Origin of the sequence: Thermoanaerobacter kivui, from assembly GCF_000763575.1 — a bacterium.
Lineage (GTDB): Bacteria > Bacillota > Thermoanaerobacteria > Thermoanaerobacterales > Thermoanaerobacteraceae > Thermoanaerobacter > Thermoanaerobacter kivui.
Map to the genome: position 1 here is coordinate 1,367,501 of NZ_CP009170.1, position 57,671 is coordinate 1,425,171.

The window sequence follows — 57,671 nt, forward strand, 5'->3', positions numbered from 1 at the left end:
GCCCTACACTATGGAGCAAAAAGAGTCGAGACAGTCGACATCTCTGAGGAAGCCATTGAAATGGCCAAAAAGAATGTAGAACTCAATGGTTATCAAGAAAGATGTAATTTCGTATGTGACAATGCCTTTGATTTGCTGAGGAAATACGACAAAGAAAATAGAAAATTTGACACTGTAATATTAGACCCTCCTGCCTTTACAAAAAGCAAAGAAACTGTAAAAGACGCTTTGAGAGGATATAAAGAAATAAATTTAAGAGCATTAAAAATTTTAAAAAGTGGAGGTTTCCTCATCACCTGTTCTTGTTCACAGCACATAAAACCTGATATGTTTTTAAATATAATTAAAGAAGCAGCCAATGATGCCAAAAAAACAGTAAGATTTGTAGAACAACGTACTCAATCAAAAGACCATCCAATATTATTAGCCTCTGAAGAAACTCAATACTTAAAGTGCCTAATTCTACAAGTCTTATAAAAAAGAACACTTTCCCTATTTTTATCATATTGTGTAATAGTGAAAGTGTATAAATGAGGTGAAAAAATGGAGAGGCAACAATTAGGCTCCAGGCTTCTATACGAGGGTACCGTCGGATACGATGTCCTTCAGCTTCAGATGATTCTTCAAAGTTTAGGCTATGACCCTGGTCCAATAGAGGGCATTTTTGGGCCAAGAACCAAAAACGCCGTCATGAGATTTCAAAGAGACAATGGTCTTAAAGTGGATGGAATTGTAGGACCTGAAACAATGAGAGTTATAAATATGCTTATACCTTAAAATTTCCTGCTTCCCGGCTTTACAAGAGGAATGCCTTCTTTGCAAAGAGGACATTCCTCTTTTTCAAATGCTTCAACATACAAGCTTACCACAGACTTAAAAAGAACTTCAAAATTTACCTTTCCGTCGCTTCTATCAACTATACTTCCAACTCCTACTACATTACCTTTTAAGGAATTGACTAACTTTATAACTTCTTTTACGGAGCCCCCTGTTGTCACTACATCTTCTACTACAAGCACATTTTCTCCTTCTTTGATCTCAAACCCTCTTCTTAGCTTCATCACTCCTTCTTCTCTTTCTGCAAAAAGAGCTTTTGCTCCAACCTGACGAGCAACTTCATAGGCCAATATAATTCCTCCAATTGCAGGTCCTATTACAACATCTATTTTGTAATCCTTAAATTTTAGCGCCAATTCGTTACTAAAAATTTCGCTGTATTTAGGATATTGAAATATTTTCGCACACTGCAAATAGGTGTCGCTGTGTTTTCCTGATGTCAATAAAAAATGTCCTTTGTTAATTACTCCTAACTTGCTAAAAATCTCTAAGACTTCTTCTCTTTCCATTTTCTCATCCCCTTTAATCAACCTTTAAAGAACCTATAATATCATTTATGTCTTCTATATTGTTTAAAACCATATATTGTTTTATGCCCTCAATAACCTCAATTGTGCAATTGGGATTTACAAAATTACAAGTGCCAATTGCCACTGCCTTCGCCCCCGCAATCATAAATTCTAATGCATCTTTAAATGAACTTATACCGCCCATACCTATAACAGGAATTTTCACGGCTCTCGCTGCCTCATACACCATCCTAAGGGCAATAGGCTTTATAGCAGGTCCAGACAAACCCGCAATCACGTTCTTAAAAACAGGGGTTCTTGTATCAATATTTATAGCCATTCCTGCAATTGTATTAATTAAAGATACAGCATCTGCTCCTCCATCTTCTGCTGCTTTAGCACAAACCCCAATATCCGTCACATTTGGTGTTAATTTTACAATAACAGTTTTTTGTGTAACTTTTTTTACTTCTTTTGTTATATTAAATATATCATCAGGATTTATTCCAAAAGCCATACCACCTTTTTTCACATTTGGACAAGAGACATTTATTTCAATTCCATCAACACCATCTATATCAAGCTTCTTTGCCATGTAAGCAAATTCCTCAATGGTTTCTCCTGCAATATTTACTATTACAGCAACATCATAATCTCTTAAAAAGGGCAGCTCTTTCTCAATGAAAGCATCTACACCCGGATTTTGAAGCCCTACACTGTTTAGCATTCCACAAGGAGTTTCATAAACTCGTGGAGGTGGATTACCTTCTTTAGGTTTTACTGTAAGTCCTTTTACAACTATTGCCCCTAATTGATTTAAATCAATATATTCTCCGTACTCTCTTCCAAACCCAAAAGTACCTGAAGCTGTCATCACCGGATTTTTTAACTTAAGTCCTCCAACTTCAACTTGTAAATTCAAAACTCCACCTCCTCTGCCCAAAAGACGGGACCATCTTTGCACACTCTTTTGTACTCAAAACCACCATCTTTTTTCACTTTGCAAGCGCATACAAGACAAGCTCCTATGCCACAAGCCATCCTTTCTTCTACAGATATTTGACAAGGAATGTTATTTTTAAGAGAAATATCTTGTAATATCTTTAGCATAGGTTTTGGTCCACAGCCATATATTATGTCAATCTTATCAATTATATCCTCAATTACTTGTGTCACCATTCCTTTTTTCCCAAAACTTCCGTCCTCTGTCGTGACAATAACTTCTCCTAAATTTTTAAACTCCTCCACAAGAAAAATTTCACTTTTAAATCCCAACGCAATATACGAATTTTTTGCTTTGATTTTTTTAACAAGGTATAGAAGGGGAGGAATGCCTATTCCCCCTCCTACTATTAACACATTTTTGTCCTCATATAGTTCAAAACCATGTCCGTGAGGACCTGTTACTTCAATTGTGTCTCCTTTTTTCATTTCGGATAAATTTTTAGTACCTTCCCCTTTAACCTGATATACAATTGTCATTGATTTGTCATCAGCAGAGCATACGCTTATAGGCCTTTTTAGAAAAGTCTTGTCTTTGCAGTCTACCATTACAAATTGGCCTGGAGAGGGTATTCCCCCTTTCCACTCAAATACCAATTTATAAATGCCACTGGCTATCTTTTCATTAGACAATATCCTGCTCTTCATCTTTCACCTCAACAAGCAATGTATTTTCTTTTAACAAGCCCATTGTTAATCATGCCTGTCATAAGAATTACCTCTGCTCTCGCCGCTTGTGCATACTCATATTCAGAATATACATCTTTCCAGTAAGGACTTTGATATGCATAGATAACGCTCCGGGAAGAATTTATTATCGCGCCAAGTCCATTCTCATCAAAACAATCCATTATACCTTCAACAGTCCCCCCTTGTGCCCCATAGCCTGGCACTAGAAAGAAACAATTTGGCATTTCCTTTCTTAGCACTTTTGCCTCCTCTGGATAAGTTGCACCTACTACTGCACCTATAGAACTATAGCCATATTTCCCAACTGCTGACTTTGAAATTTTATTTATTATTTTAGCAACTCGTTGATAGACGTATTCTCCTGTTGCAGTTTTTATATCCTGTATATCTTTAGAACCTTTATTTGAAGTTTTGACAAGTGCAAATATACCCTTATTGTATTTGATCGCATCTTCTACGTAAGGGATTATAGTATCTTCACCCATGTAAGGATTTACAGTAATCGCATCAAACAACTGGTTTTGCAAATAAGCTTTTGAATACATTTTTGCAACCTCTTGTATATCTCCTCTTTTAACATCCGCTATTACCATAAGCCCTAAATTTTTAGCGTATTCAGCAGTTTTGAAGAAAGCTTTAAATCCTTCTATCCCATAAGCTTCATAAAAAGCAACTTGGATTTTGACCGCAGGCACAACATCGTAGACTGCATCTATTATACCTTTGTTAAAAAGGTATAAAGCTTCAGATATGCCTTCAATATTTTCTCCTTTTCTCTTAAAAGCAACGTCTTTTATAAATTGTGGAGTTTTTTCAATTCTGGGGTCAAGCCCCACTACAACAGGGCTTTTCTTAGCTTTTATACTCTCAATTAATTTATCAATAAACATCTACACCATCCTCTTATTGAAAATTTATTCATTTTACCGCATAAATATTCCTTTATTAATTATACCTCAATTTTTTCAATTTTTCTATCCCTTGCATATTTTATTTGACCTTCAACTATTGTGTATTCCACAACTCCTTTTAGCCTCATACCATGGAAAGGTGTGTTTTTCCCTTTTGATTTAAATTTATCTTTGTCAACTACATACTCTTCATAAGGGTCTACAATTACAATATCCGCTATCGCCCCTACCTTTATCCCACTGGATATACCTAATATTTTCGCAGGATTTATACTCATGTAATTGACTAACTCTTTTATGGTTATTTTACCTGTCTGTACAAGGAAAGTATTTATCACAGAGAAGGCTGTCTCTAAGCCCGATATTCCAAAAGCAGCCATGTCGTAAGGTACTTTTTTGTCATCCTTAGTGTGAGGGGCATGGTCTGTCGCGATTGCATCTATTGTGCCATCTTTCAATCCTTCTATAAGGGCTTCTATGTCTTCCCTTGTTCTCAAAGGAGGATATGCCTTTGTGTTTGTATCATAGTTGTAAACTGCCTCATCTGTCAATGTGAGATTGTGAGGAGTAACCTCCGCAGTTATTTTTACTCCCCTTTCTTTCGCTTCTCTTATAAGTTCGACACTTCCCTTTGTTGAGATATGCGCGATGTGAATCCTTACACCAGTTGACTTTGCAAGTATAATATTTCTTGCAAGCATGACTTCTTCTGCTTCTCTTGGTATGCCTTTTAATCCTATCATTGTGGAAATTACTCCGCTATTCATTACACCTTCGCCACTCAATGTTCTGTCTTCACAGTGAGTTATCATGAGTAAGTCATACATTTTTCCATATGTCATTATCCTCTTCATAAGCCCTGCACTCATTATTGGAAAACCGTCATCAGATAAGGCAACAGCCCCTGCTTTTTTAAGTTTTGCCATCTCGGTTATCTCTTCACCTTTCATTCCCTTTGTCATAGCTCCTATAGGTAGTACTTTTACAACTCCTTCTCTTTGCGCAATGCTTTTTACATATTCTACTACTATTTCATTGTCTATAGTAGGATTTGTATTTGGCATGCAGGCAACAGTAGTGTAACCTCCTGCTGCTGCAGCTTCTGTTCCTGTTTTAATAGTCTCTTTCTCTTCAAATCCCGGCTGCCTTAAATGGGTGTGCATATCCACAAAACCTGGGAGTACATATTTGCCTGTCGCATCAATCACTATCCCGTCTGAGGCTTGTATATTTTTGTCAATCGCTTTTATGATACCATAGTCTATCAATATATCCGCTTTAACTTCACTCCCAAACCCGTCTATTACAGTACCATTTTTTATAATCATCTTCATTTTAATTTCTCCTTTCACAAAGTATTTTTAAAAGTGCCATCCTGACAGCGACACCATTCGTTACCTGTTCTTCTATGGCAGAATACTCAGCATTTGCTGCTTCTGAAGTAACTTCAATATTTCTGTTTATAGGTCCTGGATGCATCAATATCGCATCGGCTTTTGCAAGTTTCATTCTCTCTTTATTTATCCCAAAATATTCTCTGTATTCGTCAATTGATGGGAATAGTCCACTTTTTTGCCTTTCCAATTGAATTCTTAGTCCCATCACTACATCCGCATCCTTTATAGCTTCTTCTACATTGTAGTAAGTTTTAACTCCCATCTTTTCTATTTGGGGTGGCATCAAGGTGGAAGGGCCTGCAACTCTCACTTCCGCCCCCATCTTTTTAAGTCCCCATATATTTGACCGTGCAACTCTGCTGTGCATAATGTCTCCTATTATCGCCACTTTTAATCCTTCAAAGCTTTCTTTCTTTTCTCTGATTGTCATCATGTCCAACAAGGCTTGGGTGGGATGTTCATTTATACCATCTCCTGCGTTTATGATAGAGGCATCTGTGTATTTTGCCATAAGATGCGGCGCTCCACTCATGTTGTGCCTTGGTATTATCACATCCGCCTTCATCATCTCAACAGTCCTTATGGTGTCTATTAAAGACTCCCCTTTAGCAACACTGCTGGTTGCCACTTCTATATTGCCGTAATGAGCGCCTAAATACTTTGCTGCCATCTCAAAAGATAGTCTTGTCCTCGTGCTAGGTTCGAAAAAAATCGTCACAACTGTCTTTCCCTTTAGTATCTGTGAATATTTTTCTCCATTTAGAATTTTTTTCATCTCCTTTGCAGTGTCTAAAACTTCCAGTATTTCTTCTTTCGATAAATCCTTAATGCCTAATAGGTCTTTTCTATCCACATTACCTTCCTCCTTTTAAAAAAAAGAGTAGTCACCACATCACAATAATGTGAAATGGTACTACTCTTTTTGTATAAAATATTCTTTTCTGTTAAAATTAGGGTTTCAAATTTTGGCATAAAAAATCCTCCCTTTTTAGAGTTTAATACTCCGGGAGAATATCTATCATTCTCCCTTTTTAGCCTCGCTGGGCTAAATTAAAGGTGCTACTTTTCAGTTATTACCACTCTGTTGACTTTGTCTACTTCCTCCAACATCACATTTACTATTTCATTTTTTGATGTTGGAACATTTTTACCTACATAATCTGGCTTTATCGGCAATTCCCTGTGCCCTCTGTCTATTAATTCTGCCAGCTGTATTGCCTTAGGCCTCCCTAAATCGATAATTGCATCCATAGCAGCCCTTATAGTCCTTCCTGTGTATATCACGTCGTCCACTAACACCACTATTTTACCTACCACATCCACACCTATATCTTTTTTCTTGACTACAGGCTGTTCAAGGTCTGTGGTAAGGTCATCACGGTATAGGGTGATATCCAATGACCCTACTGGAGGCTTTTTTCCTTCAATTCGCGATATATACCTTGCTATTCTTTCTGCTAAAGGCACTCCTCTTGTCTTAATGCCTACCAAAACCACATCTTCAATGCCTTTATTCCTTTCCACAATCTCATGGGCTATTCTTATCAAGGCTCTGTCTATAGCTTTTTCATCCATTATCTCTGCTTTTATCTTCAACTTTCTAACCTCCACAAAAAAGCTTCTTGCACTGGCAAGAAGCTTTTTATGCTACATATAATTATGCCAACCTTGCCAGCCTCACAGGACTGCTTAAAGGACCTCGTCTTTTATAATATTATCACATTCTTTTCAACTTGTCTATAGGAATGTTTAAAAAAAATAAAAATTGTGCTAAGATGATAGTATTGACACCAATATTTAAAAGAAGGATGTGACAAAATGGAAGTAGGAAAAGTACCTGTAGAAATACTAAAAAGAAGTGTTTTCCCTTATCTTGGCGTTAAAAGAAAAGAAGTTTTAGTCCACTCCCAATTAGGAGAAGACAGTAGCATAATCGATTTCGGCGAATACGTGGCAGTCCTTTCAACAGACCCCATAACAGCATCAGAGAAATTAAGCGGCTTTTTATCTGTCATAATATCCTGTAATGATTTAGCTTCTTGTGGCGCAAAGCCAATTGGAATATTATCAACTATACTGCTTCCTGAAGGTACTGAAGAATCTACTTTACATGGCATCATGAAAGAAATAGATAGAGCAGCAAAAAAATTAAGCATTGAAGTTTTAGGAGGCCACACAGAAATAACCACTACAGTAAACAAGCCTATTATAAGCACAACAGCAATTGGTATGGCTAAAAAAGGTGAGTACATAACCACAAAAGGCGCAAAAATAGACGATGATGTCATAGTTACAAAAGCTTTAGGCCTTGAAGGCACAGCAATTTTAGCAACTGACTATAAAGATTTGCTGCTAAAGGGCTACGATAAAGATTTTATCTTAAAAGCACAAAGTTTTATAAACGAAATAAGTGTCATAGAAGAAGGACTTACTGCAGCACAAAATGGTGCAAATGCAATGCACGATATAACAGAAGGAGGAATATTAGGAGCAGCCTATGAAATCGCAGAAGCATCAGGCCTTGGCATTGAAATATATGAGGAAAAATTGCCAGTACGCCCTGAAACAAAAGAAATTTGCCGTTTTTTTGGCATAAACCCTTTAAAGCTCATATCCAGCGGTTCAATGATAATTACTGCCAGTGATGGAGATAAAATAGTCAAATCTCTATCTGAAAAAGGAATACAAGCTACAATAATAGGTAAAATTATAAAAGAAGGGAAATATTTAATAACATCAAAAGGAAAAGAAGAAATAACTCCACCAGAGCGAGATGAGATATATTTAGTAAATAGAGAGAGGATAAAAGTTTAATTCTTGCCTGAAGTTGTTGACAAAATATTTATAAAAAGTCCAGCTTTTATGCTAGAGGGCAGCCTCACGTTTTGAGTCGTGTCTAATGCTCGTTTTGGACAGCCTTTCAAAATGTCACCCTGAGGCGTAGCCGAAGGGTCTCAGACCTTAAAGCTTAGCTTATTGCATGTCTTTTTTGTCTGAGATCCTTCGCCAGACCCTTCGTTTCACTCAAGGCTCCGCTACGCTCCGGCTCAGGATGACATGTAAAAATGTTCTTGATGACATAAAAAATTAAACATAACATGCAAATATACAATTTCAATAGCTTCGCAATATACCCATAAACATAAAATCTAAACTTTTTAATAAGTGGAACGTCTTAAAATTTCAATCAACCTTACAAAATACTCAGGAAGAGGAGCTTCAAACTCCATGTAAACTCCTTTCGTAGGATGAACAAATCCTAAAATACTTGAATGTAATGCCTGCCCCTCCAATTTAAACTTTTGCTTTTTAAAACCATATACTGGGTCCCCTACAACAGGATGACCAATATAAGCCATATGCACTCTTATCTGATGAGTCCTACCTGTCTTTATAACCGCCTCTATCAACGTATTTTCTTTAAAACGCTCCAAAACTTTGTACAATGTAAGAGCATATCTTCCATCCTCTATTACAGCCATCTTTTTTCTGTCAACAGGGTGCCTTCCTATAGGTGCTTCAATCTTCCCCTCTTCATCTTTTATAACTCCCTCTACAATAGCAACATATTTTTTAAAAACACTTCTCTCTTTTATTTGATTAGAAAGGCTTATATGAGCCTTATCATTTTTAGCAACAACCATCACACCAGAGGTATCCTTATCAAGCCTGTGAACTATACCCGGCCTTAAAATGCCGTTAATTCCCGATAAATTTTTGCAGTGGTAAAGAAGTGCATTTACAAGTGTACCACTGTAATTTCCCGGTGCCGGATGCACTACCATTCCCTGCGGCTTATTTATCACAATTATATCATCGTCTTCATAAAGAATATCCAAAGGTATATTTTCTGGCAGTACATCAATTTTCTCTGCCTCTGGGATATTTACAACAACCTCATCATTCTCTTTTACCTTATAACTGGGCTTTACCGTTTTACCATTTACAAAAACAAGCTCATCCACAATCAATTTTTTAATATAAGACCTTGTGTAATCTAACTCTGCCGCAAGAAAAACGTCTATTCTCTTTCCCTCATCCTCTTTTTCTCCTTGCAAAACTATCTTATCTACTACGTTCATCCCATCACGCCTTCTCCCTAAAAATCATAAGATATCCTAATATAATAGCTCCTATAACTATAAAAGAATCTGCAACATTAAAAACCGCAGGGAAAAATTTAAAATCAATAAAGTCTACAACATATCCGAGTCTAACTCTGTCTATAAGGTTTCCAATAGCGCCCCCCAGGATCATAGCAAGTGTATAATTATACACACTATTCCCTGGCAGTTTAATCATAGAATAAATTAGCACAGCCCCTACAATTACTGTTATAACTATAAAAAAAAGAGTCTTATTCTGAAGCATACCAAATGCCGCACCTTTATTCTCCACATAAGTAAGATGAAAAAAATTCTTTATAACCGGATAACTTCCTATAAGCATAAGGTACTTCACTGCAAGATACTTCGTCAATTGGTCAAGAAAAACCACAAAAGCTACAATAACTATCGCCAATGCCAATTCCTCCTATGTATTCATTTGTTTTTCTAACCATATTGCTGTACGAATATATTATACAGAAAAATTACAAATTAAACTATAGCTTAATTTATAATTAAACTTTCTGCAAAATATTAATCTATGTCTGTAATGAATAATTAAAATTAAATATTTCCTTTAGACACAAAGAATATTCTAAATTTTATGCAAAACAAGCCATCCAATATAAGGCGCTTATTGCCTTAGATGGCTAAAAAAACTGATTAATTTTCTAGTCTATAATCTAATTATTTAATTCATACTCTCTTTTCAAAATAGAATACATCTTCATATCCCAAAATCTCCCTTTTATAAAAACTGTTTCTCTCAATATCCCTTCAAACTTCATACCAACTTTTTGCATTACTCTCTCAGAAGGTATATTTTCCACCTTGCACCTTGCCTGTATTCTATTAAGATTCAACTTTTTAAAGCCAAACTCTATTACTTTTTTAACTGCCTCTGTCATAAGTCCTTTATTCCAGTATTTTTTGCCAAGCACATACCCTATTTCTCCTGTCATATTCTTTTCATCAATAAATACATATCCACATGTTCCAATTAATTTGCCATTTTCTTTTAAATATAATCCCCAGTCTGAAGGCTCACTATTTGCATATTTTGACAACAAAAGATTAATAAACTTTACAGAATCCTCAATACTTTTATGATATTCCCATGATACATATTTTGTAACTTCTGGATCCCTTGCGTATTCAAACATGTCTTCCGCATCTTCTAAACTTATTTTCTTTAATATAAGCCTTGGAGTCTCAAGAACAGGTTGATAAAACTTTTCCATATTTTTTACTTCCTTCCTTAAAAATATATACAATTAATTTTCACTTACAAATTCAGCAAATAACCATTTTTCTTGAGCCAGTCTTCCTGCTTTTTATAATCTGGCATTAACATCTTTACTTTTATCCAGAAATTCTTTCCATGATTTCTTTCTTCCAAGTGTGCAAGCTCATGCACAACAACATAGTCTATTACAGAAATAGGAGCCATTATAAGTCTCCATGAAAAGTTTAAGTTTCCATTTGAAGAACAAGAACCCCACCTTTTTTGTGCAGACGTAATATTTATCTTATTGTATTTTAAATTACTCTTTTGTGCATACCACTTGACTCTTTCAGATATCTTCTTAAAAGCTTCTTTTTTATACCAATCAATAAAAACCTCTTTTGCTTTATTTAAAAAATCCCTTGAAAGATAAAAACCATCTTCAAGCTTAAGAGGAACCTCCTGATTATCTACTATATACAGCTTATAATACTTACCAAGATATAAAAACCCTTCCCCATTCACAAATTCCTTTTTTAAAGCTTTAGGACCCCTTGCCTCTATCTCCTTCTTTTTCTCCTCAATCCACCTTGAATGCTTTTGTATCACATCAAAAATCGTCTTTTCATCTATACCAAAAGGTGCTTTCACTATAAGAGTAGCATTATCTGTAATCTGCAATGCTATTGTCTTTCTTTTTGAACGTATTATTTTCTCAATCTTTATGTCTACCATAATATCACTTCCTATAATGGTGATAAGATACTTAATTCTTTTTTAAATATACTACATCTTATTTCTTATCCTCTTTATAATTGCATTAGGTCTTTTTGAAAATTCTTCTATAGGTATTTTGTCTCGTAAAATATCATCTTTATAGATATTATAATAACCCTCATTTATAAATATCGTTAAATTCCCTATTTTAAAGCCTGTTATTTTTGTATTTTCGTCAATCACTTTACTATTAATATTGACTTTTAAAAATTCTTCTTGATGCTCATACAACCTCTTAAGTTCCAAATAAAGTCTATAGTCTTCTTTTGTTTTTATACAAAGTTCTGATACGTTTTTTGCATTCTTAAGAAGAAACAAATTAGTATATATACGATTTGTAACTCCAAAAGGACCACAAGTAATAGGTCTTTCAAGCTTTTTCCATTCTTCTATTTCAAATTTCACATATAACTCATCAGAATCCTTTGGTATTTCTTTTATATCTTTCCTTTTTACTATTTCAAAACCTTTTATCCTCCCATAATAGTGTATCCCAGCTTCTTTATCAAATTTTTTGATTGACTGGTATATCGCAACATATTTAAACTTCATACCGCTAGACTTAATATTTTTATAAGGTATATGATAAAAATTATATTTGAGATTTATATCAAGCTGCTCTTTACTTGACAACGGAGCAACAAGTACTTCTTTATCATCAAACTTTACTTGATCAATGTATTCATATGTACCACCTTGAAAAACTGAATCTTCAAAAGCTGACTCAAAAGAATTATTTATAAGGTCATCTATGAATTTCTCAACAAGCTTAGTAGAACCAGGTAAAAATGGCAGTCCTCCCACATTAACTTTTTCAATACTTTTATAAAAATGATGTTCTTTATATTTTTCTTCGTCAGAATATGGAAACAATACAAAAGCCCCAAAAACCATTCTCTCAAAATTTTTATTATTTTTATTTTCATACACAATGGCATCACGGTATCTATGCATAGTGTTTATATCCTCTTCTTCCGGACCTGGAGAACGATATTTATTATAATAATCTGTATCAACAACTGCAGGATTTATTTTGTATTTTGCATCAAGTACATATTTAAATATAGTGTTTGATCCAACTTTACTCAACGATAATATACTATCAGGCATTTGAGGTGTAGTTGGGATATTATCATATTTAAATTTCTTATTGTACACTAGGGAATATATCTCCCCATTTTTTGGATTTTGATATTCAACACGAGTCTCCTCGCCTTTTGTCAAAGTAACAGTAAGTCCTCGATTATTAAATTTAATAATACCTTGCTTTACAAGATTATATTTTTCTCTCAATATTGAATTAAGTTTGATAAAACACCAATATTCATATAATATAGCCAAATCTTTCATAGATATTTTAAAAATGTATTCCCTTATCATAAGTCCCTTTAAAAGCATAATATAATATTTATAAACATCCTTGTATCCTGGTGCCATATTAAGCACAAGGGAAAGTGAATTCATAGTATATATATCTCCAACATCTTTCAAAAAACTGTAATTTAAATGCCTTCCAAGCTTATATATCATCGCTTCAATGCTTTTTTTAATATTTTCATCAACAATACTTGATTCTTTTTCATAATTTTTCTTAACTAAATTAAGCTTTTTTATTATAGATTTTATAATGTATTTTACCAATCTGTTTTCATATGTATCATAGGTAATAGAACTCTTTACAGAGCAAACTTTGTCAACTATTATTTCCCCATTAATGTTCTTCACATATTGAGGATGCTTGTTAATCCATTTTATTCCCTCTCTGTCAACCCTTTTTGCAGTATAATATTTGAGTATTTCCCTATCTTTTTTTAATACATGATGGGGCATATTTAGCACAATCATGATCGATTTATTTAACTTATCAAACACTTGATTTATAATCGCAAAAAATTCAGTGAGGCTGTTTCCTACCTTGTTTTTAGTCATGCTATAAAAGTATGTCCTTTTATAAAAATCAAATATAAGATTGTATAATTCATTGTTAATATCTTGTAAAAGAGCATAATAATCCTTTTGATAGTCAATTTTAGAAGGAAAAACCTCAATAGTTACCTTTAGATATTCTCGATTATTCACTAGCATAATAAGCTCTGAATATCCAATATCATTTTTAAAGTTAATAATACCTGATAATACTCTTTTGGAAGCACCTACAAAACGTACTTTGTTCCTAATATTTATATTCTCATGCCAAAATGACACCTCATCATCAGTTTTTTTCTCAATCACAATTTCATAATTTTGCTGTTCATAAAAAAGAGGATAACTATCCCCCGCATATGACACCAACTTATCCTCTATTGGCGAATAAATTTTAGCAGTATATTCTGTACACGAGATATATATTTTTGCCCTTACGTTTTCATTGATATTTAGAGCTCCAACATTAGGATGATAAGGATTGCCTTTTATTGAAAAATCAAATTTCGGAGTAGATATATAAATAAGGTCAACATCAGAGCCAGTATGACGTAAATCCATCTTCTTCATATCTCCTTACCATATAAATAATTTTTTCTGCTGACCTTGGATATACACAATTATCCATATCTTTAAGCATCTTATCACTAACATCCATATCCTCATATTCATACTTGCTTTCATAATTGCCAGAACATATTTTAAATAATTCGACAAGTATTTTCTTTATACTGATACTGCTTCCGTGTATCCTGGGCAAAATCTTTTGCAATATTTCTAAATCCATCGCTTCATCAAAATTCATTAAACCATTTAACTCATTGTGTATCATATAAAAACTTATTTCATCTCTTACCCTATAACCAAAATGCAAATTTCCTTCTCTTAGAACATCATTAATTTTTTTTAAAACCAAAATCACATCATCAATAATTTCCCTATAATCAAGACAATCATTTAATGTTAGAAATTCACTCTTTAAAAAACTATTGTTTAATACTTTTTCAGTAATTTCTTCTGTATCTCCAAAAAAATAATCGAGGTTTACATCAGAAAACTCAATAACATTTGCTCTATCAAGCACTTTTTTGCTAAAGGGAAACGTAGTCTCATCCATATTAACAGTGCCAATGAAATATAAATTTTCAGGTATGTACAAATTGCCATATTCATGGAAAGAATCTTCATCTAACAGTTCTTTATTCAAAAGGGGATCTGTAACAATTCTATCGCCATCCTTTTTTCGTGACTCTATAATTGAAAGAATATCGCTGAAATAATACTCTACCCGTGCAAGGTTCATTTCATCCAATACAAAAAAGTAAGGTCTATTTATATCGTTTATAGCCCTTTTTATAAAATTTGTTAAAACTCCAGGATGAAATTTATTATGCATATCTTTGTAACCTAATAATTCCGTAGAATCTGACCAGTCGGGTCTTACAGGTACCAACATAAATCGTCCATTCTTGGTATTGCAACCTATAGCCTCCGCAAAAAGTCTTGCAAGTTTGCTTTTCCCTGTACCTGAAATACCTGCAAGAATTAAAAATGGCTTTGACTTCAAAGATAAATAAAAATTTTCTATTAACTTATCATTGTAGCTAAACCCCTGATTTTTTATGTAACTTTTTATGTAATCAAGTTCATCTTTGACGTTATAACTAGTATCGTTGTCAGGTATATAATCTTCCTTATTTTCATATATTTGATCATTATCTTCACCGCTTAAAACAAAAACGGTTTTTTTATAAATATTTATCAAATCATGAAGGTCTTTTTTTAATGTTTCATCATCTGCTAAATCATCATTCTCATATTTTTTATAAAATATTGTCCCTTTTTCATAAAATTCATTGCCAATTGATAAATTATTATCTGTATTCCATCCCTTTGCCTCTATTTTATTCCTTATTTTTGAAGCAAGAGATAACATTTTTTCATTGGCCCCAAATTTGCCATATTTATCTTTTAACTTAGTATAGCCTTGATTCAAAGTTAAATATAGCCTTTTCATATCAGAAGAAAATAGATAAACAATATATACCCCTTCCATTGTAGTTTGTGTAATATTTTTGTCCATAATAGCAACCCAAGGAATTTCTGCCCAGTTACCTTGACCATTAGAGCCTTTAATAAAATATTCATCACCTATAAAATCAAATTTTTGTATCTCCTGAGGTATTTCTTTTCGTAATATATCTCCTATTCTATTCCCTTTAAATGGCTGTGAGGTTCTTACTTTTATATAATTATCCATAACCTCTTTAAAAAGAGTCTTTAGTGACATTTTTATCTTACCTTTCTCAAAAATATAAATTTCTCTAGTTATTACTCAAAATATCCCATTTTTATTTAATTAAACACTTTATATATTTCGACATGTATTTTAAAAATTCCTTCTTAAGCCTTTTTTAACTTCATTTCACTACATTATTTTTTTGAATACTTCTATTTACAATATCTTTAAATCTTTCATAGCTATTGACCCAATCAAAAACTACATCACTGGATACGGTGGCAAAATGTTTACGGGCACATTCAATTTTGGCTTTTTCCACATCGGTTAAATTAATTCTTTCTTTATCAAATTTTGACTCTACAATAAAATACAACTTTGCCTTATGATCATCAACTTTATGAATTATTGCCCAGTCAGGAGTATAATTTCCATAAGGGGTTTCAATGACAAGCCCTCCCTTTTTCAATTTGGTAAAGAGAAGAACATCAGGATCTTCATCAAGGCTTCTTGCAAATTCATACTCCCCATAGCTATCTACCCGGATATATTTCTGGAGAGCTTTTTGGTATTCTTCTTTTGTTTTATATGCTTTTTTAGCACTTTCATTTAGCATCCATTGTTCAATTTCATCCACAGCAAAAATATTCTTCTCTTCAAACACAACCCCTTCTAAAACCTCATATTCTATATTCTTAGCTTGGAATTCATTCAATTTATTCTGAAGAATCTTAATTACTTCATCTAAAATCTCCTGTTTCTGCAATAAAATTTTATTTTCTAAAGCTGAATAAATTCTGATTAAAGCTTTCCTTGGTAAGAAAGTTTGATGCATGAGATAATTTATTATTTCAAAATCACTCTTATTCTTTTCTATTCCTTCTTTTCCAAGATTAATTGTAAATTTAGCAGGATCATGTATTTGCAACTCATTAGATTTTTTGAAATCTATACCTCCTGTTGCTACTTCATATTGACGATAAATAGATTTATAAGTAAGATGTTTATTAATTTCTTCTATACTTTGCTTAATAAACTCCTCTTTATCAATGTTTACATGGTAAATTGTTCTTTTGTTTATTCGTTCACGTAATTCTGCTAAAAGCTTTTGAAATTCTTTTTCCGTTACAAAACTGTGGTATCCATTTTCTACAGGTTCTTCATCACCATTTTTAATCTCAATTCGTTTACTACCTTTTGCTTTCATATTTTCTATAAATTTCTCTTTAATAGCTTCCTGATACGGTTGTAAAATTGCATTTGTAAACTCATGATATATTATCTCTGCTGCATCTTTCGTTAGTTGGTTAGTTTTAGCATTAATAATTCCAGCATTAATAAGTTCAGTCCTAAAAGCTTCTACGGTATCTGCTACAAGAAATTCCTCTGGCATCCCTGCATCTGCCAATGTTTGGTAAATAACTTCAAAAGTAACTTCTTCCTGATCTAATCCTTCCTCCAATCTAAAATCTTTTTGCAAGGCTTCAGCGAAGTGATCGTAATAGTCATTGGCAATTACAGTCAAAACATTTATTTCACTGTCAAAACATCGGTTTCCATAAATATCCACTGGCAGTCGCAAGCCTCGTCCTATTTCTTGTTTTTTAGCGATTTCCGAACTTCCTTTTTTTAATGTACACAGTTGAAAAACATTAGGGTTATCCCAGCCTTCTCTTAAAGCTGAATGGGAAAAAATAAATGCCAATGGTTCATCAAAAGAAATTAGTTCATCCTTTTTCTCTAAAATAAGTTGTATTCCACGTTCAATATCTTCCTGAGATTTAGCTTTTACCTCCAGTTCATCTTTCCCCCAGTCCCAATCTTCTATTTCAGTTTCATTATTTTTCTTATCCCGTGCAAAATAACCTTCTCTTACCTTTTGCACATTTTTGTATTCAGGAAATAAATCAGGATATTTTTTAAAAAGTTCATTATATCTTGGATCTTTAATTACTTTCTCATATTCCTCATCAAAAATGCGGGCATAAATTCCTCGACCGTCAGGTGCTTCACTATCTCTAAAATTTTTAACCCGATCTATAAAGAAAAGTGATAAAACTTTGATTTTATAGCCTTTTTCTAAAATTTTTAGTTGCTTTGTTAAATGCGTTTGTATAGTTAAACGGATTAATATTCTGATTAAGTCCAGTTCATCTAAGTTATAATTATTTTCTCCTTCTTTTAATATTAAGATACCTTCCTTATAACCAATTTTCAATCCGTTAATTTTGTGCGGGTCTTCCAATACAATCATATCTTTATATTGGGATAATTCTCCGGATAATTCATAAAGGCTTACCCCTTTTTGCACATTGAAGGTACGTAATTTAACTTGCCCGCCCGGTTCACGATAGAAAATTTCAATTTTTGCTTTTAAGTCCCGGGTAAATTCTATATAACGAACATAAGGGTAGTCTTTACTGATATTGCCATAAACAGTTTTAACCTCAATTTTCTTTACTAAATCCTGTTTATAAGCCTGGTACGAATCAAGTTTATATACTTGATGGTAAAGCTTTTTATGAGTTGCTGAATACCTTAAAATGAATAGCGGATCCAATTCTTCAATAGCCTTTAAAGAAGCACTTTTCTTTTTCCCATTTCCTTCAAGTCGCTGTGGTTCATCTATAATGACAATTGGTTTAGTATATTTTATTAGGTCCCACAAAACTCGCCCTCTTTCATCTTCTCTGCGAATTTTATTGCTGTCTTTATTAAATGCCTGTATATTCATAATTACAATGCGTAAATCCCTAGCTTCCACAAAGTCCATTAACTTATTTAAGTTATTTGAATCATAAACGAAAGCATAATTTGAAATGTCAAGGTCATAAAGGGTTTTTAAATGTTCTTTCAAAATTTCAATATTTTTTTCTACTCCTTTACGAATGGCCACTGTAGGCACTACAATTATAAACTTTAAAAAATTATAATTTTTATAGAGCTCCAAAATAGTCCGCAAATATACGTAAGTTTTGCCAGTACCTGTTTCCATCTCTACAGAAAAATTATATATAGGCTGTAAATCAGTAGAGGGAAAGAGCATGTTCTGAGTTTGTATTTCTCGTAAATTTTCTAGAATAACATTTCTTCCTATGTCCAATCTATTCCTTATAATTTCCTCAGATATACGTCCTATATGTCGGGTTTTCCCACGATAAATTACATCCCCCAGCTCCCGATCTTGTCCTCTAAAGAGGGCTACAACTGAGTTGATAGCTTTCTTTTGGTATTCTAAATTATCATCAAAGTTAAATATAACTTTCCTTGTCATTTAGCCCACTCCTTAAATAAACTCTACTCTGTAAGTCTGGTCTTTTCCCTGGTTAAAAAGCTTTATTTGTGTATCAAGTCTGTGCAAAATATTTAACTTCAAAGAAATATCATCATCAAAAGCACTATCTCTAAAAATAATTTTTATCGGTTTTGGTTCTAAAGAAGCTATTTTATCCACAATATCACTGGTAATCGTTTCTTCAAGACATACTACTACACTATCGGCAAACATATATGTTCGATTCCCTATATTGGTAAGTTTTTCAATTTTAGATGTAAGTGGGAAATCTCTGTGACGTAGCATAATCTCATAAACTACATCAATATCAGTAAAGCCAGGATTAAAGTCTAAAGCATCCTTAACAGAAAGAGCGCTTTCGCTTAAAGTAATCTGCTCACCGTCAAAAACCTCATCATTCCATCGAATATTTGTTTCAGCTACCTTAAAAACTTTAAAACCAATATCAAGGTCATCAATCCACTCCTTATCTTTAAATTCTTCTTTAATCTTTTCTCCAGCCCTACGAATCCTTTCTTTACCAATATCGGCAATAGTTTTAAAGCCGGCTTTATAAGCTTCTGATTCTTCATCTACCTTTTCAGGAAGTTGCACCATTATAAATTTTCGTTTACCACCATCTTCTGCATTAAGCTGCATAACTGCATGAGCTGTGGTAGCTGAGCCAGAGAAAAAGTCTAAAATTATAGAGTCATAGTCAAATGCGGTTGCTATTTTGATTAAGTATTTTATTAAACTGGATGGTTTTGGAAAGTTAAATAATTTAACCCCAAATAATTCTTTAATTTCCTTTGTTCCATCTTCTGTTAACCCTACTCCATCAGGCAAAAGTGTACTTACTGCCTTGTAACCAAATTTTTCTCCTGCTTTTTCTTCATCTTCGTCTTTAAAATATCTTAAAACCGGTTTTGATATTCTTAGAAAATCATAATCGCCAGGGAATACTATTTTGTTTTCTTTATAATATTTTTTGAAAGTATCCTTTGTTACCCTCCAAACATTATTTGGATCAGCAGGATATTCTTCACCTGTTTTGGGATTTATTATAGTAAAATAGCTATTTGGCCGTTCACTTGCACTTTTTTGTTGAGTTAAGTCGTGAATTCTCCACGGTCTGCCATTAAAGTCAGGCGTTTCATAGTATTTTCTTTTTCTTTCAATACCCGCAACAAACAATTCACTTTTTGCATAACATAATATCCACTCATAGTCTTGCGATATTCCAAAAGGTACATCCGATTTTGCTGTTCTTTTTCTCCATGGAAAACAAGCAATAAAATTTTTTTCCCCAAATATTTCGTTCGCCAACAACTTAAGATTATCCACTTCATTATCATCAATACTAATAAAAATGACTCCATCATCGGAAAGCAAATCCTTAGCTACTTTTAAGCGTGGATACATCATATTCAACCAGTTGGAATGGAAGCGTGCAGAACTTCTCTGGTTTTTAATTAATCGTTCACCGTTTTCATCCAGTTCTCCTTCTTCCTTATCACTTTCTTCTTTTAATTTTTTGAAATCATCTTTATAAATAAAATCATTGCCAGTATTATAAGGTGGATCTATGTAAATCATCTTTATTTTGCCATAATACGAATTTCTGAGAAGTTTTAAAACTTCCAAGTTATCTCCTTCTATATAAAGATTTTCTGTAGTGTCCGGATTTTTGCTCTCTTCAGGTACATACTTTAAGGTTTTTCCAACTACATCGGTTAAGGCAAGCTGTTTAGCTAATGTCTTCCCTGGCCAGGTAAGCTCATATTTTTCCTTTCCTACCTCTTCAACTTGGCCAAGTTCCTGTTTTAGTGCTTCAAAATCTACCTGGCCATCTTTTACAACAGTAGGAAATAATTCAGCAAGCTTTTTGATATTATCTTGGACTGGATTAAATATTTCCTTTGACACTTTATTTTCCATTTTATTGCCCCTCCTAAATAGCAATTATTTCATTTAACCTTAAAAAACTACTTTTTATTTTTGAATTAAGGCTTGCTTTTTCTGCTAATGTGATCGACTTGCTCAGATGATTTTGAAGATTTATGATTTTCTTTAAAAGAGTCCTTATTTTATTCATTTTTTCGATATCATAGAAGATATTGGTATCTAATGCCCTTAAAGCTCCGGTCCACAAATGTTTATAGGTAATAAGATAAGCTTTAGTTATAATTTCTGTGTAAAATGTGAGCTTGTTAGCAGTGTTTAATATTTTAGTAAAAGCTAAATATCGATCAAGTAATGTTGCATTTTCATCTGGGAAAAATAAAGAACTTCTCTGAGTAAAAATTATATCATCTATGACAATTTCCTGCGAATCAATTTTACTTAATCTTTTTAAAGCAAAACAGTACAGGTAATTGCCTTTATTATCAATAAACCGTAACACCGCAGGAGGTTTAACTGTTTTTTGTAAAATTCCGCCAATAAAATTAGAATACTTTAAGTCATTAGCTTTTATATCAAAATAAAGAATAGCTTGATAGTTATAATCATTGTTTATTAATGACGGTATTTCTTCTCCAATTATTTGGTGAGTTAAAGTTATTCCTTTAACATCTTCTTTAAATTTTTGTTTCTCTTGTTTTGTTAGTTCCCCGGTTAAAAAGGTTTTTATATCGAAATTTTTATCAATCTTATATCTCTCAGGTACTCCAAGCATTTACATCACCACAAGAAAGGATACTAACTCAAAATCATCAGCACTTGTATGGGCAAATTCATTTTCGTAGCCACCAAAGTCAAAAATACTTGTTTCAGCTTTTCTTTCTTCCTCACCTTTAATACTATCAATTGCCTTATTCAAAAGATTTGAATAAAAGCTCATATCAGTTGCATTTTTAGTTTGCTGATTAAACAAATCAATTAGTTCGGTATTTGGTTTATTTTTCCCATAAGAAAGCTTTCTAAATTGCATTAAAGTCTCTCGTGAACTACCGCTTCCAAAATATATTTCACCGTCATGGGTAACATAAATTAAGTAATAGGGGTAAAGAGAACTATTACTTTCAGGCTTAGTATTATCTTCAAGATGCCTAAAGCAAAAGATACAACCTGGTTTTTCCCCTTTAACCACAGAATAAATTCCTCTCGGTACTCTTTTTATTTCAGGATGACTACGCACATACATGGACAACTCATATAGGTAATCGTTCATATTTAGGTCTGTTATAGAAATATTATCTGATAATTCATCAATATCAACTATTTCATTTTGCAATCGTTCCAATTGCTTTTTACGAAAGTCGAAGTCATTTAAATCTGGATTTAATATATCATCTTCTCCGGTTGCAGTCAAATTTACCGCCAGCATTTTTTGTTTGACACGGTATTCTAATTGAAGATATTCATTTAGTTCTAAATTCGGGAAAAAATTTATCATAGCTATTCGTTCATTTTTGCTTCCAATCCTATCAATACGACCAAAGCGTTGAATTAAAATAACTGGATTCCATTGAATATCATAATTTACCACGCAATCAGCATCTTGAAGGTTTTGTCCTTCGGAAATACAATCAGTAGCAATAAGAATATCTATTTGTTCATTTTCGGGTAATTTTCTCCCTAATTTAGAATTGGGAGAGAAATAAGATAGTATAGTATTAAATTCTTTAGAAATATTTAGCGTTGTTTTAGGTTCGCCTGTCCCAGTTACAAGCGCGGTATGAATTCCATGTTTTTTCATTTCTTGTGCAATAGTATCATAAAGATAATATGCGGTATCAGCAAAAGCAGTAAAAATTAATACTTTTTTATTGCCTGGATTATAAGGTATCTTAGTTATTTTTTCTTCTAAAAAGTTTAATAAAGTTTTTAATTTTTCATCTCTCTGTTCTTGCAGAACAATATCAACACTTTTCAATAATTCTTCTATTTTCCCTTTATCGTGATATAAGTCAGCCAAATATATTCCTTTCATTAAATGATTAACATTTATTTCATACTTATAATCCAATAATAATTCTTCATCGTCATCTGATTCTTCAAATTCTACTTCTAAATCTTCACTACTTTTTTCAAGCAATTCTATATATCTATCAATTCTCTGAAGAAGACGTTGTAAAGTCTCCCTAAAAGCATAAACAGAGCTTTCTAATCTTTTAAATAAATTGAATCGGTGTAGTACGGAAACAAAATATTCTCTTTCTTCATGATTAAATAGCACTCTATCACCACGAACTGTTTGGAATTTTTCTACATAATATTGCTTGTATTCAGGTTTAATGTATTTCATAGGTTGATAAACTGCAAGTGTTAACATATCAAGCTTTTCATCTGTATCATAAAATTTTAGTAATTCTCCTTTGCTATCAATTTCTGGTTTATAAGTTTTTGGTAGAAGTTTTTCAGGAAAACTACCTATTTCATCATTGCCATAATACATAGTGATATGCTTACGACTTCTCGAAATTGTAACCATTTCAAGAAGTTTAAAAAATTCTGATGGAAGATTATCCAATAAATCCTTTTTATTTCTATTCGGCTCTTTAATCCAATCATTTATTACTTTTTGCGCTTTTTTTAATACCCCTTCAATGCTTGAAATACCATCTTCCTTAAAAGCTTCGTCATTATCTATAGTAATTGTGCTCAACTGATTTTTTAAGTCATTTAGAGAATTGTTTACAGGTGTAGCTGTCAGCATTAAAACTTTTGTTCTAACCCCTTTTTTAATAATTTCATTTATCAATCTTCCATAACGTGAAAGTCTTTCTGGATTATTATTGCGATTTCTAAAGTTATGGGACTCATCGATAACAAGCAAATCATAATTTCCCCAATTTATTCTGGATAAATCAAGGCCGCTACGGGATCTCCCAAAACGACGACTTAAATCACTATGACAAAGAATATCAAATGCAAACCGATCTCTGGCAAAACGGTTATCTATGTAAGAATTTCTGAATGAATCCCAGTTATCATACAACTTCGCCGGTGTTAAAACTAAAACTCTATGTTGTCGTAACTCATAATATTTTATTATAGCTAATGCTTCAAAAGTTTTTCCAAGCCCTACGCTATCAGCAATAATGCAGCCATTATATTTTTCAATTTTGCGTATAGCAGAAACCACTGCATCTTTTTGAAATCGAAAAAGACTTTTCCAAATCTCAGTATCTTTAAAACCAATATGATCGCTTTCAAATCGCTCTATATCGGAATCTAATTGGTCTCCAAAAAGTTCATAAAGGGTAAAAAAATAAAGAAATTCCGGATCGTATTCTTTATAAATGAAATTAAGATTTTCCAAAAGTTGTTCCTTAAAATCTTCTGTATACCCCTTATTATTCCAAATAAATTCAAACCTTCTTTTAAGCTCTTTGACCTGTATCGAATCAGTAATTTCTATATTAAAATTCATTGGAACTATACCATTTTTCCTGGTTTTGCGGATAATTTCCAAAGAAGAATCCCCAAAAACTCCATAGTTTTCATCTATTAATATGAAATTGCTTTTTAAAAGCTCTTTCTTTTTTATCCTTTTTACATTCACGTGTTTTTCAATAAAATTATACATACTACGAGCTTTGCTTAGATGCCCCAATTTATTTTTTTCAACTATTTCATAGGAGTTAAAAAATATATTATCAGCAATTCTACCAATTTCAAATTCCCGAGAAATTTCTTTGCCAGTAGGAATATAAGTAGAATCTCTCAAAACAAGATTTATTTCTTTGACTTTTTCCATGTCGAATTGCAATTCACTAAAAACAGAAAGTGTTAATTTATCATTAACAATGTTTATTGTACTATTCTTTTTATTTTTAAGTATAGTTTTTATCCGTTGTATTAAAACATCATTGGAATTTATTACTTCAGCCATTCTCCTATCCCTCACCTTTTAGTAACCTATCATATATAATAACATACTGCATAATAATATTACATAAACCTCTATAAATCAAAAAATGTATTTTAGCGCGCCTTTCTACTTCTTTTAGTTTTTGTAGCAATTCGTCTATTAGAGAACCTTTTATCTCATCATAATCGTTACTAATTCTTTCAAATGGGGTCATATTGTCATTTTTTTAAATATGTAGCCGCCCATCCAATTCTATTATAAAAAATTTTAACACCACTTTCACGTCTTGAATTTACTTCTTCTTCTGTCAAGTTAAATACATTTTTAAGTTTTTCTTCTAACTCTTTATATTTGTGTATTTCACCATCAAAAAGAATTTTAAGTAAGGGTAACATAATCTCTTCATATGTAGGTATAGCCATTTTATCAACTCCCATGCAAAGCATCTTTATATATATTCAACAAAACTTTGCAAAATCCTTTAAAACTATATATGAAAATAAAAACAGGCAATATGCATTAATGGATGCCTGTTTTTATAGTATATAATTTTATAGTTAATCTATCTTTGTAAATTTGCCCTTAATAAACCGATATTTACCCAAATCAATTCCATTAAAGTTTAAAATTTTACTTCCTACATTTATAAAATAGGCTGCTTCTTGAACTCTTGGTATATTCTGTGTAAAATCAAATTCTGAAAGAAGTTTGAGTTCCCCCTTCAAATTTTATTTCATTAGAAAATTTGAAAAATTGTCTTAATGGAAAATTAGGTTTTATACTTGCTGTACCATTTCCAGTAATGTTCCATTCACTAAGTTTTTCTTCACTCATTTTTCAATTTTTGTGAATTCTAATTCACCAAAGCCATATTTTGTATCTCCAGCAATATAAACTTCAGAAAAAACATTTAATAAAAAATCATTATAATCTTTGTACCAAGTATTTAACCGTTGGTTTGAAAAAATAACAAATGCGAGTGTTTCCCTACACTAATTCTGTAACAGAAGGTTATAACAATAAAATTAAAGTACTAAGAAAGCTTGCATATGGCTACAAAATTTTTTATCGATTCAGGAAAAGGATACTATATTGCAATGCTTGATGCAATGCTATTTTTAGAGATTATGTGATAAGATTTATAGGTGGGCATTCAGAAAAAACACCCACCCCAACTATTTACAAAAAGCCAAATTTTAACTTTATGACTTTTTTAACTTTAGGAGTTTAGTCACTTCCTCATCTCTACCTAAAAAGTAATTTTCAATTACATTCCATCTTTCTTTATCAGATAAATCGCTACTCATAAATCCTATCAGCATTTTTATAAAATATAATAAAAGCAAGCAAAAACATTTTTTAGCATTCTTTAATTAAGTCTATTAATAATTTTTTAATATCTTCTAATACGTCACTGCGGACTTTGCCTATATACGCCTTAATTCGCCGAACATCCATTGCTCTGACTTGGTCAATTAATGCTATTGAATCTTGCGGAAGGCCTCCTTCTCCGGCAGGAATTTTTCTATATAATTTTGTATTGTGAGCCCACTCTCCACTTTGCGTTGTCAAAGGAATTACAATAGTAACAGGATATCGTGAATTTTCTTTTGGTGGCACTATAACAATAGCAGGCCTTATTCCCTCTTGCTCATGACCTTTGGGATTGTTCTTGGGGAAGACAAACAATAGTATATCTCCTGGTTGAATATGATTTGTCATTATTATTTGCCTCCCTCAACAATTAAGCCGATACCCGGAATATACTTAACTGGTTTCCCTTTCGGTAAACCATTAGTGCCCCAATCGTAGTCAGGTAGGTCAGCAAGGTCTGCATCTAACCAATCTCTATCTTCTTCATACATTTTTTCTTTTTCTTCCTTTAATTTAAGATATTCGATAAAATCAATAACTTCAGCAATTTTATCTTCCGGAAGCTTTTCAATAGCATCTATCACTTTCTTTTTTAATGTGTTATCCATACCTAACACCACCATTTTTTATTCTTCTTTTTATTATACAATTTTTTCTCTAAACTATAAATATCAAATCTCATCTAACCCCTATAAAATCTTGCTTTTTTATTTGTTTGGCTTGTGTTACCATTATTTAACCTGATTTTTGTTTTGAGCGGAGCGAAAATGAAAAATCTGTACCGAATTTACATATTCAAAATTTTAACATACTTTTCTATTTTTTAAAATATCCCTTTTTGTAGAAATTTCCTTAAATATACCCTGATCTTTTCATCATCCCAATTGGTTGTTTCTTTTAATCCTTTCTCAATAACTTTTAGATATTTTTCTGATGGACTTTGTATTTCATTGGTCCAACGTCCAGTTATTGTTTTGATTTTAACTCCATCTTTTTCACCAAGTTCCAAAATATGGTCATACCAGCTTTCGCCTTCTTGTTCCTGAATATCATAAAATTGCTCTACAGTTATTTTCCATAATCTAATAACAGAATAAAATTCGGGGTTTTTCTCTTTCTCACAAGATAAGAAGGCTACCCCTTTATTTTCCCATCTTGAAGAACTTTTTGCAAAATACAGCCGGTAAGGAACATACATCCATCCCATATCTACCGGTTCTGTTTTGTCCCTGCATCCTTCATACTTTTTGCCTTCATATACTCCGCCTTTTATATAGACTAGAAATCTTTCTCTAAGTAAATTTGAACCATATGCACCATAATAAATAACTTCGCTCATTTTGCTTTTTACCTCCCTACCTCCAAAGATTGTATATTTATATTTTCACTAATCCAAAAATTCCATTTGCAAAAGAAGTTTAGTCAATGATAAAAAACATCCAGTTAACTAGCTTCATATTGTTTTTCATCTATTTTTTATTAATTTTCCCTTAAAAAGTTGATGATTTTTTAATATATTTTTATCATCTATAATTATTTGACTACCTATATTCACAAAATAACCTGCATTTTCGACTTTGGGATTATTTTGGGTAAAATCAAATTCTGCAAGTAACTTAACCTCTCCTTCAAATCTCACTTCATGTGAAAACTCAAAAAAGTGCTTTAAAATTAAACTATTATCATTGTCATCTAAAAACAAATGACCATCCTCATCTAAATCCCATTTTTTAACTTCTTCAGGTGTGTTTCCTCCCTCGCTTTTTAGTTCATCAAGGGAAAATAATTCTAATTCACCAAAACCATATTTAGAATCTCCACCAATATATATCTTAAGAGAAATTTTTAAAAAGTCTTTAGCTTTTTCAATTACATCATCCTCGAACCCAATTAATCCTATCCAATAAAGTTGTTTCGAACTGCTTATATCCTGTTTTGATTTTGGCAGTATAAACTCAAATTCATGTAAGCTTTCATCTTTTGTACTTCTTAATAGTGGTTCTATAGCTGTTGATACAATAGTATCAACAAATTCAAATTTAAATTTTTCCTCAGGATAATCTCCAAGGTAAAAATCGCCTTTTTCATATTTAGGAAATAAAGGGTCAGTATTTGAACATCTAACTTTTTCACACTCTACAGCAGGATAAAAGTTTGTAATATGTTCAAATAATTTTTTAGCTCTTTCAATTTCACTAAACCCAATTGTCCTTAAAAATTGATTAGTTAAAGCGCCCCACATTGTCCAGCCAGGAATAAAAATTTCAGTTTCATTAATTACTCCCCACTTAACAGAGCCTATATGTATTGGCTGGTTTTGCTTAAAAATTAGTTTATACCATTTCATTTTTTTATTCCCCCATAGCCTTTGCATGGTATCGGGCATAGATTAGAGCTTTTTCTAATGATTCTTTGAAAAATAACAATTCGTAAATATCTTTAGACAATTCCTGAAAAAACTCTTCAGCTTTATCACTATATTCAGATTGGAAAAAAGGTTTTAAAGTTTTTATTGGCTTATTAATAAATATGTTGCTGTATTTCCCATCATTTTTGCTTAAACAAAAAACATAATAAGCATACACACCGTCATTAGATAAAACTCCTAACGCTTTATCTATGAACCTTAAAATTTCTTTATCCTTTTGAGAACTGTTTGCTATATCGAAACCCAATTTATTTAATGTATACTCAAGATTATTTTCATTCATTTTTGTCCACCCCCATTAGGGTTATTATTGCTTTCTTCTGATTTACCTTGAGTATCTTTATCACAATTATTTGTATTTTTATCATTAATCTCTAATACAATTCTCCCAAACCCTCTTGTCGTCATACCGCCAATACCTAATGTTTCAAAGAAGTGTTTGGAATCACATAAAGCATTTTTTAGCATGCTATAATTAGGCAGATCCCCGACTTTGTCCGATAACCCATCAAAAACTGATCTATCAAAGATTCTTAAATCTCCATAAAATATTGTCCCTCTTGGTATTGCCTCAGAAGTAAAAAGCGCACCTTCTTTTGCAGCTCCCGTTATTGGATCTATTGAAACAGATGTTCTCACTTCGAGATTAGAGTTAACAATTTGAGAGAATAAGCTTTCAGGGACAATAACAATTTTATCTTCAGTAAGCTCAAAATTACCAATCTTTATTTCTTTTAGGTTGATTGAAAGATTTCCTACTTTATAAGGTAAATAAATCCATCCAAGATTTATATGCCCATCTACTTTTCCATCCTCTATTTTTTCTAAAATTATACAAACCAAATCTTTGTTCTCATCTTGCTCATTTTCTGGCTCTTCACCGTATAAATTTGCATTTTTTAACATCTCTTTTGTTGTTATCCACTTGGTACCAAAGCGTGTAAAAACAGGGAAAAACAAAATATTTAAATCACTAAAAAAAATCATACCTTGCCAGCTTAAATCTTTCTTTGAAAATCCAAATCCTTTACAAACAATACAATGTCCGCAGTGTCCAGTCTTACCTTCTTTATTAGTTGCATCCGGTGAATTCGATAGTTCTTCTTGCGGAGTATTATCCTGTCCTGCACAGGTAATTTTCGCTACAACATTGCCATTAAAATATTCCCACCTATTATTGGGCCAATTACTGGAATTTTGTTTAATCCACTCTTTTATTTTATCATTTAAAGTATTCCCATTAAGATTTTTGATATCACTAAATTTAGGCTGTTTATCCTTTATCTTAGATAAAAGTTCCAACGTCGCATAATACCTCCAAGTCCCTGCCAAACTTGAACCGGGAATTTTAGGAAGTTTTGTTATTGGGTCTCTTACAATGGTATTGTCAACCCTTCCTGTAGTGTATCCGCCTGTCCCAATATAAATTGGATCTGTTGCCATTCCATAAATTTTAAATTCCTTAACAAAATCATTACTTTTATCCATTTTTTATACCTCCTTTAAAGCTGTATGCCAAAATTCAAACATATCCAAGAAAAGCTGTACATTATCTAAGGTCATCTTTTCTTTTAGTACCGCATGGAGCTTATCATTTTCTTTAGATTTATCTATGTCAAATAGATCTTTTATTCCATCTGCAAGCCCTATATCTTTTTTTAGGTCAAGAATATTTATAAAGCTTGAAGCAAGAAAAGCTTTTACCCCTTCAACATCACTATTTATTTTTGATTCAGCACTGGCTATGGCTTCCCAATTATCATAGATTACAGAGATTAATTTTTGAAGTTTTGTACTCCTCGCAACTCTATTTTTATTTTCTTTGCCAAACAGATCTTTAAATTTTTTAAATTTTCCCCAATTATCTAAGTCATAAGGTCGTGAGCTTTTAATTTTTATTTTTCTTTTCCATTTATTATCTCCGTCATAATAAATATCATTTCTTCTTGTATTTGTATCTAAAAACTCAAAATCAAAAGTATTTGGTATTATATTGATTTTTTCATCTTCACCAATTTCGTCAATGTTTAATATCCAGTGTATACTTCCATCTTCGGGCTTAATATAAAATTTATATCCCTTGGAATGATTACCCCAATATAAAGAATAGTATTTATGAGTATTATTTAGCGATTCCTCAATCTTTTGGCATTTTAATATCTCTCTGACTTTAGATGGTTTTTCTTCTATTGATAGTTTTTCTATTCCCTCAACATCCCTCCTAATTTTTCTTAAAGCTTTTATGCCTATATATAACGGCTTTTTATAATCCTGCACCACTACTCCTATATGAAGTGGCAGTTTTCCATAAACAAATTTAAAACTTTCATTATATTTTTTCATAACATTATCAATCAAATTTGGCACATACTCAGCAGGTATAATAAACTGCCAACTAATTGGTGTGGGATCAATGATAGAGATGTATGGAGTATAGTATTCAAAATCAGTATTATCTTTATACTTAACAGATGCTATTACATTTCCATTGCCTGTAGATTCTTTGAGATTAAATTCCTTACCTGCTTTTAAATCTTTTATATAAGATATTAAATAAACTTTACCCTTATCAGCCCAAAAGAGAACATCTCCATCCTGATATTCTCCATCCGGTATATTTTCATTTGAGTTTTTAACTTTAATATTTTCCCAATAAAATCTTTTTCTTCTATTCTCAGGAATACCTGCATAAGCACATATATTTTCCTTTATATCTTCAAAAAACTCTTGAGTACTCTCCCATATTCTTCTCAGCCGCGCCGGAGAAGGATTTTTTCTAAGAAGAAATTGAAGGATAAGAGTAGATAAAAATTCTATATCATCCTTATTTAATTGAGACCAATTTATTTTTCTCCCATCAAAGTCTATCTTTGAATTCAAACTACTCTTTTTTATCCATTCTTCCCAATGCGTACCCATTATTGAACCGAAAAATATCTGTTTTATGAAATCGTCAAAAGATTCATTATTTATTTTACAACCTATATAAGCTTCTGCAGCCAAATATTTTGGGAAAAAAGAAAAATTTTCTAGTAATGCTACCTTAAATTCACTTTTAATTTTCTGATACTCATTTTTTATCATATCAGCAAGTTCCTCAATCGTATTTTGGTAATCTAAAGTGTCTTTGTTTAAAGGTTTGTTTAAAGGTTCTTCACACCACTTGCTCTTACGTAAGTTTTCTATTAATTTTTTAATTTTTTCTATATTTCTTTTTAATGTTTCGAAAGTCCTTTTTTTCTTACCCAATTTACTTTTTTCTCCGGGAGGCGTCAAAGGACTTTTCAACAATACATTTAATTCTGCAATATTCCTTTCAATCTCTTTTACATCAAAATACTCACTTACATCCAAATTAGACAACAATAATAAAATAAAATTTTTTACCCATAAAATGCTCCTTTTAAAAGTTTCATTTCTAACTATCAAACTATTTAACATATCGCCATTTAACCAATCGTGAAGCTCAAATTTCATTGTTATAAGTGCAACTTTATCATTCTTGTCTTTCAATTCATCCATCCAGATAGTTTCATCGTTTCGATTGCTCAGCCATTTATCAATTCTACCTTTTGTTTTCTTTTCATAACAAATATTGCATATATTTTTGTCTTCATCTCTTCTATCTGATTTGAAGACCAATCTTTGACCACAAACCTGACATATACCAATTGCTCTTTCACTTTCTGATTTTTCTATGTATATATCAGTTTCTTTCTTACTCCAGTCTGCTTTTAAGAAATTTTCTCTTGCTTTTTCAAGAAGATAACTTAAATTCATCAGACCTCTTGAAGCTTTAGTAAGAAAGATTGCAGGATAGAATTCTTCTAAAGATTTTTCTTTAAAAATTTCCAATATTTTATTTTTTATTTCACCTAAATCCTTATGTAATTCAGCAAGAATGTTACCTTGTAAATCTACTCCTAAATCCTCACCAACTAAAAAATATATTCCTGTTTCATCACGATATACTTCATTTCCAATGGGATACTCATATTCCAAAAGCTTTTTTATTTCCTCATCTATTTTCCTTGCAGTTTCCCTATACCATTGAATCTGGGCAGGTTTATAACCTTTTTCTGCAAGCCCAAGTTTATCGTACTGTATACCAAGAATACGCCATCTGATGTTATTAGGATTATTTTTATAATCATTCAGCTTTTTATCGCTGTCTTTAAGAATAGTTAATTCAGCCAATACTGCTTTAAACATTGTAGCAGTCATATAGGCTTGATCCCAGAGAGTAACATCATTTACTGGAAAACGTGAGTCACTTAAAAGCCTTGAATACCAATTTTTAATCTCAGTGAAGATAAATTCTCTTATTTTTTGCCAGTCAGGATTTGTGTAATAATTGTCACGAGATAAGAAGTTGTTAAGCTTATTGTAAAAGCAAATCCTTTGATCATCGAAATCATGCAATTCTACTTTTTTCTTAAAAGAACCAAAAGCATTAGAAAGCCATAACTTACTTTTTATTTGCTCTTTAGGAGAACCTTTATCTATACCAGAATTTATATTTTCGCAACCCCGAATGAAAACTTTTTTTACAACTTCTAAAGAACTTTCTTTACCCTGCATTATTTCTTTCAGTTTTAAAGATTCAAAACTTAACTTCACTTGTACACCATTTATAAAATCTTTAAGTTGTTTATTAACTCCTTCAAGTTCGGGATCCAGATATTTATCAACATATTCTTTGTAACTTGCCCATTTATAGTCCGAATTTGGAAAATATGGACTCCAAAATGAAAATCCAACATGTGTTTTACCTAAATTAAACAATAATGCCCCTATCTCAGCCTTTAAAATCTCATCCTTATATTCCTTTAAATTTTCTAAATTCAACTCTCCCATTTTAACCACCCTTTTTCTTTCAGCCCATCATTTATATTTAAATTTTTGTTGGTATAATAATACTTATCTTCACATAATTCAAATGTTCCCCAGCCAAGCTTCGTTTTTGCTCCTATTCCATTCTGTGATACTTTTTCAATTGCCGATAAAAGATTTTCTAAATCTTTTTCTGCTTCCTTTTTTAATTCTTTATTTTCTTTTAATATCCCATCAAAAGGAATATATATAATCTGCAAAATCCCTTCTGTACCCTCTGGAACCACTTCATAATAAATTGGCTGAGTCCCTGCTCTTTTTCTTCTGTCATGGGGATTTATTACTTCTAAAGAAAGTCTGTCAAAATATGTAGGATAAAATATGGCTCTTCCTTTATGTGTTTGAAATTCTATTGGTAGGTTTTTATTATCTTTTTGAAGTTTCTCAGAAATTTTCTCCTGAAGAATACCTTGAAGTTTCTCGTATGAATTTGTGTCTTTAATTTCACCTATAAAATTTTTGTCAACTTTCAACCCAAGTTCAAACAATATAAATTCTAAAAGCTTTTCTTTAAATTTTACTAAATCTTTACTATTTTCCTTCAGATAATCCTCTACCACTTTTATACTTTCTGAGCCTGCACCAAATATTCGTAAGTAACTATCAACAATTTTTCCCCTTTTTTTAAGGTTAGCCTCTTCATTTATTAAATCTTTAAAGGCAGCAGCTAAAGAACCTTTCCAACTACTTCCCCGTATCATAGGCACTTTAAAGACTTTTTCCTTTAATACTGGATTTGAAATTATATAAAATTCGTCATCATCCTTTGAGAAGTATGGCTGTTTTAGTTTGAAACTTACCTGAATTATAAATGAGTACGGCGGAAGTTTTTTTACATAATCATTAGCTATATTCTGAGCTAAAATCCCTGATATAGAATTTACATCTTCCAATTGCTGGTCCTCTTTAAAAACAAAATCTTTATTTTCTTTCATGATTTCATCTTTTAACCAAGTTAACGGAAAATCCTTAGTTGTTTGATTGGAACGATTTCTTTTTAAATATTTAAACAACTTCCCATTTAAATTATTGTTTTTAAGTTCAGATTTATAATCTTCATTGGATAAAATAAATGGAAAGTCCTTTTTTAAACTTTCTACTTTATCTCTATTAATGCTTGTCGGGTTGTTGTCTCGCATTAAATAATCTTCTATTTTTTCTTCACTTTTTGGTTTAAAATAAAGCTTGCAGTATGATATATACTGACTCAAGTTTTTCACTTCACCAATATTTACTTCTATTAAAGCGTCATACTTTGGCATTTTGTTCATCTCCTTCATATAGTTCTAATAAATCAGCAATAGATAAAAATCCGCCACAGTAATTATCACCTTCTTTTATTATGTATGGTAAAATTTTAGACCCCTGAGGTAAATCTTCGCCTTTGATATTACCTGTTTTCCCAAATTTAAAATGTCTTTCTTTTTTATCGTTTACAGTACTTCTTTTTTGTGCTTTTTGTTTTATTAATTCTTTAATAACTTTTCTTAAAGCTTCATCTGAATTTTGATTATTAGAATTTTGATTGACTGGAATCTTATTTAAAATTTTTATTTTTTTATTATTCTTTTGAACATGAATTAAATCATCAAAATTACTAACTGATATCAAATATTTCTCTGAGTCAAATTTTTCACCATTCTTATTCTTAAATAAACTAAAATCAAACCACTTTCTGTCATTATTATTTTGCTCTTCTGTTATAACCCTCAACCTGCCATAACCAATATTCCATTTACCACCCCAGTAACCGTACTTATCCATGAAATTTAAAAGTGGATAAAATATACTGTTTAATATTTCTTCCTCAGCTAAAAATTTGACTTTTAACTTCCCATAGAAATATGGTTGTGATAAGTAAAAAACAGACCAATCTTGATTGCTACTTCTTGGACAGTTATTATTCTCTTTAATTTCTCCATTTTGCTTAGAAATACAAATCCTTTCTGGTAAATTTAATTTGTTTCCAAAACAATAATCGTCCAACGTTTCTATCTCTTTTATCTCAATTAATCCTTTCCATCCAGTTGTACCAAATATAATAGAAGGTATTGGAATTTTCATTTCTTTTAAAGTCTCAATTTGCGATTTAATATCTGTACCTTTTCCCATAAGCTTCGCTTTAAACTCTTTTTCTTCTACTTCTTTTTCAAATCGTCCTTTCCCCATGTCAAAATCATTTTTTGGAACAATTCCACTAAAATAACAAATCACTTCAAACCAAAACCTTAAACTCCCCATTAAAGAAGAAGGTCTACTTTTTGTGTTTTTCTGCCATGCATCACTGGTCCAGAGTGGAGTTATCGTCTCTAAATGAACAGTAACTTCCTTCTTGCTCATATCAAAAACTCCTTTACATGCTTTTTAATAATATAATTTAAAAACAATAATGTAAAAAAATATTGTAGCATAAACATGCTAACCAATATTTTCTCATATATCAATATTCTACATAACTTTTCAAAATCCTTCTAAAAAACTGTATTTTTTATAGAAAAATGTCGTCGAATGCCATAATAAAATAAGGAAAAATTCAACGCTAGTATAATTTTTTAAAATATTGATTATATATAATTTCCTAAAACAAAAAACAGATGGGCAATAACATTAGTAGCCCAATCTGTTTTAAACAAATTTAAATGATTATGGTATTAAAGTTAAAATTAGATATTTTAAGGAATGTATTGATAATGTATCGTGCCATTATTATCAATTGTATAAGGCATATTTGCTTTCTTAAGTATCTCTACAATATTATTTTTTTCGCGGTTTTTTCATTAAATTGATTTATTAACTCATTTATTCTTTGTGCATTTGCATTATTCCTATTTTCTTTAAAAGCAATATAAGCATCAACTCTTCACCAGCCGCTATACTAATTATACATCAAAAATGGTATTTTCATCCTCTGATGGTGCCGTAGTTACGGCATAGAGGTCTATAAGGAATTGAAACATCGCACCGGCCTTGTGCTTATCACAATATCTGGATTTTTTGGATGTGGCTGAAATTTTCAATGATATGGAATTATTATGGAATACATATGCATAAGGTCGTTCTTACCTTGGTGCTTTGAGCCCGACTCATAGACAGACTCCAACGACCAGGTGCACCACAGATTGTTGCTCCCTTTACACGGGAAGCACGCAGGATAGAATAACCCCTTATGGTTGTTGCACCAGCTATTCAATTTTACAGTCGCTATCGTTCAAATTTTAAAAAAGGAGTTGGCTCTTTCATGGATTTAGTTTACTCTCACGTTTGCGGATTAGATGTCCATAAAAAGAGCGTCGTAGCTTGTATAATAACACCGGAAGGTAAAGAAATCCGAACTTTTTCAACCATGACCGATGACCTTATTGCATTAAAAGAATTTATTAAAAGCAAAGGTTGCTCTGTTGTTGCTATGGAAAGTACCGGTTCTTATTGGAAACCTATTTACAATCTACTTGAGCTTGAGAGCATTAAAATCCTACTCGTCAATGCTAAGCATATTAAAAATGTCCCTGGTAGAAAAACCGATGTAAAAGATGCTGAGTGGATAAGCAAGTCTCTTACAACATGGCCTTTTGCAAGGCAGCTTTGTGCCAGATCGTGAACAAAGAGAACTTCGCGAGCATGTCCGCTATAGAAAAAGCCTCATTGAAGAAAAATCAAGAGAACTTAATCGCATACAAAAGGTTTTAGAAGGAGCTAATATCAAACTGTCTTCGGTAGTCTCTGATATCAACGGGGCATCCAGTCGTTCTATACTTGAGGCTATTATAAATGGTGAAGAAAATCCCGAAACCCTGGCTGAGCTTTCTCAAGGCAAGCTAAAAAATAAAATGGATGAACTAAAACGCGCTTTAAAAGGCTTGATCAATCATCACCAAAGGATGCTTCTGGAAATACAGCTTAGACATATTGATTACCTTGATGAAGAAATAGCAAAATTAGACGAAGAAATTAAAAATCGAATGCTCCCTTTTGAAAAAGACCTGGCACTGCTGGATACAATCCCTGGAGTCGGAAGAAGAACTGCAGAACAAATAATAGCCGAAATCGGCACGAATATGGAACAGTTCCCCTCTGCTGCCCATTTGTGTTCTTGGGCAGGGTTGTGTCCAGGTCATAATGAAAGTGCTGGTAAACAAAAGTCTGCAAGAACTCGAAAAGGTAACCAAAAATTGCGAAGCTCTCTTATTGAAGCTGCCAGAGCTGCCTCAAGGGCAAAAGATACTTATCTTTCAAGTCAGTACCACCGCATCGCTGCTCGAAGAGGAGCAAACCGTGCAGCAGTTGCAGTGGCACATAGCATTTTAATTATAGTTTATCATATTCTCAAGCAAAAGCAACCATATATTGAATTAGGTCCTACTTATTATGAAGAGAAAAAACGTAATATGATTATTCGTCAATCTTTAAAAAAGCTAGAGTCTTTAGGTCTTAAGGTCACGGTCGAATCTGCAGCGTCTTAACTTTTAATTTAACTTTATTAACCATTCATTTATCCCATATTTTTACATCGGTATGGGTTTAGTTTTTTGTTGCCTTTTTGAGAGACACTATTTTCAGGATAGGTAGGCTAAAAACGACGAAGACATTGTGAAAATATGGAGTTTATTTGCGTTTCAATCCCTCTTAGGTAGGCTAAAAACTATTCTGCTTCCTTTTTTAACATGCCTATTATTGAGGTGTAAGAAGGATTGACTTCTATTACTTCTATCCCTTCCTTTTTTGCTAAAATTTTTATCTTTTTTAAAAGGGATTTGTAGCTAAAGTTATGTCTTATTCTCCTTGACTTTTTGCCTGAAAAGTCTCCTTTTTCTCCTTTGTTTTTTATGTCTAATTTTTCAATTACTATTGCTTTTCTTTTTTCTTTTGCTATCTTTACTATCTCATGAGCATACTGCCATCTGAAATACTCTCTTTTATCTGAATTGCCGCTTGCAAGTTCCGGCATTGGTATACTGCCATAGCTTATTAGATTTCCTTTTTCATCTACCTCTGCCCATGATATGTTGTCCGGATATGCATTTATGTCTATTCCTATGACTCCTTTTTCTTTTGTTATTTTTATTTCTGGATATTGTTCTTCAATGGCAATGTAGGCGTATATGCTGCCATTTTTGAGTTTTAATTCTACAGAGTATGGTATGTTTGATTGGGCGATTTCCTGCAGGAGTTCTTTTCTTTTTTTATTCTTTTTATAGCCTGCTTCTATTCTGGCGTATACATATTTTCTTTCCCCTACATTTATCCTTAAGAAAGTGCCATTTTCTTTTATTTCTATTCTTGTGTTGAGATTTCCTTTTTTGCTTTTATCCCCTCTTGAATAGAGATTTCCTTTTCTTTTCTCCTGCCACCTAATTTTTTATTTTTCATATGCTTTACCATTTAAATGATGTTTTTGAAGTTTTCTAAACAGTTTTTTCCCGCCAAAAATGACTTTTCTTGGACTTTTACCTAGTTCTTTCGCAGATTCCAGTGTACTCCTTGCTTTCATTATTGCATCATCTACATATCTTGAGTTTAAATTGAATACCTGGGGTAACTTTCTTTTTAAATCTGCTCTTTTTTCTCCTTCTAAAAGTCTGTTATATGCAAATCTCATGCAGGATGACCATCTTCTCATTAAGTCTAATACTATTTGTTTGGCTTGTTGATTTAGAAAAATAAGTTTAGCCTGTATCACTATCATGTTTTTTGCCCCTTTGCCCGTAAATTCTTGCTGCGAAAGATGTTACTATTGCTATTAAGTCTTCTGCTAGCTCTTTATTTGTATCTTCTTCGTTTTCTTTCCCGTTTAAAACTATAAGTTCCACTCCAAAGCTTTCCATGAAAAATTTGAGATATTCAAAGCCAAATCTCGCTAGTCTATCAGGATATTCTATTACAACTTTTTCAACTTCCCCTCTTTTGATTTTGTTTAGAAGCTTTAATAAACCTCTCCTGTTTTCATTTACCCCACTTGCTATTTCGAATATAACTTCATACTGCCAACCCTGAGAATTAGCATACTCTTCAAGCCTTCTAATCTGATTTTTGAGATATTCTTCTTGCTTTTTTGTGGATACTCTTGCATATAAAACTACTTTAGGTTTCGGTTTTTCTCCCAGCATACCTAATAACTTCTCTATGTCTTCTTTTTTGTATCTTCTTCTCCCTTTTGGTGTCCTAACTGGAGTTATTAATCCTTCCTTTTCCCAGTTTATTAAAGTAATTCTGCTTATATCATATAGCTCTTTAACCTTTTTTATAGTTAACAACATTCATTATCACCAAATTAGAATTATATCATTTTTTACTATTAATTTCAACTGTTTTAACCTCCCAATGAAAGATATGCTTTTTTTATTACCAATCTTCGCTTATATAAATTATCGCACCTACTTTACAGCTTTTCTGGCAATCTCTGCATCCATAAATACAATTTTGAGGATTTTCAACCACAGGTTTCCCTGATGTTTGCTTAAACACCCCACGGTTGCAAATATTTTTGCATGCTCCACAGCTTGTACATTTGCTGTAATCAATGATCGGATACCAAACTTTTTCCATTGTCATACCCTAATCAGCTTTCGTAATGTCCTTTATGTTCATGTTTTTCACAGACACTGCCCGTGGAAATAAGAGTCCCTTCAATGTACCTTTTTACAAGATTTTTAATAAAACCTGATGCACCGGTTATTACGTTTATACCATTCTGATTGAAAAGTCCTACGGCACTCGCACCCATACCTCCTGCAATTACACATTCTGCACCTTGTTCTTTTAAGAATCCGGGCAGAAAACCAAGTCTGTGCCCTGGATTTGGTATAAACAATTCATTTTTAATTTCTCCGTTTTCTATATCAAATAAAGCAAATCTCTCACAATGTCCAAAATGCATAGATACATTTTTACTCTCTGCAGCTACTACTATCCTCATTTTTTCTTACTCCTTTCTTTCAAATAATTTTCTATTTTGTTCTCTACGCTTCACATCTTCTTTATCCTTGCATTTCATTATATTACTGTTTTGTTAATTAGGTAGGCTAAAAACCTAAATGTTGCAAAAGACGCATACCACTGTGTAAGATGGTTTCAATTCCTTACAGGTAGGCTAAAAACAACCTCCTCTATTTCAATTTCTAACCTCGGAATATTGTTTCAATTCCTTATAGGTAGGCTAAAAACTAATGAATTTAAAGCTAAGCCATCTCAGTTTTTTTGGTTTCAATTCCTTATAGGTAGGCTAAAAACTATAGACGTGCTTTTAGCAAGGTCAGGTGTTAAAAGGTTTCAATTCCTTATAGGTAGGCTAAAAACCAATTTGGCAGAAAAGGAGGATACAGATGGACATGAGGTTTCAATTCCTTATAGGTAGGCTAAAAACCCTGCTGCGATTTTAGCAGCAATAGACATTCTTTGTTGTTTCAATTCCTTATAGGTAGGCTAAAAACTCTTGACACTCCAGAACCAGTGCCTGCAGGAGTGTAGTTTCAATTCCTTATAGGTAGGCTAAAAACCCTGCTTTGACGGTATGTAAACGGCAATCCTCCTGGTGTTTCAATTCCTTATAGGTAGGCTAAAAACATGCTCCCGACTTCAGCCATTGCCTTCACCATCCCAAGTTTCAATTCCTTATAGGTAGGCTAAAAACTCTGCAGAGCTAATCATCAGCCCAGAGCCGTTGTGCGGTTTCAATTCCTTATAGGTAGGCTAAAAACCTTTATCTTTCAAAAGCAGTGCATCGTTCAAATTGTGTTTCAATTCCTTATAGGTAGGCTAAAAACGGTTTAACACCGCTGTTTAAAGTCAACAAAAGCGATAGTTTCAATTCCTTATAGGTAGGCTAAAAACAACCAGAGCCAACCAGTTTACGGCTTGTATCTACCGGTTTCAATTCCTTATAGGTAGGCTAAAAACTGCTTTCATTTCATGTGTTGCACCTATGATGGCATAGTTTCAATTCCTTATAGGTAGGCTAAAAACGCACATGTGGGGCGCGTAAGAAATACCCCACCCGGCAGTTTCAATTCCTTATAGGTAGGCTAAAAACTTCTGCATATCCGCCCCATTCTAAATAGCTGCCACTACGTTTCAATTCCTTATAGGTAGGCTAAAAACCACTTCAAACGACAAGTCACGCATTTTCATCACCCGTTTCAATTCCTTATAGGTAGGCTAAAAACCCCGTCCAGGAGGGAGTTTATTACATCGTCTCCCTCCGTTTCAATTCCTTATAGGTAGGCTAAAAACCTGTATATGACTTCCATGTATGCCCTTTGGGTAGTAGTTTCAATTCCTTATAGGTAGGCTAAAAACCACAATGATTAAAGAACCACTCTGATGGGCGCCCTGGTTTCAATTCCTTATAGGTAGGCTAAAAACACCAAGAAGCGCGCAGGCGCTTCTTGGTAGATTTCCGTTTCAATTCCTTATAGGTAGGCTAAAAACGGTGCTTCGTTTGTCAAGGGACACCTTTCCGGTAGCGTTTCAATTCCTTATAGGTAGGCTAAAAACAGTCCTCCCACTCCGGAGGAACATCCGGAGGTAGGCGTTTCAATTCCTTATAGGTAGGCTAAAAACTAGCAGGTCCGCCAGTATGGGGAAAATTGTCAAAGTCGTTTCAATTCCTTATAGGTAGGCTAAAAACTCGCTTTTTCAGCCTTTCTTAATGCTATGTCGCTAGTTTCAATTCCTTATAGGTAGGCTAAAAACTTTTTCTTGCAATGCGTTGCACAAGCTGTCATGACAGTTTCAATTCCTTATAGGTAGGCTAAAAACAAGGAGGTAGAGCAGTCATGAAGTACCGCGTTTTTAGTTTCAATTCCTTATAGGTAGGCTAAAAACGGATAAAACCGCAGGACCTTTTTGCCGTGCTGCAGAGGTTTCAATTCCTTATAGGTAGGCTAAAAACAAGCGTGGTGCGGGGTGCCCGGAGGGTGCGAACGTGGGTTTCAATTCCTTATAGGTAGGCTAAAAACAATTTCAAGGTTATATAAGTCAAACAGATTATTTGGTTTCAATTCCTTATAGGTAGGCTAAAAACCCTTCATGGCGCAGGATAGCAAAATGCATTCTCAGAAAGTTTCAATTCCTTATAGGTAGGCTAAAAACTTGTTTTGCTCCTGAGATTTTCGCTCCATCGTTCTTGTTTCAATTCCTTATAGGTAGGCTAAAAACGAAGCTAAGCTGGGAAACATCGGCTGGGGCATTGCTGGTTTCAATTCCTTATAGGTAGGCTAAAAACACACCGCACGTGGGAGCCCGGCACTGGGTACAGGGGTTGTTTCAATTCCTTATAGGTAGGCTAAAAACCAACGTAATCGCTGTGGTAGGTGAGGCGGCTTGGATGGCGTTTCAATTCCTTATAGGTAGGCTAAAAACTTCCTTTACTCAGCTTTTACTTTATCTCTTCCCATTGTTTCAATTCCTTATAGGTAGGCTAAAAACAGAAAGCCCGCCAAGCTTTGTTGAAAATTCTTGTACGTTTCAATTCCTTATAGGTAGGCTAAAAACGAGGAAGAGGAAGCAGAAGCGGAAGTATTTGCAGACGTTTCAATTCCTTATAGGTAGGCTAAAAACTCGTATGCTCTGCTCATAAAAGGATTAGCCCGCATTTGTTTCAATTCCTTATAGGTAGGCTAAAAACTGACCATGCTAAGGGTACGGTGACGGTAAAGATGGAGTTTCAATTCCTTATAGGTAGGCTAAAAACTACATGGTGCTACAGGAAGAAAACGGAGACTGGGTGCGTTTCAATTCCTTATAGGTAGGCTAAAAACTCTATCGCCGCGTTACGCAGAGTTTCTTCCGTTACAGTTTCAATTCCTTATAGGTAGGCTAAAAACTATGGCTGCTTAGCTCCTATAAGGTTACATTTATAAAAAGTTTCAATTCCTTATAGGTAGGCTAAAAACCCAAGGACATTTGGAATATGCAGGGAATATTCTTCAGTTTCAATTCCTTATAGGTAGGCTAAAAACTTGTTATTAAGTTTATAGGCGTTAAAGGAATTCCACGTTTCAATTCCTTATAGGTAGGCTAAAAACTGGGGCGACTTGAATACCCTTGGGCTAACCTGGGAAGTTTCAATTCCTTATAGGTAGGCTAAAAACGGTTGGCAAGACCCGTAAAGCGTTTTGCCAAAGAATGGGTTTCAATTCCTTATAGGTAGGCTAAAAACAGGCTTACAGAAGCAGGAAGAGGCATCTTGTTTCTGGAGTTTCAATTCCTTATAGGTAGGCTAAAAACCGTCCTGTATCCAGAAAGGAGGACGAGCCAGATACGTTTCAATTCCTTATAGGTAGGCTAAAAACGAGCTTTTGCATCAAGAACAATAATAGGTTCATCATTGTTTCAATTCCTTATAGGTAGGCTAAAAACCAGTATCCATCGCTATCCTTATTTTCACTTCTTCCCCAGTTTCAATTCCTTATAGGTAGGCTAAAAACTTGGTTCGCTACCTGTTCTAAAGAAAACGTACAAAGGTTTCAATTCCTTATAGGTAGGCTAAAAACTGGTTATGGAACAGTTACTAAGGGTATAGCAGATATATGTTTCAATTCCTTATAGGTAGGCTAAAAACTAGCCCGGATAACAAAGCCCTCTGCTCCTAATTCCTGTTTCAATTCCTTATAGGTAGGCTAAAAACAGCCGTCGGCCATAATTTCTTTTGCCTCTTCTACAGGTTTCAATTCCTTATAGGTAGGCTAAAAACTTATTTAAGTTCTCCTTCTATTTCTGAGTCTCTTTCGTTTCAATTCCTTATAGGTAGGCTAAAAACCAGGCTTATTAAGTGAAAGATGAAACATAATATCATGTTTCAATTCCTTATAGGTAGGCTAAAAACATTTCTGCGCCTGTCTATGCACCTGACTTGCCTGGGTTTCAATTCCTTATAGGTAGGCTAAAAACTATAATGTAAAATAGGAAAATATAAAATCTCCTCCCGTTTCAATTCCTTATAGGTAGGCTAAAAACGTAGATAAGTTGCCACAGATTCACTTTGGCGCTGTGGGTTTCAATTCCTTATAGGTAGGCTAAAAACTTGATAGAAGCAGCGGTTTTTGAGATGAATATTGTATTGTTTCAATTCCTTATAGGTAGGCTAAAAACTTCTTTTATTCATGGGAGGTTCATTCTTCTATGAAAGGTTTCAATTCCTTATAGGTAGGCTAAAAACACGTTTCTAAAGCTAGGAATACTAGGATCAGAATAGGTTTCAATTCCTTATAGGTAGGCTAAAAACGGTGGAAGGAGTACAGTAATCCTAACCGTTCTATTCGTTTCAATTCCTTATAGGTAGGCTAAAAACGCCCTGATTTGCCTATCCAGCATTCTATCATATTGTGGTTTCAATTCCTTATAGGTAGGCTAAAAACGCAGTTAGGTGCTACCACTGCTTTTTCGGCCTCTCAGGGTTTCAATTCCTTATAGGTAGGCTAAAAACCTGATATCCTGCGAAAGTAGCAGGTCTACCTGCTTGGTTTCAATTCCTTATAGGTAGGCTAAAAACTAAAGGTTCAGTTTTTATAAAACAGGCGAAAAATTAGTTTCAATTCCTTATAGGTAGGCTAAAAACGTAAGACAAATTGCCATGGCTGTTGCTGGTATATCAGTTTCAATTCCTTATAGGTAGGCTAAAAACCCATTATAATCAAATATAATAAAGAACAAATTTTTCTTTTTTCATCTTATCTGTCAAGTATTTTAACTTTATTATACCATATTGTTTGACAAAATCAACTATTTTATAAAATTGAAAAAATAATTTGTCGTCGATCCTCAACATTTTTTGCATTATCTTAGGTCGACGACAAATTTATATTAATCAATATTCTTACCTTACTTTTCCTTTAATACCTCTAATATTTCTCTTAAAAGTTTTACTTCCTCTGATGGTTCAGGTGGTGTTTGTTCTTTTTCTTTTGCTTTTCGCAGTCTAATAGCATTCATAGGAGCTACTATGAAAAAATATATGGCTGCAGATACGATAATAAAGTTAACAACAGCATTAAGGAAATTACCTATGGCTATTGGTCCTAATTTAAGGGCAGAAAAATCAGGAGCTCCAAATATTGCTCCAATCAGTGGAGTTAAAACATCCACAACTAATGAATTTACTACTTTGTTAAAAGCTGCACCTATTATTACAGCTACTGCTAAATCCAAAACATTTCCACGCAATAATGAATTCTTTAAACCGATAACCCTCACAAACACACTTAGCTACCCGTTCAACATTTCCACGCATAATGAATTCTTTAAACCCTTTTAACACATTTTTCTCCTTTCAACAAGTGATTGATTGTCCACACTTTATATTTTATCACTAAAATGTTAGTTGTTAAGTCAAAAAATTGGCAAAATAATACACTACAAAGTTATCTCCCTTCAGTTCAATAACTATCTACTTTCCTACACTCCTCTAACCCAAAACGCTATTGCCAATGCAATTCCCCATAAAACTACAAAATTCTTTACTTTCTTATTGTCAAACCTTTGTGATACTTTTGCTCCCCAATATCCTCCTAAAGCAAATCCTATCATCAGAATAAAAGCAAAAGGCCATACTACTTTTCCACTAAAGAGTAAAATTAAACCGGAAGTGACATTTATAAAAAGTGAAAGAAGGTTTTTTATACCATTTGCTGTGTGTATATCAGTAATACCTGCTATGCCTAAAGTGGCAAGCATTAAAATGCCAATTCCTGCTGCAAAATATCCACCATAAAGAGAAGTAAGAAATTGAAGTATAAAAACTATTACTAAAGAGCTTTTTATTTCACCTCTATCTCCATTTAAATTAAATTTATGTATTCTGTCATTTAATGCTAAAACCATAGTAGCGAACAAAACTAAAAAAGGCACAATAAAATCAAAGACTTTGTGAGGAGTTATCATAAGAAGATAAGCTCCTAAGATACCCCCCAAGTAAAGAAGGCAATGTCAGAAACCTTAAAAGCTCTTTCGTCTGATACAGTCTTTCTTTAAATGCCCATGCACCTGTGACATAACCAGTCCAAAGAGCAACAGTATTTGTTATATTGGCAGATAGAGGATTTATTCCAACCCATACAAGAGCAGGAAAGGTTATTAAAGTACCCCCTCCTGCTATTGCATTAGTAGCTCCTGCTAAAATAGAAGCCACTAAAATTATTACGTAATTACTCATTAGATTATCTCTCCAAATTCATCAAATTTAAATCTATAAGCCCTTGGAAGAAGCTCTTTTTCAGGGTCTTTGTATCCAATTGCTATTATCATAGGTACATACATATCCTCATCAATATTTAAAAATTCTTTTAGTTTTTCCTCATCAAAGCCGTCCATCGGATGAGTTTCAAGACCATACACTTTTGCAGCAATCATTATGTTCATCGCAAAAAGAGCTGAGTCTCTTATGGCCTTTCTTTTAGCCTGTTCTTCATCCTGCCAAACTGATAAAATTCTTTTTTTTGATGCCTCTTTTCTCTCTTTCTTCATGTATCCAAGTTCACTAGAGCTGTCTAAAACTCTGTCTATATTTTCTAATGCCGCCTTAGGATTTGCTATTATTACAATTACAGCAGAGGCATCTTCTACTTTTTGCTGATTAAAAGCTATTTCTTTGAGAACTTTTTTCTTTTCTTTGCTTTTTACTACAATCACTTTCCAAGGCTGAAGGTTATAAGCTGAAGGAGCAGTAGATGAAATCTCAAGAACTTCTTTTATAATGTCATCGGATATTTCTTTTGTGGAATCAAAAAGGTGATAGCTCTTCTTTCTGTTATAAGTTTTTTACACTCTTTCATATTTGTTCATCTCCTTAAAACGAATTTAAATTTTTAATAAAATATTTATCAAATGATAATTACTTTCTAATGTTTATATTCTTCAAAAATTATAAAATTCCTTCTAAAAACAAAAAATAATCCCTCAAAAAGGGAAGAAACTTTTTTGATGATTTTATGAAATTGTGTTAGCTCTTTTTTCTTGAAAATTTTCTATTATATAATGACTTTTGCCATATTTTTTACATTCCATTTTTACCTTAGAAACAAGCCCTGTAATCTCATCAATATCCGAAAATTTCTTGTTAGAATTATTTACAACAGCAATAGATATTCCCATAATAGGAAAGTCATCTTCATTCCCTAATCTATCAGTTGCATGTATGTATCCCCTCTTTACATCTAATTCATTATAAAACCTTACAATATTATAATCAAACTCTTCTATTATATTTTTACAAAGTTTCTCTACATCATAACTTTTTACAATAGCAACAAAATCGTCTCCACCTATGTGCCCTAAAAAGCTATCTTTATAAAAATATAAGTGCCTTTCTAAAATGTTCGCCACATATTTTAAAACCTTATCTCCCTTTTCAAATCCATACACATCATTATAAGCTTTAAAATTGTTTAAATCCAAATATAACAGTGAAAAAGGCTCATTTTTTGATATGACTTCTCTTATCTTTTCTTCAATCACAAAATTACCTGGAAGTCCTGTTAAAGGATTTGAATATTTAGCGATGTTTAATTCTAGTTGCATAGACTTTTCAAGAAGAGTAATTACAGGAACAATTCCATAATAAACTCCATCTTTTTCAATAATTATATAATCATATAATTTCTCTTCTTCTCTTGTTGTAACAGCTTTAACAACTTCACTTATGGGGACATCATAATCGAATATAAGGGGATTTGGGTCCATCAATTTATAAATAGGTCTTTTCATATAAACAGCCCATCCATACTGAGTGCCAATATGAGAAAAAAACTCTTTTCTCATCACAAGCCCCACTGCCTTTTTATCATTAACTACAGTTATACCTTGAATATTTGGATTATCAGCAAAAATCTTCTCTACTTCAGACCCTAATACAAAAGGAGAAATGGATTGGTCCATCCTTGCTATTTCCCCAATTTTAATCGTATATACTGATGCAAATTTTAACCTTTCAACATATAAATTCCTGTCAACTATCAATTTTTTAATTTCTTCATCTGGATAAGCAAGAGTTTTACAAGGTTTAGCCAGTAAAAAACCTTGACCTAAGGGAACTCCAATTTCAATTACTGTATATAATTCGTCAATTGTTTCAATGCCTTCAGCTATTAGTTTTATATTAGTATTATTAGCAAATTCTATCAAAGCTTTTACTATAGCCTTCTTAAAATTATCTTTATCAAAGACATATCAATTTTTACATAATAGGGCTTTATTTGAGCAATTGCAGAAAGCCCAGAATATCCTGCTCCAACATCATCTATAGCTATTTTATAACCTTGACTTTTGTAGTGGTCTATGACATTTTTAAAAGCCTTATAATCTTCAATTGCAGTCTTTTCTGTAATTTCAAAAATCAAGTTAGAAGGGTTTATCCCATAAAATTGCAATACTTCTTTTGTTGTGCCTCTTATAAAATGCTCATCTTTTATTATCTCTGGATCTACGTTTAAAAATAAAAGTCTGTCACTTTTAAAGCTATTAAAAGTTTCAATAGCTTTAATCCTTGTAACCATTTCTAAATCCCATAAAAGATTAGCTTTTTTTGCCTCTTCAAATAGAACTTCGGGATTATAGAAATAACTTCCTTCAGGACCTCTTGTTAAAGCCTCATACCCAATCACTTTTCCGTCTGATAGAGAAATTATTGGTTGGAAAAATATATTAAATTTTTTCTCACTAACTATCTTCTTTAGTTCTTCTTCCAATTTTACCACCTCTTGATATAATTATACATAAACAATGTTAAAATCTTGTTAATTTTATGTAAAATTTCGATAATAATTTAAAAGGGAACTTTTTATCAATTTTCCCGACTTATATAGTAGAGGTGGCTCCGAAAGAAGAGGTGACAACACATTGGATATAACAGATGTTATTAAAAAAGTACAAAAATTAGATAGACCGTTTGTATATGCAATTATTGACAATAAGACAAATTTACCTATTTTCATTGGCACAGTGATGAGTATAAAAAATTGAAATAATTAATATTAATAAGGGTTTAAGCAATCGCTTAACCCCTCTCATTTATAATCAAAATATTTTTCCAAAAATTTTTCTTTATCCCAGCTATGGTCTTTTGCTAACTGCTCCTCTGTTACATTGAAATAATCATATCTTACATTATCCCCTTGATCTGGAACAGGATCATCCCATGTAACATCTACGTAACTGATTTTGCCGTCAATTCTTATCATATTCCAAGCATGGGGCATAGACCCACTATAATTAAAACCTGTACCAGCTACTCCAAGGCTATCAATCCTAGCTAGTTGAGCAAGTAAATTAAAAGCAGCAGTATATCCTTGGCACACCCCTACTCCTTTTATCAAAACTCCATAAGCAGTATAAGATTCTGGTGGTATAGTGTTATTTATCAAATTTTCATAATCATATTTAGTATTTTTTACAATATAGTCGTGGATTGCTTTGACTTTATCTATATCAGACATATCCGGTTTTATTATTTGGTCAATAATTTCTTTAGCTTTAATATTTATTTCATCTTTCATTTTTCCCAATTTATCTTTAGGATATATATATTCAAATTTTATACTTACTTTACTTATGACGTTGTTAAAACCATTTGCAGAAATAGTCCACTTATTAGCATAGCCAATTTCAGGATGATGTGCCAATACCAGATCTACAATATCCGATATACTGTTTAAGATATCATTAATTGTACAGCTACTTCCTGCAGAATTGCAGAAAGAATTGCTAAGGGTAAAAGTTATCTCATCTTCATTGTTTTCAAGAGCATTTTTAATTAAAAGATACAAATCTTTTTCACTGGTTATATTAGAAGATGAAAAAGTATTAGTTTCGCTAACTGTGTTTTTTGGTGCAGTTATTGAACTTACCCTCGTTCTTTGGTTGGAAGAATTGATTATTATGTGCCCATTATCGTATATTACTTCATCTCCAAGGGCTTTACAAACAAATCTTAAAGGCACATAGGTATAGCCATTTATAATTTGCGGCGCCACTACTAATTCATAACTTTTTCCATTAACTTTTGCAATTTTGTGGCCAATTATAAGTTGTACAGTCGTTTCGCCGCGAAAGGCTGTAACCGTTTTAGTTTTCTCTTCCCAGTTTACCTTAGTACCTAATGCTTCAAAAAATGCCCGCATAGGGACTAAAGTTGTGTCGTTTTTTATAACAGGCTTTTGTTCAAAAACTACACTTTGTCCATTAATTGTAATTGTTATATTTGCCCCTTGTGCTGAAATAGGAATGAATATAGAAAAGACTACAAAAACTAATAGTATTAAAGATATCTTTTTAAGCATTAATATCACCTCTGAACTTTCTAGAGACTAATATTAAACTATACAACAATATTTCTCTATCTCTTTAATAATTATACTAAATCTCAAAAAATTTTCTATGAATAATTCAACAAAAAAGGATATAAATTATTGACGAGGATTTGTTTCGTATGTTATAATAAAAAGCGCGCAGGGGAGTAGCTCAATTGGTAGAGCAACGGTCTCCAAAACCGTGGGCTGCGGGTTCGATTCCTGTCTCCCCTGCCATTATTGAAAAGTTAATGTTTCCAGCAAACGAACCCTCTCAAAAAATCCGAAGTTGTTGGGAGGGGTTTTATTATTCCTAAATCGCTACCATTCAGAAATTTAAAACTAATAAACTTATCTTAACGTTAATTTTACGGTTCTTCTGGTATAATTATCCATGCAATTAAATAAGCTAAAAGTCCAGTTCCCCAAAATATTATTAGAAATGCCCAAATGAGTCTTATAATTGTTGGGTCTACATTAAAATACTCTGCTATTCCTCCACATACGCCTCCTATCATTCTTTGTGTTCTTGAGCGATAAAGTTTTTTTGACATTATACACACTCCTTAATTTTTTATTTTCTTCTCTAATATGACCTTCAAATACCAATTTTTTGTGGCCTTTTTACAACACCTCTTCCTCTTAAAATTAATATACCAGAGTATTATTACTCTTGCAAACAATTTATTTGTGATAAAATATAATTAAAAATAACCAATGTGGGAGGTATCATCGTGAAAAGCTATAGAAAAGAGTTGTGGTTTGAAACAAAAAAGAGAAGAGAATTTATAAACATTACACCTCTTATAGAGGAATGCTTAAGAGAAAGCGGAATCAAGGAAGGGCTTCTTTTATGTAATGCAATGCACATTACCTCAAGTGTTTTTATAAATGACGATGAACCAGGCTTACATAAAGACTTTGAAAATTTCTTGGAAAAATTAGCCCCCGAAAAACCCTATGACCAATATTATCATAATACTTATGAAGATAATGCAGACGCTCATTTAAAGCGTACAATAATGGGTCGAGAAGTTGTAGTAGCTATAACAGATGGAAAATTAGATTTTGGTCCATGGGAACAAATCTTTTACGGTGAATTTGACGGAAGAAGGAAAAAGAGAGTGTTGGTCAAAATTATAGGTGAATAAAAAATCTCCAGTTTCCCGGAGATTTACAAAGTCCTTTTATAATCTTCATTACTTATCTTGTCAGTTTCCTCTACATAACCAGCATTTTCATCATCATAGTCATCATCATAATTGTCCAAACCGCTTTTTGTCTTATTAAATCGTGCAACCTCTTGATAAGAATCCTCTGCATCAAATTGAATTTCTTCTTTTAAATCCTTATACCCCCATCCAAAGGGGTATTTTATCATTCTCTCTTCATTCGGCCTTGAATTCCTTAAATCTTTTAATTTCAAATCATTATTTTTAGCGCATTCTGCACAAAGAGCAGTATAAGGAAGGGCTTCTAATCGTTCTTCTTCAATTGGCTTATGGCAGTGAGTACATATCCCGTAAGTACCCATTTCCATCCTCTTAAAAGCATCTTCTATTTGCCTTAAAATATGTTTTTCGTTGTTTTTGAGAGCATAATTTTTCTCTACTTCATAAACTTCAGAAGCAAAATCTGCCGGATGATTATCCAAAAGAGAAAGTTCTTGATAATACTCTCTCTGTGCAATTCCGCCAATGCCATCATTGTAATTCATTTGATTTATTGTGCTTAAGACCTTTCCCTTTTCTTTTAATAGTAATTGTCTAAAGTGTTCCAGCTTTTCACTATCCATCATACCAACTCCTATTTAATATAACTTTTGATTTACCATCTTAACTATATCCGCTATAATACTGCCAATTAGAGGTAAATTTAACATCACCAATTTTTGAAGTATATAAAGAACTATCGCACCAAGTATTGTAAAACCTACTGCTATTCCAAAACCTCTTGCTACCCCGCCTATAAAGTTTAACCACAAAAGCCTATAAGGGCTTTGCATAAGCTCGACGTAATCAGCAATTTTCATCTTCTCCATCATCTCTGACATTTGGTCCAACTGCTTTTTTATTGCAGTTAACATAATATTATTATTGTTTTTATATTCGTCTTTATTCAAGACTTTTTCCTCCTTACATTTAATTTTTCCAGTATCGTTTTCTTTATTACTGTAAAATAAAGCCTTTATAAACGTTTATTTATTCATTAGAAAAAATATGAAATCAATCTTGTATTTAATAATATTTTACCTCAAAATGTACTGTAAATAGAAGAGATAGAAGATATTATAAAAGACTTTAAACAAGCTCTTGACAAGATATAAGAAAAAAGTTTAGGGCTTTCCCTAAACTTTTTTATATTTCATCTAACGCCTTTAATACCTCTTCAACGTGTCCATCTACTTTTACCCTTCTAAATATTTTCCTAACAATTCCTTCAGAGTCAATGATAAAAGTTGACCTTTCTATTCCCATTTTCTTTTTGCCATACATGTTTTTTTCTTTGTATACCCCATATTCTGTAGACACATTCGCATCTTTGTCACTTAGAAGAATAAAAGGAAGATTGAATTTTTCAATAAACTTTTTATGAGAAGTTTCATCATCTAAACTTATACCTATTACGACAGCATTTTTCTCTTCTATTGACTTTATGTTGTCCCTAAAAGAAACAGCTTCTTTTGTACAACCTGGAGTGTTATCTTTTGGATAAAAGTATAAAACAACCTTTTTACCTAAAAAATCTGAAAGGGAAACTTGTTTTCCATCATGAGTATTTAAAGTAAAGTCAGGAGCTTTTTTATTTAGCTCTACCATGCTATCCCTACTTTCTAAAATTATTTTCTTTAGATAATTATTTTCTGTTACTTCTATTATATATTTTCTCACGCAAAATTTCAATAGCTTTTTATCTCTCTCATCAATTCTTCAAATTGTGAAAAATCAAGGGACTGCTCTCCATCAGATAAAGCTTTATCGGGCTCAGGGTGAACTTCCACCATTATTCCGTCTGCGCCAGCAGCTATTGAAGCTTTTGCCATCGGTATGATTAAGCTTCTTTTCCCTGTACCATGGCTTACATCTGCGATAATAGGCAAGTTTGAAAGTTCATGAATTACTAAAATTGCAGCAATATCCAGCGTATTTCGTGTATAAGTTTCAAAAGTCCTTATACCTCTTTCACACATGATGATGTTGGTGTTTCCTTCAACTGCAATATATTCCGCTGCATAAAGCCATTCTTCATAGGTAGCTGAAAATCCCCTTTTTAACAAAACAGGCTTTTTGGTTTTTCCTACTTCTTTGAGAAGCGAAAAATTCTGCATATTTCTTGAACCTATTTGAAGAACATCAACATATCTTTCCACAATTTCAACATCTCTCACATCTAAAACTTCAGTTACAACTGGCAAATTAAACATATCTCCCACATTCTTAAGCATTTTAAGTCCATCAATCCCTAAACCTTGAAAAGAATAAGGGGAGGTGCGGGGCTTATAAGCTCCTCCTCTTAAAGCATTTGCACCCCAGCTTTTAACTTTTTCTGCAATTTTTATAAGCATATCCTCATTTTCAACAGCACAGGGACCAGCTATTATAAGCTTATCTTTTCCAATAGTTATATTCCCTATTTTTATTGATACTTTATTGTTTTTATCGCCAACTATTTTAAATTCCATTTTTACCACCTTCATAGCACTTCCTTTAAGCTTGCTACAAAATTTTTGACCTCCTGTAACATTTCAGATTTATTATACCCTTTAGCAATTCTTTCTACAAGAGCACTTCCTACGATGATGCCATCACTGAAATCTTTTAATTTTTTCGCCATCTCCGGAGTAGATATGCCAAACCCTATTGCCTTTGGCATATTGGTATATTGAGAGACCATTTTCATATATTCTTCAATGTCAGTTTCAATGTCTTCTCTTGCTCCTGTGACACCTGTAATTGATACGCAATATACAAATCCTTTCCCGTTTTGCGTAATTAATTTTATCCTCTCTTTTGATGTTGGGGCAACTAAAGGTATTAAATAAATATCGTATTTATCTGCTTCTTCAGTAATATCTTTTCTCTCTTCAATAGGCAAGTCTGGAATGATAAGTCCATCTATCCCTACATCTTTTGACTCTTTTAAAAATTTTTGTATGCCATATTTGAATATAGAGTTATAGTAGACAAGGTAAACCAGAGGGATATCACTTTTTAACCTTATTTTTTCTACTATTTTCATTATATCAGGAATTTTTACACCTTTATTTAAAGCTCTTTGTGAAGAAGCCTGTATTGTAGGCCCATCAGCTAATGGATCAGAATAAGGTATTCCCAGTTCTATTATATCCGCTCCTGTTTCTTCCAAAGCCAAGACTATATCATAAGTCGTCTCTATATCCGGGTCTCCTGCTGTTATAAAGGTTATTAAGGCTTTGCGCCCTTCTCCTTTTAAGGCTTCAAACTTTTTGTCAATCCTATTCATAACTCCACCCCCAATACTTTCGCAACTGTATTTACGTCTTTATCTCCTCTGCCTGACAAATTTACAATGATAATATTGTCTTTCCTTAAATTTGGAGCCAGTTTCATAGCATATGCCAAAGCGTGAGCGCTCTCCAAAGCTGGTATTATCCCTTCTGTTTGAGATAAGTCCATAAAAGCCGCCAATGCTTCTTTGTCTGTCGCATATACATATTGAGCTCTATTACTTTCTTTTAAAAAGGCATGTTCTGGACCTACCCCCGGGTAATCCAGTCCTGCAGATATAGAGTATACTGGCATTATTCTCCCCTCTTCATCCTGTAAAAGATAAGTCATCATGCCGTGCAATACTCCTACAGAACCTTTTGCCATTGTAGCTGCATGTTTCCCTGTCTCAATTCCTTCACCTGCAGCTTCCACGCCTATCAATTTTACCTCTTTATCTTCAATGAAGGGATAGAAAATTCCCATGGCATTACTGCCTCCGCCGACACAAGCAATCACATAATCAGGAAGTCTTCCTTCTTTTTGAAGTATTTGCTCTTTTGCCTCATCCCCTATTACTCTTTGAAAATCTCTCACCATAGTAGGATAAGGATGAGGCCCAACAACAGAACCCATCACATAAAAAGTATTATCTACATTTGTCACCCAATCTCTTATTGCTTCATTTATTGCATCTTTTAAGGTTCCCGTCCCTGATTTTACTGGTGTTACTTTTGCACCTAAAAGTTTCATTCTAAAGACATTTAAAGATTGCCTTTTTATATCTTCTTCTCCCATGAATATTTCGCATTCCATTCCAAACATTGCAGCAGCTGTAGCAGTTGCCACTCCATGCTGTCCTGCTCCTGTCTCAGCTATAACTCTCTTTTTATTCATCCGCTTTGCCAGTAAAATCTGTCCCAATACGTTGTTTATTTTATGGGCTCCTGTGTGGTTTAGGTCTTCCCTCTTTAGATAAATTTTCGCCCCGCCAAGCCTTTTAGTAAGATTCTCAGCATAATACAAAGGTGTAGGTCTTCCTGAATATTCCCTCAAGTAATACCTATATTCTTCCATGAAATCTTTATCCTGTTTAGCTTTTTCAAATTCCCTCTCTAATTCTATAAGCGCATTCATCACAGTCTCTGGCACATACTGACCTCCAAAACGTCCAAATCTTCCACTCATCGAATACCCCTCACTTTTTCAATAAATGATTTCATTTTTTTAAAATCTTTATAACCTTCTGTCTCAACGCCACTGGAGACGTCAACAGCATAGGGATTTACTATTCTTATAGCTTCCTCTACATTGTTTTCGTTTAGCCCTCCTGCCAAAATTATTGGAACATTCAATTCAAATCCTTTTAAAACTTCCCAATTAAATGTTTTTCCTGTACCACCGTATTCGTTTTTTGTCAAAGTGTCAAATACAAAACTATTTACTCTAAATTCTTTTGTTTTTTCCAAATCTTCTTTGTCTTTTATGCGTATTGCCTTCCACACTGTGAAATTTTTAAAATTATCTATATAATCCTGTGTTTCATCACCGTGAAACTGTAAAACATCGAGATTTAGTGTTTGAGCTATCTTTAATGCATTTTCCACTGGTTCATTTACAAAAACTCCCACTGTTTTAATCTCTTTATCAAGAAGGCTTATGAGGTATAAAGCCTGTTCTACCTCTACTTGTCTTTTGCTTTTTGCAAAGACAAATCCTACATAATCAGGTTTTAGCTCATTGGCATATTCAATATCCTCTTTTCTTCTCAGTCCGCAAATTTTTACTTTTACCAATTTATCCTCCTCCTTTTGCCTCCCTTACAAAATCAGTGATTTTGTCAATATCATCTATAATTTTCATAAAAGTCTCGCCAATTAATACGGCATCTACTCCCAAAGAAGCTAAATACCTTACATCTTCAGGTATTTTTATTCCACTTTCGGAAACAATTATTGTACTTTGAGGTATATATTTAATCAAATTTTCTGTTGTGTTTATATCTACATTAAAAGTTTTGAGGTCTCTGTTATTTATACCTATTATGTCACATTCAGCTTCCAATGCTATTTCAAGCTGTTGTCTGTCGTGAATTTCCACAAGCACATCTAAACCTACACTTTTAGATAAATTATAAAAATCTCTTAATTTGTCCCCTAATACGGAAACAATGAGAAGTACTGCGTCGGCTCCTAAAATTTTTGATTCATATATTTGGTATTCATCCACGATAAAATCTTTTCTCAAAATAGGTTTTGAACTCACTTTTTTTACTTCCCTGATATAGTTGTCATCCCCTTTAAAAAATTCCTTCTCTGTCAAAACGGAAATAGCGTCAATATCAACTTTCTCATACACTTTTGCAATTTTTACTGAATCAAAGTCTTCTTTTATAATTCCTTTAGAGGGAGAGGCTTTTTTTATCTCTCCAATAATTGATATACCCTCTTTTTGAAGTACTTTCTTGAAATTGCCAGAATAGCCTCCTTTAATTTCGTTAATTAGTTCCTCTACTGGCTTTAT

Annotated in this window: 47 protein-coding genes, 1 tRNA gene, 6 pseudogenes and 1 CRISPR repeat array (2 of these 55 running past the window's edge); of the genes and pseudogenes, 7 read left to right on the forward strand and 47 right to left on the reverse strand. The window is 32.8% G+C overall.

The window, feature by feature from the left end:
* Together TKV_RS06980 and TKV_RS06985 are read left to right on the forward strand one after the other, a co-directional pair.
* Positions 1-477: the end of a class I SAM-dependent rRNA methyltransferase gene (locus TKV_RS06980; RefSeq protein WP_049685337.1), read on the forward strand. The gene continues 699 nt to the left of window position 1, outside the view; 477 of the gene's 1,176 nt are visible here — the last part of the coding sequence; its start codon lies beyond the left edge, outside the window; the stop codon is at positions 475-477.
* A gap of 66 nt (positions 478-543) precedes the next feature.
* On the forward strand, positions 544-777 hold the full coding sequence (locus tag TKV_RS06985) for a peptidoglycan-binding domain-containing protein (RefSeq protein ID WP_049685338.1): 234 nt from the start codon (positions 544-546) through the stop codon (positions 775-777).
* On the opposite strand, the gene pyrE is transcribed toward TKV_RS06985, so the two are convergent.
* The 7 genes from pyrE to pyrR form a co-directional block, all read right to left on the reverse strand.
* Complete coding sequence (gene pyrE, locus TKV_RS06990) at positions 774-1,346, reverse strand: orotate phosphoribosyltransferase (RefSeq protein ID WP_049685339.1); 573 nt, start codon at positions 1,344-1,346, stop codon at positions 774-776. The two genes, TKV_RS06985 and pyrE, sit on opposite strands and share 4 nt — an antisense overlap.
* 13 nt (positions 1,347-1,359) lie before the next feature.
* Positions 1,360-2,268 (reverse strand): dihydroorotate dehydrogenase, encoded by a 909-nt coding sequence (locus TKV_RS06995; RefSeq protein WP_049685340.1) that lies wholly within the window; start codon positions 2,266-2,268, stop codon positions 1,360-1,362.
* Positions 2,265-2,996: a dihydroorotate dehydrogenase electron transfer subunit gene (locus tag TKV_RS07000; RefSeq protein ID WP_049685341.1), complete on the reverse strand. Its 732-nt coding sequence runs from the start codon at positions 2,994-2,996 to the stop codon at positions 2,265-2,267. The genes TKV_RS06995 and TKV_RS07000 overlap by 4 nt, the downstream gene beginning before the upstream one ends.
* An 8-nt stretch (positions 2,997-3,004) precedes the next feature.
* A complete protein-coding gene (gene pyrF / locus TKV_RS07005; RefSeq protein ID WP_049685342.1) occupies positions 3,005-3,928 on the reverse strand; it encodes an orotidine-5'-phosphate decarboxylase in 924 nt (307 codons plus the stop codon).
* A 59-nt stretch (positions 3,929-3,987) separates the two neighbouring features.
* Positions 3,988-5,283, reverse strand: a complete 1,296-nt coding sequence (locus TKV_RS07010; protein ID WP_049685343.1) for a dihydroorotase — start codon at positions 5,281-5,283, stop codon at positions 3,988-3,990.
* 1 nt (position 5,284) lies between these two features.
* Positions 5,285-6,199: an aspartate carbamoyltransferase catalytic subunit gene (locus TKV_RS07015; RefSeq protein ID WP_049685344.1), complete on the reverse strand. Its 915-nt coding sequence runs from the start codon at positions 6,197-6,199 to the stop codon at positions 5,285-5,287.
* A gap of 206 nt (positions 6,200-6,405) precedes the next feature.
* Complete coding sequence (gene pyrR / locus TKV_RS07020) at positions 6,406-6,942, reverse strand: bifunctional pyr operon transcriptional regulator/uracil phosphoribosyltransferase PyrR (protein ID WP_004401205.1); 537 nt, start codon at positions 6,940-6,942, stop codon at positions 6,406-6,408.
* Positions 6,943-7,164: 222 nt separating this feature from the next.
* On the opposite strand from pyrR, the gene TKV_RS07025 reads away from it, so the two are divergent.
* Positions 7,165-8,160 (forward strand): AIR synthase family protein, encoded by a 996-nt coding sequence (locus TKV_RS07025; protein WP_049685345.1) that lies wholly within the window; start codon positions 7,165-7,167, stop codon positions 8,158-8,160.
* 344 nt (positions 8,161-8,504) lie between these two features.
* Here TKV_RS07025 and TKV_RS07030 read toward each other — a convergent pair whose 3' ends face one another.
* From TKV_RS07030 to TKV_RS13525, 12 genes are all read right to left on the reverse strand, one after another.
* On the reverse strand, positions 8,505-9,428 hold the full coding sequence (locus tag TKV_RS07030; protein WP_049685346.1) for an RluA family pseudouridine synthase: 924 nt from the start codon (positions 9,426-9,428) through the stop codon (positions 8,505-8,507).
* Positions 9,429-9,432: 4 nt separating this feature from the next.
* The gene (gene lspA / locus TKV_RS07035) at positions 9,433-9,867 is read right to left on the reverse strand and encodes a signal peptidase II (RefSeq protein WP_049685347.1); all 435 of its coding nucleotides are present in this window, start codon (positions 9,865-9,867) and stop codon (positions 9,433-9,435) included.
* A gap of 268 nt (positions 9,868-10,135) precedes the next feature.
* Complete coding sequence (locus TKV_RS07040; protein WP_049685348.1) at positions 10,136-10,693, reverse strand: GNAT family N-acetyltransferase; 558 nt, start codon at positions 10,691-10,693, stop codon at positions 10,136-10,138.
* A gap of 44 nt (positions 10,694-10,737) precedes the next feature.
* On the reverse strand, positions 10,738-11,412 hold the full coding sequence (locus tag TKV_RS07045) for a M48 family metallopeptidase (RefSeq protein ID WP_049685349.1): 675 nt from the start codon (positions 11,410-11,412) through the stop codon (positions 10,738-10,740).
* 51 nt (positions 11,413-11,463) lie between these two features.
* On the reverse strand, positions 11,464-13,938 hold the full coding sequence (locus TKV_RS07050) for a DUF2357 domain-containing protein (protein WP_049685350.1): 2,475 nt from the start codon (positions 13,936-13,938) through the stop codon (positions 11,464-11,466).
* Entirely contained in the window at positions 13,913-15,667 is a 1,755-nt protein-coding gene (locus tag TKV_RS07055) for an MrcB family domain-containing protein (protein ID WP_049685351.1), read from the reverse strand. The genes TKV_RS07050 and TKV_RS07055 overlap by 26 nt, the downstream gene beginning before the upstream one ends.
* A 130-nt stretch (positions 15,668-15,797) precedes the next feature.
* Entirely contained in the window at positions 15,798-18,890 is a 3,093-nt protein-coding gene (locus TKV_RS07060; protein WP_049685352.1) for a restriction endonuclease, read from the reverse strand.
* A gap of 12 nt (positions 18,891-18,902) precedes the next feature.
* On the reverse strand, positions 18,903-20,831 hold the full coding sequence (locus TKV_RS07065) for a site-specific DNA-methyltransferase (protein ID WP_049685353.1): 1,929 nt from the start codon (positions 20,829-20,831) through the stop codon (positions 18,903-18,905).
* A 13-nt stretch (positions 20,832-20,844) separates the two neighbouring features.
* Entirely contained in the window at positions 20,845-21,570 is a 726-nt protein-coding gene (locus TKV_RS07070; RefSeq protein WP_049685354.1) for a DUF4391 domain-containing protein, read from the reverse strand.
* Positions 21,571-24,732: a helicase-related protein gene (locus tag TKV_RS07075; protein ID WP_049685355.1), complete on the reverse strand. Its 3,162-nt coding sequence runs from the start codon at positions 24,730-24,732 to the stop codon at positions 21,571-21,573.
* Positions 24,733-24,929: 197 nt separating this feature from the next.
* The gene (locus TKV_RS07085; RefSeq protein WP_049685357.1) at positions 24,930-25,148 is read right to left on the reverse strand and encodes a winged helix-turn-helix domain-containing protein; all 219 of its coding nucleotides are present in this window, start codon (positions 25,146-25,148) and stop codon (positions 24,930-24,932) included.
* A gap of 120 nt (positions 25,149-25,268) precedes the next feature.
* Positions 25,269-25,436 (reverse strand): hypothetical protein, encoded by a 168-nt coding sequence (locus TKV_RS13525; RefSeq protein WP_236617204.1) that lies wholly within the window; start codon positions 25,434-25,436, stop codon positions 25,269-25,271.
* Between the two features lie 266 nt (positions 25,437-25,702).
* Here TKV_RS13525 and TKV_RS12415 point away from each other — a divergent pair.
* Positions 25,703-25,816, forward strand: a pseudogene (locus tag TKV_RS12415) (transposase); the annotation flags it as partial.
* A 254-nt stretch (positions 25,817-26,070) separates the two neighbouring features.
* Here TKV_RS12415 and TKV_RS07095 read toward each other — a convergent pair.
* From TKV_RS07095 to TKV_RS07135, 9 genes are all read right to left on the reverse strand, one after another.
* Complete coding sequence (locus TKV_RS07095; protein ID WP_236617205.1) at positions 26,071-26,433, reverse strand: type II toxin-antitoxin system PemK/MazF family toxin; 363 nt, start codon at positions 26,431-26,433, stop codon at positions 26,071-26,073.
* Between the two features lie 2 nt (positions 26,434-26,435).
* The gene (locus TKV_RS07100) at positions 26,436-26,693 is read right to left on the reverse strand and encodes a DUF2281 domain-containing protein (RefSeq protein WP_049685359.1); all 258 of its coding nucleotides are present in this window, start codon (positions 26,691-26,693) and stop codon (positions 26,436-26,438) included.
* A 215-nt stretch (positions 26,694-26,908) separates the two neighbouring features.
* Entirely contained in the window at positions 26,909-27,424 is a 516-nt protein-coding gene (locus TKV_RS07105) for a hypothetical protein (RefSeq protein ID WP_049685360.1), read from the reverse strand.
* 126 nt (positions 27,425-27,550) lie between these two features.
* On the reverse strand, positions 27,551-28,432 hold the full coding sequence (locus tag TKV_RS07110; RefSeq protein ID WP_049685361.1) for an RAMP superfamily CRISPR-associated protein: 882 nt from the start codon (positions 28,430-28,432) through the stop codon (positions 27,551-27,553).
* A 4-nt stretch (positions 28,433-28,436) separates the two neighbouring features.
* Complete coding sequence (locus tag TKV_RS07115; protein WP_049685362.1) at positions 28,437-28,796, reverse strand: hypothetical protein; 360 nt, start codon at positions 28,794-28,796, stop codon at positions 28,437-28,439.
* A complete protein-coding gene (locus tag TKV_RS07120; protein WP_049685363.1) occupies positions 28,793-30,001 on the reverse strand; it encodes an RAMP superfamily CRISPR-associated protein in 1,209 nt (402 codons plus the stop codon). Before TKV_RS07120 ends, TKV_RS07115 begins: the two co-directional genes overlap by 4 nt.
* Positions 30,002-30,004: 3 nt before the next feature.
* Positions 30,005-33,370, reverse strand: a complete 3,366-nt coding sequence (locus TKV_RS07125) for a CRISPR-associated protein Csx11 (RefSeq protein WP_049685364.1) — start codon at positions 33,368-33,370, stop codon at positions 30,005-30,007.
* The gene (locus TKV_RS07130; RefSeq protein ID WP_049685365.1) at positions 33,358-34,668 is read right to left on the reverse strand and encodes an RAMP superfamily CRISPR-associated protein; all 1,311 of its coding nucleotides are present in this window, start codon (positions 34,666-34,668) and stop codon (positions 33,358-33,360) included. The genes TKV_RS07125 and TKV_RS07130 overlap by 13 nt, the downstream gene beginning before the upstream one ends.
* Positions 34,655-35,746, reverse strand: coding sequence for an RAMP superfamily CRISPR-associated protein (locus TKV_RS07135; RefSeq protein WP_049685366.1), 1,092 nt, complete (start codon positions 35,744-35,746; stop codon positions 34,655-34,657). Before TKV_RS07135 ends, TKV_RS07130 begins: the two co-directional genes overlap by 14 nt.
* Positions 35,747-36,644: 898 nt before the next feature.
* Here TKV_RS07135 and TKV_RS07140 point away from each other — a divergent pair.
* Positions 36,645-37,866, forward strand: a pseudogene (locus TKV_RS07140) (IS110 family RNA-guided transposase).
* A 194-nt stretch (positions 37,867-38,060) separates the two neighbouring features.
* On the opposite strand, the pseudogene TKV_RS07145 reads toward TKV_RS07140, so the two are convergent.
* The 10 genes and pseudogenes from TKV_RS07145 to TKV_RS07185 form a co-directional block, all read right to left on the reverse strand.
* Positions 38,061-39,089, reverse strand: a pseudogene (locus tag TKV_RS07145) (IS200/IS605 family accessory protein TnpB-related protein); the annotation flags it as partial.
* On the reverse strand, positions 39,070-39,660 hold the full coding sequence (locus tag TKV_RS07150) for an IS607 family transposase (RefSeq protein ID WP_049685367.1): 591 nt from the start codon (positions 39,658-39,660) through the stop codon (positions 39,070-39,072). The pseudogene TKV_RS07145 and the gene TKV_RS07150, both read right to left, overlap by 20 nt.
* A gap of 85 nt (positions 39,661-39,745) precedes the next feature.
* Positions 39,746-39,955 (reverse strand): 4Fe-4S binding protein, encoded by a 210-nt coding sequence (locus tag TKV_RS14155; protein ID WP_407701975.1) that lies wholly within the window; start codon positions 39,953-39,955, stop codon positions 39,746-39,748.
* Between the two features lie 7 nt (positions 39,956-39,962).
* Positions 39,963-40,319 carry a NifB/NifX family molybdenum-iron cluster-binding protein gene (locus tag TKV_RS07155; protein WP_049685368.1) on the reverse strand — a complete coding sequence of 119 codons (357 nt, stop codon included), beginning with the start codon at positions 40,317-40,319 and terminating at the stop codon, positions 39,963-39,965.
* Positions 40,320-40,471: 152 nt separating this feature from the next.
* A CRISPR array of direct repeats spans positions 40,472-45,026; the repeat unit is 30 nt; unit sequence GTTTCAATTCCTTATAGGTAGGCTAAAAAC.
* Between the two features lie 197 nt (positions 45,027-45,223).
* A complete protein-coding gene (gene mscL / locus TKV_RS07160; protein WP_148307281.1) occupies positions 45,224-45,586 on the reverse strand; it encodes a large conductance mechanosensitive channel protein MscL in 363 nt (120 codons plus the stop codon).
* A 210-nt stretch (positions 45,587-45,796) separates the two neighbouring features.
* Positions 45,797-46,553: pseudogene (locus tag TKV_RS13955) on the reverse strand (sulfite exporter TauE/SafE family protein).
* Positions 46,553-47,107, reverse strand: a complete 555-nt coding sequence (locus TKV_RS07170; RefSeq protein ID WP_148307256.1) for a nitroreductase family protein — start codon at positions 47,105-47,107, stop codon at positions 46,553-46,555. Before TKV_RS07170 ends, TKV_RS13955 begins: the two are co-directional and overlap by 1 nt.
* 219 nt (positions 47,108-47,326) lie before the next feature.
* Positions 47,327-48,274 (reverse strand): GGDEF domain-containing protein, encoded by a 948-nt coding sequence (locus TKV_RS13960; RefSeq protein WP_322785819.1) that lies wholly within the window; start codon positions 48,272-48,274, stop codon positions 47,327-47,329.
* 180 nt (positions 48,275-48,454) lie between these two features.
* A pseudogene (locus TKV_RS07180) lies at positions 48,455-49,092 on the reverse strand (EAL domain-containing protein); the annotation flags it as partial.
* Positions 49,093-49,401: 309 nt separating this feature from the next.
* A complete protein-coding gene (locus TKV_RS07185) occupies positions 49,402-50,673 on the reverse strand; it encodes a stalk domain-containing protein (protein ID WP_049685371.1) in 1,272 nt (423 codons plus the stop codon).
* A 170-nt stretch (positions 50,674-50,843) separates the two neighbouring features.
* Here TKV_RS07185 and TKV_RS07190 point away from each other — a divergent pair.
* Positions 50,844-50,919 (forward strand) — tRNA-Trp (locus TKV_RS07190).
* A 134-nt stretch (positions 50,920-51,053) separates the two neighbouring features.
* Here TKV_RS07190 and TKV_RS07195 read toward each other — a convergent pair.
* Positions 51,054-51,236: pseudogene (locus TKV_RS07195) on the reverse strand (PspC domain-containing protein); the annotation flags it as partial.
* Between the two features lie 180 nt (positions 51,237-51,416).
* Between TKV_RS07195 and TKV_RS07200 the strand changes: the two are divergent.
* On the forward strand, positions 51,417-51,833 hold the full coding sequence (locus TKV_RS07200; protein WP_049685372.1) for a secondary thiamine-phosphate synthase enzyme YjbQ: 417 nt from the start codon (positions 51,417-51,419) through the stop codon (positions 51,831-51,833).
* A 23-nt stretch (positions 51,834-51,856) separates the two neighbouring features.
* Here the strand turns inward: TKV_RS07200 and TKV_RS07205 are convergent, their stop codons facing one another.
* From TKV_RS07205 to trpC, 8 genes are all read right to left on the reverse strand, one after another.
* Positions 51,857-52,477, reverse strand: a complete 621-nt coding sequence (locus tag TKV_RS07205) for a TraR/DksA C4-type zinc finger protein (protein WP_049685373.1) — start codon at positions 52,475-52,477, stop codon at positions 51,857-51,859.
* 15 nt (positions 52,478-52,492) lie between these two features.
* Positions 52,493-52,804 (reverse strand): DUF5665 domain-containing protein, encoded by a 312-nt coding sequence (locus TKV_RS07210; RefSeq protein ID WP_084574212.1) that lies wholly within the window; start codon positions 52,802-52,804, stop codon positions 52,493-52,495.
* A 235-nt stretch (positions 52,805-53,039) separates the two neighbouring features.
* A complete protein-coding gene (gene bcp / locus TKV_RS07215) occupies positions 53,040-53,501 on the reverse strand; it encodes a thioredoxin-dependent thiol peroxidase (protein WP_049686243.1) in 462 nt (153 codons plus the stop codon).
* Positions 53,502-53,581: 80 nt separating this feature from the next.
* Positions 53,582-54,379 carry a 3-deoxy-7-phosphoheptulonate synthase gene (gene aroF / locus TKV_RS07220; protein ID WP_173402334.1) on the reverse strand — a complete coding sequence of 266 codons (798 nt, stop codon included), beginning with the start codon at positions 54,377-54,379 and terminating at the stop codon, positions 53,582-53,584.
* Positions 54,376-55,164, reverse strand: coding sequence for a tryptophan synthase subunit alpha (gene trpA, locus TKV_RS07225; RefSeq protein WP_049685374.1), 789 nt, complete (start codon positions 55,162-55,164; stop codon positions 54,376-54,378). Before trpA ends, aroF begins: the two co-directional genes overlap by 4 nt.
* The gene (gene trpB, locus TKV_RS07230) at positions 55,161-56,336 is read right to left on the reverse strand and encodes a tryptophan synthase subunit beta (RefSeq protein WP_049685375.1); all 1,176 of its coding nucleotides are present in this window, start codon (positions 56,334-56,336) and stop codon (positions 55,161-55,163) included. The genes trpA and trpB overlap by 4 nt, the downstream gene beginning before the upstream one ends.
* Positions 56,333-56,944, reverse strand: coding sequence for a phosphoribosylanthranilate isomerase (locus TKV_RS07235; protein WP_003869616.1), 612 nt, complete (start codon positions 56,942-56,944; stop codon positions 56,333-56,335). The genes trpB and TKV_RS07235 overlap by 4 nt, the downstream gene beginning before the upstream one ends.
* 1 nt (position 56,945) lies before the next feature.
* Positions 56,946-57,671, reverse strand: partial view of an indole-3-glycerol phosphate synthase TrpC gene (gene trpC / locus TKV_RS07240; protein WP_049685376.1) — the 3' portion only. Its footprint extends 57 nt past the window's final position; the window shows 726 of its 783 coding nt (coding positions 58-783); its start codon lies off the right edge, out of view — the gene reads right to left on this strand; the stop codon is at positions 56,946-56,948.

Excerpts from the sequence above, each read along its gene's own strand:
- TKV_RS06985 (WP_049685338.1), top strand. The coding sequence starts at position 544 with ATGGAGAGGCAACAATTAGGCTCCAGGCTTCTATACGAGGGTACCGTC.
- pyrE (WP_049685339.1), bottom strand. The coding sequence starts at position 1,346 with ATGGAAAGAGAAGAAGTCTTAGAGATTTTTAGCAAGTTAGGAGTAATT.
- TKV_RS07000 (WP_049685341.1), bottom strand. The coding sequence starts at position 2,996 with ATGAAGAGCAGGATATTGTCTAATGAAAAGATAGCCAGTGGCATTTAT.
- pyrF (WP_049685342.1), bottom strand. The coding sequence starts at position 3,928 with ATGTTTATTGATAAATTAATTGAGAGTATAAAAGCTAAGAAAAGCCCT.
- TKV_RS07010 (WP_049685343.1), bottom strand. The coding sequence starts at position 5,283 with ATGAAGATGATTATAAAAAATGGTACTGTAATAGACGGGTTTGGGAGT.
- TKV_RS07025 (WP_049685345.1), top strand. The coding sequence starts at position 7,165 with ATGGAAGTAGGAAAAGTACCTGTAGAAATACTAAAAAGAAGTGTTTTC.
- TKV_RS07030 (WP_049685346.1), bottom strand. The coding sequence starts at position 9,428 with ATGAACGTAGTAGATAAGATAGTTTTGCAAGGAGAAAAAGAGGATGAG.
- TKV_RS07040 (WP_049685348.1), bottom strand. The coding sequence starts at position 10,693 with ATGGAAAAGTTTTATCAACCTGTTCTTGAGACTCCAAGGCTTATATTA.
- TKV_RS07045 (WP_049685349.1), bottom strand. The coding sequence starts at position 11,412 with ATGGTAGACATAAAGATTGAGAAAATAATACGTTCAAAAAGAAAGACA.
- TKV_RS07050 (WP_049685350.1), bottom strand. The coding sequence starts at position 13,938 with ATGGATTTACGTCATACTGGCTCTGATGTTGACCTTATTTATATATCT.
- TKV_RS07055 (WP_049685351.1), bottom strand. The coding sequence starts at position 15,667 with ATGTCACTAAAGACTCTTTTTAAAGAGGTTATGGATAATTATATAAAA.
- TKV_RS07060 (WP_049685352.1), bottom strand. The coding sequence starts at position 18,890 with ATGACAAGGAAAGTTATATTTAACTTTGATGATAATTTAGAATACCAA.
- TKV_RS07065 (WP_049685353.1), bottom strand. The coding sequence starts at position 20,831 with ATGGAAAATAAAGTGTCAAAGGAAATATTTAATCCAGTCCAAGATAAT.
- TKV_RS07070 (WP_049685354.1), bottom strand. The coding sequence starts at position 21,570 with ATGCTTGGAGTACCTGAGAGATATAAGATTGATAAAAATTTCGATATA.
- TKV_RS07075 (WP_049685355.1), bottom strand. The coding sequence starts at position 24,732 with ATGGCTGAAGTAATAAATTCCAATGATGTTTTAATACAACGGATAAAA.
- TKV_RS07085 (WP_049685357.1), bottom strand. The coding sequence starts at position 25,148 with ATGGGAGTTGATAAAATGGCTATACCTACATATGAAGAGATTATGTTA.
- TKV_RS07095 (WP_236617205.1), bottom strand. The coding sequence starts at position 26,433 with ATGACAAATCATATTCAACCAGGAGATATACTATTGTTTGTCTTCCCC.
- TKV_RS07100 (WP_049685359.1), bottom strand. The coding sequence starts at position 26,693 with ATGGATAACACATTAAAAAAGAAAGTGATAGATGCTATTGAAAAGCTT.
- TKV_RS07105 (WP_049685360.1), bottom strand. The coding sequence starts at position 27,424 with ATGAGCGAAGTTATTTATTATGGTGCATATGGTTCAAATTTACTTAGA.
- TKV_RS07110 (WP_049685361.1), bottom strand. The coding sequence starts at position 28,432 with ATGAAATGGTATAAACTAATTTTTAAGCAAAACCAGCCAATACATATA.
- TKV_RS07115 (WP_049685362.1), bottom strand. The coding sequence starts at position 28,796 with ATGAATGAAAATAATCTTGAGTATACATTAAATAAATTGGGTTTCGAT.
- TKV_RS07120 (WP_049685363.1), bottom strand. The coding sequence starts at position 30,001 with ATGGATAAAAGTAATGATTTTGTTAAGGAATTTAAAATTTATGGAATG.
- TKV_RS07125 (WP_049685364.1), bottom strand. The coding sequence starts at position 33,370 with ATGGGAGAGTTGAATTTAGAAAATTTAAAGGAATATAAGGATGAGATT.
- TKV_RS07130 (WP_049685365.1), bottom strand. The coding sequence starts at position 34,668 with ATGCCAAAGTATGACGCTTTAATAGAAGTAAATATTGGTGAAGTGAAA.
- TKV_RS07135 (WP_049685366.1), bottom strand. The coding sequence starts at position 35,746 with ATGAGCAAGAAGGAAGTTACTGTTCATTTAGAGACGATAACTCCACTC.
- TKV_RS07150 (WP_049685367.1), bottom strand. The coding sequence starts at position 39,660 with ATGTTGTTAACTATAAAAAAGGTTAAAGAGCTATATGATATAAGCAGA.
- TKV_RS14155 (WP_407701975.1), bottom strand. The coding sequence starts at position 39,955 with ATGACAATGGAAAAAGTTTGGTATCCGATCATTGATTACAGCAAATGT.
- TKV_RS07155 (WP_049685368.1), bottom strand. The coding sequence starts at position 40,319 with ATGAGGATAGTAGTAGCTGCAGAGAGTAAAAATGTATCTATGCATTTT.
- TKV_RS13960 (WP_322785819.1), bottom strand. The coding sequence starts at position 48,274 with ATGGACCAATCCATTTCTCCTTTTGTATTAGGGTCTGAAGTAGAGAAG.
- TKV_RS07185 (WP_049685371.1), bottom strand. The coding sequence starts at position 50,673 with ATGCTTAAAAAGATATCTTTAATACTATTAGTTTTTGTAGTCTTTTCT.
- TKV_RS07205 (WP_049685373.1), bottom strand. The coding sequence starts at position 52,477 with ATGGATAGTGAAAAGCTGGAACACTTTAGACAATTACTATTAAAAGAA.
- bcp (WP_049686243.1), bottom strand. The coding sequence starts at position 53,501 with ATGGTAGAGCTAAATAAAAAAGCTCCTGACTTTACTTTAAATACTCAT.
- aroF (WP_173402334.1), bottom strand. The coding sequence starts at position 54,379 with ATGAAGGTGGTAAAAATGGAATTTAAAATAGTTGGCGATAAAAACAAT.
- trpA (WP_049685374.1), bottom strand. The coding sequence starts at position 55,164 with ATGAATAGGATTGACAAAAAGTTTGAAGCCTTAAAAGGAGAAGGGCGC.
- trpB (WP_049685375.1), bottom strand. The coding sequence starts at position 56,336 with ATGAGTGGAAGATTTGGACGTTTTGGAGGTCAGTATGTGCCAGAGACT.